The 56,247-nt window shown below is 69.5% G+C and carries 55 protein-coding genes (2 of these 55 running past the window's edge); 25 read left to right on the top strand and 30 right to left on the bottom strand.

The genetic code is table 11. The features are described from left to right. Window positions 1–317: the 5' portion of a TetR/AcrR family transcriptional regulator gene (locus tag AC3EO7_RS14125; protein WP_431969946.1), read on the bottom strand. 322 nt of this gene lie to the left of the window's left edge; only the first 317 of its 639 coding nucleotides appear in the window; it begins with the start codon at window positions 315–317; the stop codon falls past the left edge of the window. A gap of 204 nt (window positions 318–521) precedes the next feature. On the opposite strand from AC3EO7_RS14125, the gene AC3EO7_RS14130 reads away from it, so the two are divergent. Genes AC3EO7_RS14130 through AC3EO7_RS14160 form a run of 7 tightly spaced genes read left to right on the top strand, consistent with a single transcriptional unit; the run spans window position 522 to window position 8,042 of the window. Continuing rightward, the gene (locus AC3EO7_RS14130) at window positions 522–1,391 is read left to right on the top strand and encodes an alpha/beta fold hydrolase (protein WP_431969947.1); all 870 of its coding nucleotides are present in this window, start codon (window positions 522–524) and stop codon (window positions 1,389–1,391) included. Beyond that, on the top strand, window positions 1,388–2,416 hold the full coding sequence (locus tag AC3EO7_RS14135) for a VOC family protein (RefSeq protein WP_431969948.1): 1,029 nt from the start codon (window positions 1,388–1,390) through the stop codon (window positions 2,414–2,416). Before AC3EO7_RS14130 ends, AC3EO7_RS14135 begins: the two co-directional genes overlap by 4 nt. Beyond that, window positions 2,413–4,164 carry a bifunctional 3-(3-hydroxy-phenyl)propionate/3-hydroxycinnamic acid hydroxylase MhpA gene (gene mhpA, locus AC3EO7_RS14140; RefSeq protein WP_435591404.1) on the top strand — a complete coding sequence of 584 codons (1,752 nt, stop codon included), beginning with the start codon at window positions 2,413–2,415 and terminating at the stop codon, window positions 4,162–4,164. The genes AC3EO7_RS14135 and mhpA overlap by 4 nt, the downstream gene beginning before the upstream one ends. After that, the gene (locus tag AC3EO7_RS14145; protein ID WP_431969950.1) at window positions 4,161–4,976 is read left to right on the top strand and encodes a 2-keto-4-pentenoate hydratase; all 816 of its coding nucleotides are present in this window, start codon (window positions 4,161–4,163) and stop codon (window positions 4,974–4,976) included. The genes mhpA and AC3EO7_RS14145 overlap by 4 nt, the downstream gene beginning before the upstream one ends. Next, window positions 4,973–5,914, top strand: coding sequence for an acetaldehyde dehydrogenase (acetylating) (locus tag AC3EO7_RS14150; protein ID WP_435591405.1), 942 nt, complete (start codon window positions 4,973–4,975; stop codon window positions 5,912–5,914). The genes AC3EO7_RS14145 and AC3EO7_RS14150 overlap by 4 nt, the downstream gene beginning before the upstream one ends. Further along, a complete protein-coding gene (gene dmpG, locus AC3EO7_RS14155; protein WP_431969952.1) occupies window positions 5,911–6,915 on the top strand; it encodes a 4-hydroxy-2-oxovalerate aldolase in 1,005 nt (334 codons plus the stop codon). Before AC3EO7_RS14150 ends, dmpG begins: the two co-directional genes overlap by 4 nt. Before the next feature lie 5 nt (window positions 6,916–6,920). Then, window positions 6,921–8,042, top strand: a complete 1,122-nt coding sequence (locus AC3EO7_RS14160) for an amidohydrolase family protein (RefSeq protein WP_435591406.1) — start codon at window positions 6,921–6,923, stop codon at window positions 8,040–8,042. Window positions 8,043–8,120: 78 nt separating this feature from the next. Here AC3EO7_RS14160 and AC3EO7_RS14165 read toward each other — a convergent pair whose 3' ends face one another. After that, the gene (locus AC3EO7_RS14165) at window positions 8,121–9,668 is read right to left on the bottom strand and encodes a bifunctional phosphatase PAP2/diacylglycerol kinase family protein (protein ID WP_431969954.1); all 1,548 of its coding nucleotides are present in this window, start codon (window positions 9,666–9,668) and stop codon (window positions 8,121–8,123) included. A gap of 198 nt (window positions 9,669–9,866) precedes the next feature. Between AC3EO7_RS14165 and AC3EO7_RS14170 the strand changes: the two genes are divergently transcribed. Continuing rightward, window positions 9,867–10,289: a YciI family protein gene (locus AC3EO7_RS14170; RefSeq protein ID WP_431969955.1), complete on the top strand. Its 423-nt coding sequence runs from the start codon at window positions 9,867–9,869 to the stop codon at window positions 10,287–10,289. A gap of 3 nt (window positions 10,290–10,292) precedes the next feature. Next, window positions 10,293–11,585, top strand: a complete 1,293-nt coding sequence (locus AC3EO7_RS14175) for an RNA polymerase sigma factor (RefSeq protein ID WP_431969956.1) — start codon at window positions 10,293–10,295, stop codon at window positions 11,583–11,585. An 82-nt stretch (window positions 11,586–11,667) separates the two neighbouring features. On the opposite strand, the gene AC3EO7_RS14180 is transcribed toward AC3EO7_RS14175, so the two are convergent. After that, window positions 11,668–12,090 carry a cupredoxin domain-containing protein gene (locus tag AC3EO7_RS14180; RefSeq protein ID WP_435591407.1) on the bottom strand — a complete coding sequence of 141 codons (423 nt, stop codon included), beginning with the start codon at window positions 12,088–12,090 and terminating at the stop codon, window positions 11,668–11,670. Further along, entirely contained in the window at window positions 12,087–12,764 is a 678-nt protein-coding gene (locus AC3EO7_RS14185) for a phosphodiesterase (RefSeq protein WP_431969958.1), read from the bottom strand. Before AC3EO7_RS14185 ends, AC3EO7_RS14180 begins: the two co-directional genes overlap by 4 nt. Before the next feature lie 269 nt (window positions 12,765–13,033). On the opposite strand from AC3EO7_RS14185, the gene AC3EO7_RS14190 reads away from it, so the two are divergent. After that, complete coding sequence (locus AC3EO7_RS14190; protein ID WP_431969959.1) at window positions 13,034–13,381, top strand: hypothetical protein; 348 nt, start codon at window positions 13,034–13,036, stop codon at window positions 13,379–13,381. A gap of 28 nt (window positions 13,382–13,409) precedes the next feature. Here AC3EO7_RS14190 and AC3EO7_RS14195 read toward each other — a convergent pair whose 3' ends face one another. Both AC3EO7_RS14195 and AC3EO7_RS14200 read right to left on the bottom strand, forming a co-directional pair. Further along, on the bottom strand, window positions 13,410–14,057 hold the full coding sequence (locus AC3EO7_RS14195) for a response regulator transcription factor (RefSeq protein ID WP_435591408.1): 648 nt from the start codon (window positions 14,055–14,057) through the stop codon (window positions 13,410–13,412). Window positions 14,058–14,062: 5 nt separating this feature from the next. Further along, window positions 14,063–15,226, bottom strand: coding sequence for a sensor histidine kinase (locus AC3EO7_RS14200; RefSeq protein ID WP_435591409.1), 1,164 nt, complete (start codon window positions 15,224–15,226; stop codon window positions 14,063–14,065). 108 nt (window positions 15,227–15,334) lie between these two features. On the opposite strand from AC3EO7_RS14200, the gene AC3EO7_RS14205 reads away from it, so the two are divergent. Both AC3EO7_RS14205 and AC3EO7_RS14210 read left to right on the top strand, forming a co-directional pair. Further along, window positions 15,335–16,261, top strand: coding sequence for an ABC transporter ATP-binding protein (locus tag AC3EO7_RS14205; RefSeq protein WP_435591410.1), 927 nt, complete (start codon window positions 15,335–15,337; stop codon window positions 16,259–16,261). Then, complete coding sequence (locus AC3EO7_RS14210; RefSeq protein WP_431969963.1) at window positions 16,258–17,007, top strand: hypothetical protein; 750 nt, start codon at window positions 16,258–16,260, stop codon at window positions 17,005–17,007. Before AC3EO7_RS14205 ends, AC3EO7_RS14210 begins: the two co-directional genes overlap by 4 nt. Window positions 17,008–17,080: 73 nt before the next feature. Here AC3EO7_RS14210 and AC3EO7_RS14215 read toward each other — a convergent pair whose 3' ends face one another. Then, the gene (locus tag AC3EO7_RS14215) at window positions 17,081–18,988 is read right to left on the bottom strand and encodes a cutinase family protein (protein ID WP_435591411.1); all 1,908 of its coding nucleotides are present in this window, start codon (window positions 18,986–18,988) and stop codon (window positions 17,081–17,083) included. A 209-nt stretch (window positions 18,989–19,197) separates the two neighbouring features. On the opposite strand from AC3EO7_RS14215, the gene AC3EO7_RS14220 reads away from it, so the two are divergent. Continuing rightward, window positions 19,198–19,755: an RskA family anti-sigma factor gene (locus AC3EO7_RS14220; RefSeq protein ID WP_435591412.1), complete on the top strand. Its 558-nt coding sequence runs from the start codon at window positions 19,198–19,200 to the stop codon at window positions 19,753–19,755. 12 nt (window positions 19,756–19,767) lie between these two features. Here AC3EO7_RS14220 and AC3EO7_RS14225 read toward each other — a convergent pair whose 3' ends face one another. Both AC3EO7_RS14225 and AC3EO7_RS14230 read right to left on the bottom strand, forming a co-directional pair. After that, entirely contained in the window at window positions 19,768–20,208 is a 441-nt protein-coding gene (locus AC3EO7_RS14225) for a hypothetical protein (protein ID WP_435591413.1), read from the bottom strand. A 128-nt stretch (window positions 20,209–20,336) separates the two neighbouring features. Beyond that, window positions 20,337–21,563, bottom strand: coding sequence for a lipase family protein (locus AC3EO7_RS14230; protein WP_431969967.1), 1,227 nt, complete (start codon window positions 21,561–21,563; stop codon window positions 20,337–20,339). A gap of 311 nt (window positions 21,564–21,874) precedes the next feature. Here AC3EO7_RS14230 and AC3EO7_RS14235 point away from each other — a divergent pair, with 311 nt between their 5' ends. Beyond that, window positions 21,875–22,036, top strand: coding sequence for a hypothetical protein (locus AC3EO7_RS14235; protein WP_431969968.1), 162 nt, complete (start codon window positions 21,875–21,877; stop codon window positions 22,034–22,036). A 42-nt stretch (window positions 22,037–22,078) separates the two neighbouring features. Here the strand turns inward: AC3EO7_RS14235 and AC3EO7_RS14240 are convergent, their stop codons facing one another. Next, the gene (locus AC3EO7_RS14240; protein ID WP_431969969.1) at window positions 22,079–22,798 is read right to left on the bottom strand and encodes a hypothetical protein; all 720 of its coding nucleotides are present in this window, start codon (window positions 22,796–22,798) and stop codon (window positions 22,079–22,081) included. A 459-nt stretch (window positions 22,799–23,257) separates the two neighbouring features. Between AC3EO7_RS14240 and AC3EO7_RS14245 the strand changes: the two genes are divergently transcribed. Further along, a complete protein-coding gene (locus AC3EO7_RS14245; RefSeq protein WP_435591414.1) occupies window positions 23,258–24,124 on the top strand; it encodes an aminoglycoside 6-adenylyltransferase in 867 nt (288 codons plus the stop codon). Between the two features lie 22 nt (window positions 24,125–24,146). On the opposite strand, the gene AC3EO7_RS14250 is transcribed toward AC3EO7_RS14245, so the two are convergent. Then, the gene (locus AC3EO7_RS14250; protein ID WP_435591415.1) at window positions 24,147–25,157 is read right to left on the bottom strand and encodes a polysaccharide deacetylase family protein; all 1,011 of its coding nucleotides are present in this window, start codon (window positions 25,155–25,157) and stop codon (window positions 24,147–24,149) included. 115 nt (window positions 25,158–25,272) lie between these two features. Here AC3EO7_RS14250 and AC3EO7_RS14255 point away from each other — a divergent pair, with 115 nt between their 5' ends. The 6 genes from AC3EO7_RS14255 (at window position 25,273) to AC3EO7_RS14280 (ending at window position 32,415) form a co-directional block, all read left to right on the top strand. Further along, the gene (locus AC3EO7_RS14255) at window positions 25,273–26,853 is read left to right on the top strand and encodes a putative glycoside hydrolase (RefSeq protein WP_435591416.1); all 1,581 of its coding nucleotides are present in this window, start codon (window positions 25,273–25,275) and stop codon (window positions 26,851–26,853) included. Between the two features lie 326 nt (window positions 26,854–27,179). Further along, complete coding sequence (locus AC3EO7_RS14260; RefSeq protein ID WP_431969973.1) at window positions 27,180–28,262, top strand: ABC transporter substrate-binding protein; 1,083 nt, start codon at window positions 27,180–27,182, stop codon at window positions 28,260–28,262. Beyond that, a complete protein-coding gene (locus AC3EO7_RS14265; protein WP_431969974.1) occupies window positions 28,259–29,104 on the top strand; it encodes an ABC transporter ATP-binding protein in 846 nt (281 codons plus the stop codon). The genes AC3EO7_RS14260 and AC3EO7_RS14265 overlap by 4 nt, the downstream gene beginning before the upstream one ends. Further along, window positions 29,097–29,978 carry an ABC transporter permease gene (locus AC3EO7_RS14270; protein WP_435591417.1) on the top strand — a complete coding sequence of 294 codons (882 nt, stop codon included), beginning with the start codon at window positions 29,097–29,099 and terminating at the stop codon, window positions 29,976–29,978. The genes AC3EO7_RS14265 and AC3EO7_RS14270 overlap by 8 nt, the downstream gene beginning before the upstream one ends. Before the next feature lie 33 nt (window positions 29,979–30,011). Further along, a complete protein-coding gene (locus tag AC3EO7_RS14275; RefSeq protein ID WP_435591418.1) occupies window positions 30,012–31,358 on the top strand; it encodes an LLM class flavin-dependent oxidoreductase in 1,347 nt (448 codons plus the stop codon). 127 nt (window positions 31,359–31,485) lie between these two features. Beyond that, window positions 31,486–32,415 (top strand): TauD/TfdA dioxygenase family protein, encoded by a 930-nt coding sequence (locus AC3EO7_RS14280; RefSeq protein WP_435591419.1) that lies wholly within the window; start codon window positions 31,486–31,488, stop codon window positions 32,413–32,415. Between the two features lie 63 nt (window positions 32,416–32,478). Here the strand turns inward: AC3EO7_RS14280 and car are convergent, their stop codons facing one another. The 5 genes from car to AC3EO7_RS14305 form a co-directional block, all read right to left on the bottom strand. Continuing rightward, complete coding sequence (gene car, locus AC3EO7_RS14285; protein WP_435591420.1) at window positions 32,479–35,964, bottom strand: carboxylic acid reductase; 3,486 nt, start codon at window positions 35,962–35,964, stop codon at window positions 32,479–32,481. Window positions 35,965–36,074: 110 nt separating this feature from the next. Next, window positions 36,075–36,833 (bottom strand): acyl-[acyl-carrier-protein] thioesterase, encoded by a 759-nt coding sequence (locus AC3EO7_RS14290; protein WP_435591421.1) that lies wholly within the window; start codon window positions 36,831–36,833, stop codon window positions 36,075–36,077. A 147-nt stretch (window positions 36,834–36,980) separates the two neighbouring features. Beyond that, entirely contained in the window at window positions 36,981–37,526 is a 546-nt protein-coding gene (locus AC3EO7_RS14295; protein ID WP_431969980.1) for a carboxymuconolactone decarboxylase family protein, read from the bottom strand. Between the two features lie 87 nt (window positions 37,527–37,613). Then, window positions 37,614–37,979 (bottom strand): DUF3703 domain-containing protein, encoded by a 366-nt coding sequence (locus AC3EO7_RS14300; RefSeq protein WP_435591422.1) that lies wholly within the window; start codon window positions 37,977–37,979, stop codon window positions 37,614–37,616. A gap of 2 nt (window positions 37,980–37,981) precedes the next feature. After that, entirely contained in the window at window positions 37,982–39,016 is a 1,035-nt protein-coding gene (locus AC3EO7_RS14305; RefSeq protein ID WP_435591423.1) for a MerR family transcriptional regulator, read from the bottom strand. A 135-nt stretch (window positions 39,017–39,151) separates the two neighbouring features. Between AC3EO7_RS14305 and acpM the strand changes: the two genes are divergently transcribed. Together acpM and AC3EO7_RS14315 are read left to right on the top strand one after the other, a co-directional pair. Continuing rightward, the gene (gene acpM / locus AC3EO7_RS14310; protein WP_435591424.1) at window positions 39,152–39,457 is read left to right on the top strand and encodes a meromycolate extension acyl carrier protein AcpM; all 306 of its coding nucleotides are present in this window, start codon (window positions 39,152–39,154) and stop codon (window positions 39,455–39,457) included. Window positions 39,458–39,500: 43 nt separating this feature from the next. Continuing rightward, on the top strand, window positions 39,501–39,944 hold the full coding sequence (locus tag AC3EO7_RS14315) for an SRPBCC family protein (protein ID WP_431969984.1): 444 nt from the start codon (window positions 39,501–39,503) through the stop codon (window positions 39,942–39,944). Between the two features lie 103 nt (window positions 39,945–40,047). Here AC3EO7_RS14315 and AC3EO7_RS14320 read toward each other — a convergent pair whose 3' ends face one another. The 3 genes from AC3EO7_RS14320 to AC3EO7_RS14330 all read right to left on the bottom strand — a co-directional run bounded on the left by AC3EO7_RS14320 (window position 40,048) and on the right by AC3EO7_RS14330 (window position 42,951). Further along, window positions 40,048–40,905: a nucleotidyltransferase domain-containing protein gene (locus AC3EO7_RS14320; protein WP_435591425.1), complete on the bottom strand. Its 858-nt coding sequence runs from the start codon at window positions 40,903–40,905 to the stop codon at window positions 40,048–40,050. A gap of 242 nt (window positions 40,906–41,147) precedes the next feature. Then, window positions 41,148–41,954: a phosphotransferase family protein gene (locus AC3EO7_RS14325; protein WP_435591426.1), complete on the bottom strand. Its 807-nt coding sequence runs from the start codon at window positions 41,952–41,954 to the stop codon at window positions 41,148–41,150. Between the two features lie 100 nt (window positions 41,955–42,054). Further along, window positions 42,055–42,951 (bottom strand): helix-turn-helix transcriptional regulator, encoded by an 897-nt coding sequence (locus tag AC3EO7_RS14330; protein WP_435591427.1) that lies wholly within the window; start codon window positions 42,949–42,951, stop codon window positions 42,055–42,057. Window positions 42,952–43,100: 149 nt separating this feature from the next. Here AC3EO7_RS14330 and AC3EO7_RS14335 point away from each other — a divergent pair, with 149 nt between their 5' ends. Then, on the top strand, window positions 43,101–43,523 hold the full coding sequence (locus AC3EO7_RS14335; RefSeq protein WP_431969988.1) for an SRPBCC family protein: 423 nt from the start codon (window positions 43,101–43,103) through the stop codon (window positions 43,521–43,523). A gap of 97 nt (window positions 43,524–43,620) precedes the next feature. On the opposite strand, the gene der is transcribed toward AC3EO7_RS14335, so the two are convergent. From der to steA, 11 genes are all read right to left on the bottom strand, one after another. Then, entirely contained in the window at window positions 43,621–45,036 is a 1,416-nt protein-coding gene (der, locus tag AC3EO7_RS14340) for a ribosome biogenesis GTPase Der (protein ID WP_431969989.1), read from the bottom strand. Further along, window positions 45,033–45,704 (bottom strand): (d)CMP kinase, encoded by a 672-nt coding sequence (cmk, locus tag AC3EO7_RS14345; RefSeq protein WP_431970019.1) that lies wholly within the window; start codon window positions 45,702–45,704, stop codon window positions 45,033–45,035. Before cmk ends, der begins: the two co-directional genes overlap by 4 nt. Before the next feature lie 65 nt (window positions 45,705–45,769). After that, window positions 45,770–47,008: a pseudouridine synthase gene (locus tag AC3EO7_RS14350; RefSeq protein ID WP_431969990.1), complete on the bottom strand. Its 1,239-nt coding sequence runs from the start codon at window positions 47,006–47,008 to the stop codon at window positions 45,770–45,772. Between the two features lie 8 nt (window positions 47,009–47,016). Next, the gene (gene scpB, locus AC3EO7_RS14355) at window positions 47,017–47,700 is read right to left on the bottom strand and encodes an SMC-Scp complex subunit ScpB (RefSeq protein WP_431970020.1); all 684 of its coding nucleotides are present in this window, start codon (window positions 47,698–47,700) and stop codon (window positions 47,017–47,019) included. Window positions 47,701–47,756: 56 nt separating this feature from the next. Further along, window positions 47,757–48,671: a segregation and condensation protein A gene (locus AC3EO7_RS14360; protein WP_435591444.1), complete on the bottom strand. Its 915-nt coding sequence runs from the start codon at window positions 48,669–48,671 to the stop codon at window positions 47,757–47,759. Between the two features lie 80 nt (window positions 48,672–48,751). After that, on the bottom strand, window positions 48,752–49,726 hold the full coding sequence (locus AC3EO7_RS14365) for a ParA family protein (protein WP_435591428.1): 975 nt from the start codon (window positions 49,724–49,726) through the stop codon (window positions 48,752–48,754). Window positions 49,727–50,007: 281 nt separating this feature from the next. Next, window positions 50,008–50,952: a site-specific tyrosine recombinase XerD gene (gene xerD / locus AC3EO7_RS14370; protein WP_431969992.1), complete on the bottom strand. Its 945-nt coding sequence runs from the start codon at window positions 50,950–50,952 to the stop codon at window positions 50,008–50,010. Window positions 50,953–50,964: 12 nt separating this feature from the next. Continuing rightward, complete coding sequence (locus tag AC3EO7_RS14375; RefSeq protein ID WP_431969993.1) at window positions 50,965–51,624, bottom strand: NUDIX domain-containing protein; 660 nt, start codon at window positions 51,622–51,624, stop codon at window positions 50,965–50,967. Beyond that, on the bottom strand, window positions 51,624–53,345 hold the full coding sequence (gene pyrG / locus AC3EO7_RS14380) for a CTP synthase (RefSeq protein WP_435591429.1): 1,722 nt from the start codon (window positions 53,343–53,345) through the stop codon (window positions 51,624–51,626). The genes AC3EO7_RS14375 and pyrG overlap by 1 nt, the downstream gene beginning before the upstream one ends. Before the next feature lie 168 nt (window positions 53,346–53,513). Further along, on the bottom strand, window positions 53,514–54,458 hold the full coding sequence (locus AC3EO7_RS14385) for a copper transporter (protein WP_435591430.1): 945 nt from the start codon (window positions 54,456–54,458) through the stop codon (window positions 53,514–53,516). A 12-nt stretch (window positions 54,459–54,470) separates the two neighbouring features. Then, on the bottom strand, window positions 54,471–55,685 hold the full coding sequence (gene steA / locus AC3EO7_RS14390) for a putative cytokinetic ring protein SteA (protein ID WP_435591431.1): 1,215 nt from the start codon (window positions 55,683–55,685) through the stop codon (window positions 54,471–54,473). 178 nt (window positions 55,686–55,863) lie between these two features. Here steA and AC3EO7_RS14395 point away from each other — a divergent pair, with 178 nt between their 5' ends. Then, a protein-coding gene (locus tag AC3EO7_RS14395) for a TetR/AcrR family transcriptional regulator (protein ID WP_435591432.1) crosses the window boundary here: on the top strand, window positions 55,864–56,247 show its 5' portion. It continues 291 nt past the right edge of the window; only the first 384 of its 675 coding nucleotides appear in the window; it begins with the start codon at window positions 55,864–55,866; the stop codon falls past the right edge of the window.

Raw genomic sequence — 56,247 nt, forward strand, 5'->3', positions numbered from 1 at the left:
TGCCGCTGCAACCGCCCGGTCATCCGGAAGCTGACGGCGAACACCTCGGCCGGATCGTCGTACAGCGCCACGATCGCGTCGCGCATCTCGCTGTAGACCTGGAGCGCCGAGCGCACCGCCTCGTCGAACAGCTGCTCCTTGGACTCGAAATGGTTGTAGAAGGAACCGAATCCGACGTCGGCGGCGTCGGTGATCTCCTGGATGCTGACCGCGGAACGACCCTCCGCGAGGAACTTCTGCGCCGCGCCGAGCAGAGCGTTGCGGGTGCGCTCACGGCGCCGGTCGATGCGGTTGCGCGCTACGGGTTCGGCGGTCATCGGTCCTTCTCCCACTCGGAATCGACCTGAGAATCGTATCTGACGAAACAATCAGAGACGATCCGGTATCGCACCGCCGCCGTGCCGCAGCGTGTCCAACCTCCCATTGAGGTCATCATCTTTTCTGATGTTCTCATCATTTTCTCTTGACAAAACATTTCCTCGTAACTGATGATTTCATCATATGAACTGCTGGAGGTAGCTGTGACAAGCATCGACAAGGGGGTCGGCGCCGAGCGGACGGTTCGGGTCGGCGGCCGCGACATCTTCTTCACCGAGTTCGGGGCGGGCCCCGCCGTCGTGCTGCTGCACGGCGGCGGCCCCGGCGCGTCCGGACTCTCGAACTACTCGCGCAACATCGAGACGCTGGCGCGTCGTTTCCGGGTCGTCGTCCCCGACATGCCCGGGTACGGACGGTCGAGCAAGCGGCTCGACCAGTCCGATCCGTTCGGCGATCTCGCGTCCGCGCTCGGCGGATTGCTCGACACGCTCGACCTGCCGAGCGCGCACCTGGTCGGCAACTCCTACGGCGGCGCCGCCGCGCTGCGGCTGGCGATGGACCGGCCGGAGAAGGTCGGCAAGCTGATCCTGATGGGCCCCGGCGGCGTCGGCACCACGCGGGCGCTGCCGACGAAGGGCTTGCAGTCGCTGCTCGCCTACTACGGCGGCGACGGCCCGAGCCGGGAGAAGCTGGCCACCTTCGTGCGCGAGCACCTGGTCTACGACGCCAGCGCGATCACCGAGGAGCTGATCGACCAGCGGTACCGGGACAGCCTGGATCCCGAGGTCGTCGCGAATCCGCCGCTGCGCAGGCCGTCCGGCCCCACCGCGCTGCGGACGCTGTGGCGGATGGATTTCACCCGGGACGCCCGGCTCGGCGGCGTGACCAACCCGACGCTGGTGATCTGGGGCGCCGAAGACCAGGTCAACCGGCCCGAGGGCGGGCGCATGCTGGCCGATCGCATGCCCAACTGCGATCTGTTCCTGGCCGCGCGGACCGGCCACTGGGTGCAGTGGGAGCGCGCCGACCTGTTCAACGGGCTGGCGACCGCGTTTCTGGAGGCGACGCCGTGACCGGCTTCCCGCGGCCGAACACCGACGGTTCGGTCTTCGGCGCGGTGCACCTGGGCTACATCGTGGTCCAGTCGCAGCGCCTCACCGACTGGGATCGCTTCGGCGCCTTGGCGATCGGGATGCACGTCGACCGACTGGACACCGATTCGCTGCGCTTCCGGCTCGACGACCGGTCTTGTCGCTTTCTCATCGAGCGCGGCCCTGCCGAGGACGTGACGGCGCTGGGCTGGCAGGTCGACGATCACGAGACGTTCGACCGGATCGTCGCCCGGATCGCCGACCGCGGCGTCCCGATCGAGGAGGGCACGCCCGAGCAGGCGGCTCTGCGCGGCGTCGAGCGGCTCTGGCGCTTCCCCGGGCCGAAAGGCATTGTCACCGAGATCTTCACCACCGCGGTGACCACGCCGGAGCCGCTGCGCATGCTGAGTTCCGGGTGGATCACCGGCGAGGCGGGCATGGGGCACGTCGCGATCGTCTCCAGGGAGCCGGAGGCGATGCGCGGCTACTACCACACCGTCTTCGATTCGCGCCTGTCCGATTACATCGACGAGAACATCTCCGGACTGACGATGAAGATCCGCTTCCTGCGGGTCAACGAGCGCCACCATTCGATCGCGATCGCCAACATTCGCGGCGTGAAGATCGATCCGATCCGAACGCGAGTGCAGCACATCAACATTCAGTCCGCGACCTTGGACGACATGCTCGCCTCCTTCCAGCGCGTCACCGATCTCGGGTTCCGCATGGCGTGGTCGGTCGGCCAGCATACCAACGACCGTGAGCTGTCCTACTACTCGGTGACACCGTCCGGTTTCGAACTCGAGGTCGGCTGGAATCCGATCGTCATCACGCCCGAACTCGAGTCGACCTGGGAACCGAGCACCTATCAGGGCATCAGCCTCTGGGGCCACAGCACGGTCGGGCAGACAGTGGTGGACAAGCTCGCCCAGTTCCGCTGCGCCGTCGAGACGGTGCGCACGCCGGAGATCACCGTGCCGCAACTCTCGGAAGGACTGCCGCGATGAACGAATTCGACTACGACGTCGTGGTCGTCGGACTCGGGCCGACCGGACTGACCCTGGCCAACCTGCTCGGCCGCCGCGGCGTGCGCGTGCTGGTGCTGGAGCGGGAACCGGAGTACTACGGCCTCGCCCGCGCGGTCTACACCGACGACGAGGGCATGCGCATCTTCCAGACCGCCGGTGCGGCAGACGAATTGGCCGCCGACATGAACCTCGATTCCACGGTCCAATGGGTGCGCTCCGATGGGAAGCTGCTCGCGCAGTTCAACCAGGTCGAGCGGCCCCTCGGCTGGCCGGTGGTGAACTTCCTCTACCAGCCTTACCTGGAGAACAGCCTCGAACGCGCGCTCGAGCGCTACCCGCACGTCACCGTGCGACGCGGCCGCGAGGTCGTCGACTTCGACCAGGACGCCTCGGGTGTCGGCGTCGAGCACGCCGCCAGCGTGGGCACCGGCTACGGCAAAAAGCAGACCGAGCCCGACCCCACGACTTCCGAGCGGGTGCGTGCGCGGTACCTCGTCGGCTGCGACGGCGGCCGCAGCGTGGTGCGCACACGCTTGGGCATCGAGATGACCGGCACCAGCTTCCCGGAGCGCTGGCTGGTGGTGGATCTGAAAGCCAAGGACGGTGTGGACGCGTTCCGGCACCTGCCGTACTTCAACTTCGTCTGCGAGCCCGAACTGCCGATCGTGTCCTGTCCGCAGCCCGGCGGGCACCACCGTTTCGAGTTCATGCTCCGCGAGACCCAGACCAAGGAGGAGATGGAGGACCCCGGCAACGTCCGGGCGCACATCTCGCGTTTCGTGAACCCCGATGAGGTCGAGGTCCTGCGCAAACTCGTGTACACCTTCAACGCGGTCGTCGCGGACCGCTGGCGCGACGGACGCATCCTGCTGGCCGGCGACGCCGCGCACATGACGCCCCAATTCATCGGTCAGGGCATGAATTCCGGTGTGCGCGACGCGGACAACCTGTCCTGGAAGCTGACCGCGATCCTGCGCCACGGCGCCGACCCGGCGATCCTGGACAGCTACGAATCCGAGCGCCGCCCGCATGCCACAGCGATGATCACCATGTCGGTGTGGATGAAGAACCTCGTCTCCGTGAACAATCCGGTGGCGGCCCGCGTCCGTGACATCGCGCTCACCGCCGCGTTGCGGGTGCCGGGGCTCGGCGGCTGGATCCGCGGGGCGAAGATGAAGCCGGAACCCCGGTTCCGCCGCGACGCCTATCTGGGTCTGCCTCGGCGCGGTCTTCGCGGGGTCGAAGGCACCCTCGCTCCGCAACCGGAGGTGCGCACCTACGACGGCAGGCACCGCCGCCTCGACGACGTCCTCGGACTCGGATTCGCGGTGCTCGGCCACGGCGTCGACCCCCGTGCGGCGTGCACCGCCGACGACCTGGTCGTGCTCGACGGTCTCGACAGCCATTTCGTCACCGTCTATCCCCTCGGCGGCCGTCCCCAGGGCAGCCCCGGTGACGGGCGGGGCGACAACGACCAGGTGGCCGATATCGAAGACCACACCGGCGAACTGTCGCGCTGGTTCGGGAAGGCCGGTGTCCGCCACGGCGACGTGCTGGTACTGCGGCCCGACCGCTTCGTCTTCGGAACCGCCCGGCGCGGCCACACCACCGCGCTGGTCGCGGAACTGGTGCGCAGGCTGGACCTGCGCACCGGCCCAGGCCGGACGCCCGAACCCGAGCTCACCGTGGAGCACGTGACCACCCCCGACTACGAGGAGTCCCGATGACCTCGACCGTGACCGAGAGCCCCGCGGTCCTGGCCGCCGCCGAACGGCTCGCCGAGGCCGCGCGCACCGGAGCGCCCGCCGCGCCCGTGCGCGACCTCATCGGCAGCGACGACATCGACGCGGCGTACGCGGTCCAGCGGCTCGGCGTCCGCCGGCGCGTCGAATCCGGCGCGCGCGTGGTGGGCCGCAAGATCGGTCTCACCGCGCCCGCCGTGCAGCGGCAGCTGGGCGTCGATCAGCCGGACTTCGGAGTGTTGTTCGCCGACATGGACGTTCGCACTCCGGCGGCCGACCGCCCGCGCCTGCTGCAACCCAAGATCGAGGCGGAACTGGCCTTCGTGCTGGCCGCCGATCTCGACGCCGACGACCTCGACGCCGTCAGCGTGCGCGACGCGGTGGACTACGCCGTCGCCGCGCTGGAGATCGTCGACAGCCGAATCGCGCGGTGGGACATCACCTTCGGCGATACCGTCGCCGACAACGCGTCCAGCGGATGGTTCGTGCTCGGCGAGCGACAGCTCTCCGTTGCCGATTTCGAGCCGTGGGAAGTCGACATGAGCATGCGTGTAGACGGTGAGATCGTCTCCACCGGAACCGGTTCCGCGTGTCTGGGCGACCCGCTGAACGCGTTGGCGTGGCTGGCCCAGACCGCGCGCGCCCTGGGGGATCCGCTGCGCGCGGGCGAGATCGTGCTCTCCGGCGCGCTCGGACCGATGGCGCCCTTACGTCCCGGCGCGCACGTCCACTCCGAAATCAGCTGCGGCACCAGAACCCTCGGCACCGTCGACTTCATCAGAGAGGAAACCGCATGACCCGCACCAAGGTAGCCGTCATCGGCTCGGGCAATATCGGCACCGATCTGATGATCAAGGTGCTGCGCCTCTCGGACACCCTGGAGATGGCCGCGATGGTCGGCATCGATCCCGCCTCCGACGGTCTGGCTCGGGCGGCGCGTCTCGGGGTGCCCACCACCGCCGACGGTGTGCATGGCCTCATCGCCATGCCCGATTTCGCCGAGATCGACATCGTCTTCGACGCCACCTCGGCGCGCGCGCATCTCGCCAACGCCGAAGCCCTCGCCCCGCACGGCAAACGGCTGATCGACCTCACCCCCGCCGCGATCGGGCCGTTCGTCGTCCCCGCCGTCAATCTCGACGCCCACCTCGACGCGGGCAACGTCAACATGGTCACCTGCGGTGGGCAGGCCACCATTCCGATCGTCGCCGCCATCTCCCGCGTCACGCCGGTCCCCTACGCCGAGATCGTCGCGTCCATCGCCTCGAAGTCGGCGGGGCCGGGAACCCGCGCGAACATCGACGAATTCACCGAGACCACCAGCGCGGCGATCGCCGCGGTCGGCGGCGCCGAACAGGGCAGGGCCATCATCGTGCTCAACCCGGCCGAACCGCCGCTGATCATGCGCGACACGGTGCTCGCGCTCATCGACGATCCGGACCGGAACGCCGAAGACGCGGTGCGGCAATCGATCCGGGACATGGTCGCGTCCGTCGCGGCGTACGTCCCCGGCTACCGGCTGAAGCAGGACATCCAGATCACGCCGCTGCCGCCGGACGCGCCCGTGCGCACGCTGGTCGGCGACCGTCCGGTGACGCACCAGGTGTCGGTGTTCCTCGAAGTCGAGGGCGCCGCCCACTATCTGCCCGCCTATGCCGGGAATCTCGACATCATGACCTCCGCGGCGCTGCGCGTCGCCGAACAGATCGCCCGAGTCAGGGAGGCAGTGCGATGACCCAGGTTTTCCTCCAGGACGTCACGCTGCGGGACGGCATGCACGCGCTGCGCCACCGCATCACCCCGCGAACGGTCGCCACCGTCGCCGCCGCCCTCGACGCGGCGGGCGTCGACGCGATCGAGGTCGCGCACGGCGACGGCCTGTCCGGCGGCAGCCTCACTTACGGACCGGGCAGCAACACCGACTGGGAATGGCTCGCCGCCGCGGCCGAAGCGCTCACCACCGCCCGGCTGACCACCCTGTTGCTGCCCGGCATCGGCACCATCGAGGATCTGCGCCGCGCCTACGAGCTCGGCGTGCGGTCGGTGCGGGTGGCGACCCATTGCACCGAGGCCGACATCGCCGCGCAGCACATCGCCTACGCCCGCGAGCTCGGCATGGACGTCTCCGGCTTCCTGATGATGAGCCACCTGAACAGCCCGGCCGGGCTGGCCCAGCAGGCGCGGCTGATGGAGTCCTACGGCGCGCACTGCGTCTACGTCACCGATTCCGGTGGGCGGCTCACCATGAGCGGTGTGCGCCAGCGGGTGCGCGCCTACCGCGCCGTGCTCGATCCGGACACCGAGATCGGCATTCACGCGCACCAGAATCTTTCGCTGGCCGTCGCCAACAGCGTCATCGCCGTCGAGGAGGGCGTCACCCGGGTCGACGCCTCGCTGGCCGGGCTCGGCGCGGGTGCGGGCAATACGCCGCTGGAGGCCTTCGTCGCGGTCGCCGACCTCACCGGTTGGAAGCACGGCGCGGATCTCGACGCGCTCACCGACGCCGCCGACGACCTCGTCCGCCCGCTCATGGACCGGCCCGTGCAGGTCGACAGGGAGACGCTCGCCCTCGGTTATGCCGGGGTGTACTCCAGCTTCCTGCGGCACGCCGAAAACGCCTCGGCCACTTACGGTGTCGATGTCCGCACGCTGCTCACCGAGGCGGGACGGCGGGGCCTGGTCGGCGGCCAGGAAGACATGATCGTCGACATCGCGCTCGAACTCACGAGGAAGTGAGGCCCGTGGTAGTGCCATCCTTCTCCCGTCGGCGCGCTCTCGGTAGCGCAGCGGCCGGCGTCGCCGCGCTCGCCGCCGCGCCGGGCTTCTCGCCCGCGCGCGCCGAAGCCGTACCCGCGCGCAGGCAGCCCGCGCCGAGCGGTACCTATCGCATCGATCTGCACGCGCATGTCCTGCCGCCGGACTATCGGGCGGCGCTGCTCGCCCACGGCCACTTCACCATCGGCGGCTACCCGACGCCCACGTGGTCGCCCGACGAGGCCATCGCTTTCATGGACTACTACGGGATCCAGGCGCAGGCGCTGTCGGTCTCCGATCCCGGCGTCTCGTTCCTGCGCGGCGCGGAGGCCAACGACCTGGCCCGCTACTGCAACGACTACGCAGCCCAGCTGATCAGGACCCACCCCTCCCGCTTCGGCGCCTTCGCCGTGCTGCCGATGCCGGACATCGCGGCCTCGATCGACGAGGCGATCCACGCCCTCGACACCCTGCGCCTCGACGGCGTGGTGCTGCTCTCGGCCTACGACGGTGTCTATCTCGGCGATCCCCGGTTCGAACCGTTGATGATCGCGCTGAACCAGCGCCGCGCCTTCGTCTTCGTGCACCCGGCCGCCATCCCCGCCGACGCGAAACCCGAACTCCCCCTTCCGGATTTCATGGAGGAGTTCACCTTCGACACCACCCGCGCGGCGACCATGATGATGGTCACCGGCATGACCCAGCGCTACCCGGACATCCGGTTCCAGCTCTCCCACGCGGGCGGCACCGTGCCGTTCCTGTCGCACCGCATCAGCGTCGCCTCGCAGACGGTGCTCGGCGAGCTGTGGCCGCAGGACCTGCCCAAGCCCTCCATTCTCGATATCCAGCACCAGATCTCGCGTTTCTACTTCGACACCGCGCTGAGCGGCTTCCCCGCCGCGATGGCCAGCGTGCTCGCCGTGACGAGCCGCGACCACATCGTCTTCGGCTCGGACTGGCCGTTCAGCGCGGCCACCCTCCCGCAGACCGGCGACCACGACCCCGCCCCCGGGCTCAGCGAGATCTTCGATGCCGATCAGCGCATGGAAGTGGAACGGCACAACCCGCTGCGGCAGCTACCGCGTCTGGCCGAAGCCGTGAACGCCTGACGGGCAACGGAAACGGCGACCGGCTCGGCAGTCTGGAGCGCACAGTGCCGACCCCGCGGCGATTGTCGCCGGTGCGAATCACGCTCCCCAGCGGAACGGTCTGCGGTGATGTGGCCGCGGGCGCTCCGCCCACCGGGGGTTGTCCTCGTCGCGGCGGTAGGCGGCGACCTGGCCCGCCACCGAGAAGCGCAGCCTGCGCGCCTCGCCGAGCACTTCGCCGTCGGCCGCCACCGCTTCCGGATCGCGCACCTGCACGATCAGCTCGGGCACCTGTAGTTCGTTGTAGACCTTGCTGCGCCCGATCGCGGCCAGCAGCAGGGCGAGCACCGCCCTGGTACGAGAGAACCGCAGATCGGCGCGCAGCCAGCGCACGTCGAGCAGGCCGTCGTCGAGTCGAGCGCGGAACGCGGGCACCGCACCGCGCGGATGGTAGGCGCCGTTGCCGATGAACAGGAACCACACGTCGTGCCAGGTCTCGTTCAGCCGGATCCGGACCGGCTGCGCGCGGCGCAGCACGACCACGAGGGCGGCGGCGAACGCGGGCCATTTACCCCACCGCGGTTGCCATTTCTCGCGCAGCCGCACCAGGTCCGGGTAGGCGCCGAGGCTGGCGGTGTTGATCAGATAGTGGGTGCGCGCGCCGTCTTCCGTCTCCAGTTCCACGCTCGCGATGTCGACCGAGACCGCTTCGCCCGCGCCGGTCGCGTCGACCACCTCGCGCAGGTCGTAGACCCCGAGGTCACGGGCGAAATGGTTCAGGGTGCCGGTGGGGACGACGACCAGCGGCAGGTCGTACCGCAGCGCGACGGCCGCCGCCGCGGCGATCGTTCCGTCACCGCCCGCGGCGCCCACCGCCGACGCCCGCTCGGTGCGCGCGGCCAGGATCTCCTCGAACTGCTCGACGCAGTCGCGGCCCGGCTCGGTGCGCAGCACCGTCGCCGCGGGCAGCGCCGCGGCGATGTCGTCGGTCGGATCGTAGTAGGGATCGCCCGAGACCGGATTCACCAGCACGACAAGCCCTTTGCCCTCGACTAGCATCGGCACCTCGCGCACCGCGGTGGCCGCCGCCTCGTCGGACTCGCGCACCGGCCACCAGCGGCGCGAAGCCATCGCCACCCCGGCGCCGACGGCCGCGCCGACGACCACATCCGAGCCCCAGTGCACACCGGTGTGGATACGGGAGTAGGCGACCGTGGCGGCCAGCGGCGCCACCACCACCGCGGTGCGCGGGCTCTCCAGCGCGACGGCCGTGGCGAACGCGACGGCGCTCGCGCTGTGCCCGGACGGGAACGACGAGGAGGTCGGCACCCGGACAAGTCGCCGGTGCGGCGGCAGCAACTGGGCGGCGGGCCTGCGGCGGGCGATCAGCGACTTGAGCACCACGTTGACGGTCACGCTGGTCGCGGCCACGGACACCAAGCCGCGCAGCGCGGCCCGGCGCGTCGCGCCCTGGCGGGTGGCGAGCGCCGCCGCGACGACCGTCCACAGCAGACCGCGATCCGCCGCCCGGGTCAACCGCACCATGCCCCGGTCCACCGCCGACATCGGAATCCGTGCCACCGCACCGGTCACCGCGTGATCCACCTGCTGCACCCGGCGAAAAGTCCGGCCCAACAACGCACTCATTCCGTCGAAAGTACAGCGCCCGCAACATGGCTGCCCGGCACGTTCGACCGAGGCGGGCGCCGCACGCGGGAAAGACGATGCGCCGGGCCCGCCGAGAATCCGCGGAAAAGAATTCGCGGAGGGTGTCGATCCGGCATCTTCTCGTTCGACGTCATCGATGGGAGGGTCGAAGTACGGCCCCGACGGAAGGAGTGATTCGTGAAGTACATGCTGATCATGCGCTCGACGGACGAGGCGCTGGAGGCGGCCGAGAAAGTGCCGTTCGAGGAGATCATCGAGTCCATGGGCAAGTACAACGAGGCCCTGATGAAGGCGGGCGTCGTGGTGGGCGGCGAGGGACTCGCCGAACCCGAACAGGGCTTCGTCGTCGACTACGACGAGGATCCGCCGATGGTCACCGATGGACCGTACGGCGAGACGAAGGAACTGTTCGGCGGATTCTGGATCCTCGACGTGTCCTCCAAGGAGGAAGCGATCGAATGGGCCAAGCGAGCGCCGCTCGGCCCCGGCTCGAAGATGGAAGTCCGCCGCGTCCACGAAATGGAGGACTTCCCCGCGGACAACGAGTGGATTCGCAAAGAGGCCGTGTGGCGCGAAGAGCTCGAGCAGCGCAAGGGCTGACGAATGACCGAGACCGGGCCGGAGCGCCGCGCGAATTCCGATGTGGAGTCGGTGCGGCGCTCGGTCGCGGCGGTCTGGCGGATCGAGGCCGGGCGGATCATCGCGACGCTGACGCGCGCGGTCGGGGATTTCGGCGCCGCCGAGGACCTCGCCCAGGAAGCGCTCGCCGACGCGCTCGCCCGGTGGCCGCACAGCGGGGTGCCGAAGAATCCGGCGGCGTGGCTCACCACGGTCGCGAAACGTCGCGCCGTCGACGGCTGGCGCAGGCAACAGCGGTACGACGAGCGGCTGGCGGCGATCGCGCGCGAACTCGCGACAGAGGGCGCCGAGGGACACGAGCCCGAATTGCCTTGGGACCCCGACGCCATCGACGACGACCTGCTGCGGCTGGTGTTCATCGCGTGTCACCCGGTGCTGTCCAAGCCCGCGCAGGTCGCGCTGACGTTGCGGGTGATCGGCGGGCTGTCGAGCGCGGAGGTCGCCCGGGCCTGTCTGCTTCCGGTGGCCACGGTGCAGCAGCGGATCGTGCGCGCCAAGAAGACCCTCGCCGCGGCCAAGGCGCCCTTCGAGTTGCCGCCGCGGACACAGTTCGAACAGCGGCTCGGCGCCGTGCTCGCGGTGCTGTATCTGATGTTCAACGAAGGGCACACCGCCGCAACGGGATCAGAGTGGATGCGCCCGGAGCTGAGCCGGGAAGCGTTGCGGCTCGGCCGTATTCTCGCGGGGCTCGTGCCACGCGAGCCAGAGGTGCACGGCCTGCTCGCGCTGATGGAGCTGACCGCCGCCCGCTTCCCCGCGCGGCTGGACGCGCACGGCGATCCGGTGCTGTTGGCCGATCAGGACCGGCGGCGCTGGGATCGCGGCGGTATCGTCCGCGGGCGAGCCGCTTTGGCGCGCTGCGACGACCTGGGGCGCGGTCGCGGCCCCTACGCGCTGCAAGCCGGGATCGCCGAATGCCACGCGGTGGCCGCTTCGGTCGCCGACACCGACTGGGAGCACATCGTGCTGCTCTACGACGCGCTCGGCAGGCTGCACCCCTCCCCCGTGGTGACACTCAACCGCGCCGTCGCGCTGTCCATGACCCGCGGACCAGCCGCCGCACTGTCCATCGTGGACGGCTTGATCGCCGACGGCCGCCTCGCCGACTACCACTTGCTGCACGCTACCCACGGCGAACTGCTCGCCCGGCTCGGTCGTCGTGAGCAGGCGCGCACGGCATTTCAGACGGCCGCCCGGCTGACGGAGAACGAACGGGAGCGAATGCTCTTGCTGCGCAAGGCTTCCGCGCGGAACTGAGGGTCGGGTGACGGCTGGCTCGGGCACGACGCCTTCGCCCGCGCGGGCGCGCTGGCCGATATCGATCGACGCTCGACTCTCGTCAATCGACGGGTTCGGAGCCCAGTGGCTCCCGCACGCTGAGCCATCCGTCCATCAGCCCGTGGTATCTGCAGAAGAACGGGTGCGAGCCGACGTCGACCGGCGCGCGGAAGGTGACTGTCTGACCGGGAGCGATGTCGTAATCGAACAGCCCGGGCCGTTTGCTGGTGATGCTGTGCATCACCAGATCGTTGTTCACCACCGTGATCTGCGCGCCGGGCGTGATCGGCGGCGTGCCCGGATAGGTGAGGTTCTCGATCGTCATGGTGACGGCGGGGATCGGCGGCGGGCCGGGCGGCACGACCGGCTCCTCCACGACATCGTTGCCGCACGCGGCCGCCATCGCGACCAGCGACAGCAGCGCGGTCAGCCGGAGCGGCGCGGCCACCCGCAACGACCCGCAGGCCGGTCGCGCCGCGTTCACGGCTGTTCGCCACGGCCGCTGCGGCTGCCCACATAGGCGAGTTCACGCACCCTCCCAATCACCTCGGGCAGAATGCGCACCTCGTCGGGATGGTCGGTCATCGGGTCGAAGAAGTCCGTCCGGTAGTCGCCGGGGTCGGCCGGGTGCAGCACCACCTCGGCGAGCTTGCGCTCCGGGCTGCCGATCGCGCTCGCCCAGAGCACGAACGTGGCGGGCTCGTCACGCAGGTGGTCGGCCAGCTGGTCGAGGGACGGCGTCTCGGGCTGGCGGTCGTCGGGCTCGGCGAAGATCCAGGTCGGCGCGGAGTCGCCGAGGCGATAGGGCATCAGGCAGCCGTATCTGGCCGTGCGCCAGCTGCGCGCGGGGGTGATCACGAAGCGGCCGAGCGCGCTGCGGCCGGTGGTCGCCAGCACGAAGTCCCACGGATGCTCGTCGCGGTCGAGCACCCGCAGCGCGAGTCCGAGCACGTCCGGCAGCCCGGCCGGGGTGCCGATGCCCTTGGACAATCGCGCCAGCACGGCGCGCTCCCCCGTCCCGAACAACCACTCGTACTCGGGTTCGGCGTGCAACCGCCCGGACAGCCGCAACCCGTTCGGATACAAGACCCGAGCGTGGCGCAATCTCGCCACCCGGGAGAAAACACCACGTACGGCATCCGCTGCGAGATCGGTCATCGCGACTCCTTCGATCGGGACGGTCGACACTCACCGTCTGCCCCGCCGCGCGGGCACTAAACGGGCCGACCGGGCGGGTCGCACAGACGATGCAGGGGCAGCCTGGGCAAGCGGAGTGTGGCAGGAGCCTTCGCGTGGGTACTCCGTCATCGATGACAAGTACATCCCAGTTTCCCGAGGCGGTGAGCACGATGACATCGACGCAGGCGCTTCGACCGACCACAGAGACGGTCAGTGTGCGAGTACCAGCGGGGCGCATCGGAGTGACGATGCTGCGCACGACCGTGGAATCGACCGCACTGGTCGCCGACGCCGACGCCGAGGACGCGGCCGAGCTCGGACTGATCGTCGAGGAGGTCGCGCGCGGACTCGTCGACGCCGCCACCGACGGCTCGATGCTCGACTGCACCTTGTCGTGCACCGGCCACGCGGCGCAAGTGCGGCTGTCCGCGACCATCCGCTCCGAACTGCACAAGGATCGCCACGCGGTCGGCTGGCAGATCGTGGACGCGCTGACCAGAGACACCAGGGTGCTCAGATCGAGCTTCGATCAGGCCAAACACGGCTATCCGACCGAAGTCGATTTCGATTGGCAGCCGGGGGCTTCCGCCGCCTGAAAGGACAGCGGCCGACGACAGCGCCGGATCAGGGTGTGACGAAACCTGATTCGTAAGCGACGATCACCGCTTGGGTGCGGTCACGCACCCCGAGCTTCCCCAATACCGCGCTCACATGCGACTTCACGGTCTCGGCGCCGATGAACATCTCCGCGGCGATCTCCGCGTTCGACAGACCCTTGGTCATCGAACGCAACACCGCCGCCTCCCGCTCGGTGAGTCCGGCGCGGTCGAGAAGTTCGCGCGCGCGGGCATTGTCGCGTCCGACCGCGAGCGCGCGCAGGGCGGCGGGGTACAGCAGCGAGTCACCTCCGGCGACCGTGCGCACGGCATTGGCGATCTCGGCGGGACGAGATCGCTTGAGCAGGAAGCCGTCCGCGCCCGCTCGAAGGGCACGATAGACGTAGTCGTCGTTCTCGAAAGTCGTGACGATCAGGATTTTCGGCGGTGCGGGCACAGCGCGCAGCACCGCGCGGGTGGCCTCGATGCCGTCCAGCAACGGCATGCGGACGTCCATGGCGATCACGTCCGGCCGCAGCTTCCCGAGGAGCGGGACGACGGCCGCCCCGTCGCCCGCCTCCCCCACGACCTCGATATCGGGCTGGGCGTCGAGAATGACCCCCAGACCCGCACGGGCCAGTGGCTCGTCGTCGACGAGTAGCACTGTGATCGGCACGCGGCTCACCTCGGCTCGCCCAGCGGCAGCTCGACGCGAACCTGCCAGACACCGTCGGCGGGGCCGGTGAACGCGTAGCCGCCGAGAAGTTCCGCGCGTTCGCGAATGCCACGTAATCCGCCTCCGCCGCCGCTCGGCGACGGGAGTTCGGGCAGCGCGTTGGTGACGTCGAGCTCGAGCCGCTCGGCGCCGACGGCGACCCGGACCAGGGTGGGCGACGGCCCGGCGTGGCGCAGGACGTTGGTCAACGCCTCCTGGAGAATCCGGTAGCCCTCGCGCGAGATCGGTCCGGGGACACGGTCCACCGGGCCGGTGGTGCGGTCCTCGATTCGCGCTCCCGCCGATCTCGCGGACTCGAACAGGCGCGGCGCGTCGGCCAGGGTTGGTCGCGGACCGCCGGGCGCCTCGGAGTCGCGCAGCACCCGCAGGACGCGATCGAGATCGTCGAGCGCTGCTCGGCCGGTTTCCTCGATGGCGGTCAGCGCTCGCGCGGTGAATTGCGGATCGCCCGCGGTGCGCGCCGCCGCGGCCTGGAGCACGGCGGCGGTGAGCGCGTGACCGATCGAGTCGTGCAGTTCGCGGGCGAGACGATTGTGTTCGAGCAGCTGTTCGGTGCGCTGCTCCAACGCCTTCGTCCGCTCCGCCGCCGAAGGACCGAGCAGCAACCCTGCCAGCGCCGTGACCAGTTCGCCGAGACCGACGAGGGTAGCGAGAACGACGATCACAGGCAGCGGCACGAGAACCACATACCACCAGTGTGGTTGCTCGATCCGTACGAGCGCGTCGAGGGTACCGCCGCCCGCTGCGGCAACGAGGTCCGCGCACAGCAGTATCATCGGCACGCTCACAGCGAGCATCACCGCGCTCAGCGCCAGCCGCGCCTCCAGCCACAGCACCGTGCGCCAGCGGTCCGACCACGACGCCGACGGGGCCGCGGCGATGGTCGCCCGGTCCCGATCGTGGGGCAGCAGGAACAGTCGGGCCTGCATGCCTTCGGCCAGCCGCATCGCCGGTATCAATCCGACCGGAACGGCGAACAGGGCGATCACATAGGGCCGTTCGGCGTCGATGAACAACCACACCGCGACAAATGCCAGGGGCAGGCACAGGTGCAGCCCGCGGGAGTAGGTCACCGGGCGGGCCGGCATCGCGGCGAAGGCACGGAGCATGACCTCATCGTGCCAGCCGCCCGCACCCGATCCGCTCCCCCGAGCGGGGGATATCGAACCCACGCGCAGGGGGAGATTCGCGTCCGCTCCGCGACCAGGCTGGAGGCCGTGACCAGCATCGACGTGCATGAGCTGAGCAAGAACTACGGGCGGATCAGGGCGGTCGACGATGTCACGTTCACCGTGCGGCCCGGCGTCGTCACCGGCTTCCTCGGCCCCAACGGGGCGGGCAAGTCGACGACGATGCGCCTGATCCTCGGGCTCGATCGGCCGACCTCCGGCACCGCCTCGCTCGGCGGGCAGTCGTTCGTCGACTCCGGGCAACCGCTCGCGCTGGTGGGCGCGCTCCTCGATCCTTTCGCCGCCCACCCCGCCCGGACCGCGCGCGACCATCTGCTCGCGCTGGCGGTGAGCAACCGCCTCGCGCCGCGCCGCGCCGAGCGCGTGCTCGAGGAAGTCGGCCTCGCCGAGGCCGCGCGCAGGCGGATCAGGACCTTCTCGCTCGGGATGCGCCAGCGGCTCGGCATCGCGGCCGCCCTGCTCGGCGATCCACCGGTGTTGATGCTGGACGAGCCATCGAACGGCCTCGATCCCGAAGGGATCATCTGGATCAGGGAAACGCTGCGCAGACTCGCGGGCGAGGGCCGCACGGTGCTGGTCTCCAGCCATCTGATGGGCGAGACGGCGTCGTTCGCCGATCACCTGCTCGTCCTCGGCCGCGGCAGGGTGCTGGCCGACACGACGCTGGACGATTTCATCGCCACCCACGCGCAGCGCCGCGTCCGGGTGCGCACCGCCACCGGGACACGCGTGCGCGAGGTGCTCACGCGCTCCGGCCTCGATCCTGTCGAGGACGACGACGATCGCTGGCTGGTGCCCGGCGTCCGCGCCGAGGAACTCGGGGCTTTGCTTGCCCGCGAAGGCATTCCGGTGCTCGAACTCGCCGACGAACACGCCTCGCTCGAAAACGCCTACCTCGCCCTCACCTCGGGCGAAGCCGAGTACGCCACCCGACCCACCACCGCGGAGGTATGACCGTGTCGTTCGCGCCCGTACTCCATTCCGAATGGATCAAGACCCGTTCGCTGCCGTCGCTCGGCGGCGTGCTCGCGCTGCTGTATCTGGTCACCGCCGGCTTCTCGCTGGTCGGCAGCGCCACCCTCGGTCGCGAGAAGGCCGCCGATCCAGACTTCGACCCGCTGCTGACGTCCTTCTACGGCGTCAACTTCGGGCAGGTCGTGGCGATCTGCTTCGGCGCGCTCTGTGCCGCGGCGCAGCTCGAGAACAACGGGACGCGGGTTTGGTTGCTCGCCGTGCCTCGGCGCGGCCTGCTGTATACGGCCAACCTGGCCGTCATCGCTGGGGCGACCTTCCTCGTCGGCCTGGCGACCGGGCTCACCTGCGTCTTCGCCGGGCAACCACTGCTCGACGAGAGTCGCCTCACCTTCGACGATCCGGCGGGCCTGCGCGCGGTCGTCGGGTGCTCCCTGTATCTCACGCTGATGGCTCTGCTCGGGGCCGGAATCGCCACTCTCCTGCGGAGCCGCGCCGCAGCCATCGGCGTTCTCATCCCAACCGTGCTGTTGCTGTCGTTCGTCCTCGGCGATGTCGGTGCCGACAGCGGCGTCGTCGCCTTCCTCCCGGACCGCGCCGGTCGCCAGGTCCTCGTGCTCGACCCCGTCGGCCCGCTCGATCCGTGGACCGGGCTGCTCGTCACCGCCGCTTGGTCGGCCACGGCGATCTGGGCGGGGTGGCAGCGGCTGCGGCGACACGACGCCTGAGGTGATGGGCGCGTGCCCGAACCCGCCGCGCCGCATCTCACCGCGCCTTCCGTACCGGACCGCGGCCGGTCCCTCACCCAGCGCCGGCGCGATCGAGGAACCACCGCGCCAGCCAGTCGACTGCGGTGCGGCCGTCGGCATCGATCACATAGCGTCCGTAGCTCTGGTGTGCGCCCGAGGCGACGAAGGCGGTGGCGCTCAACGCTTCCGAGATCAATCGGAGCAGGGCATCGGGTCTCTGCCCGCCGACCGCGCCGAGCACGTTGCGCGTGAGCCGGTGCAGTTCCGCGCCCGCGGCGCCGGTGAGGTCGTCCACGGCCAGTGTCACGAAGCCGAACAATGTCGGGATCACGGCATTCATTCGTGCCGCGATGTCCAGCGGCGCCGCGCCCGCGCCGACGGCCTGGACCACGCCCCACAGATCGTCTTGCAGCAGACTCACCTGACCGACCAGCGCGGGGGTATCGATCTCGGCGAGCGCCCGCACCAGTTGCGCCGCGAGGTGGACCGCGCCGCTGTCGTCCGGGATCAGGCCGAGCAGCCGCGACACCTCACGCAGGTCGTCGCGCACCGTCCACACCAGCGGGGCGAACGCCGAATTGAGTCGCGCGACAAGGTCGTACAGTTCGCGCACGACGGCCGAGAAGTCCACGCCCGCGCCGATCATGGTGGCGAGGCGCACCAGCGCTTCGCCCATCGCGGGCAGCCGCGCGGCGAACTGGACGCTGTCGGCGGCCACCGCCGCGATCCGCCCGATCAGCACCGAGGGCCACCGCTCGGCGAGCACCCGCCACGCCGCGCGCAACGCCTCCTCGGATTCGGTGCGCACCAGCTCGAGCAGCGGCCCGGTCGCGTCGACGACCACAGCGACGACATCGCCTGGCGCAGGGAAAGATTCGGGACCTGGCTCCGCGATCACGTCGAGCGCGTCCAACGCGGCGCCGATATCGGATCGTGCGACGCCGTCCAGCACCGCCGCGGCGAGGCGCTCCGGCGAGCCCGCCGCGCCCGCCGCGAGATCGACTCGCGCCGCGGGATGTTCGTTCATCCAGCGATCCAGCTCACGCAGCGGGCGCAGCGTCGCGCTCAGCCCGCCCGCCGCGGCCGCGAGCCGGGCGGCGGCGTTCGTCCCCACCGCGCCGTATCCACCGAGGCGGTCGATCGCGGCGGGCAGCTCCGCCAGTCGCACGTCGCCGAAATCGGAGGCGAGCAGGGTGTTCAGCGCGGCGGTCGACGAGTCGTTCGCGGTCGCCGGGTCGGCGTCGCTCGGTTGGGCGAGCAACCGTCCGAGGGACGCGAGCAGCGGGTGGGCAGCCACGTCGGTCGAGCAGTACCGGTCTTTGGTCGCGCAGATCTGGGCCGTCACGGCCGACACCGCGCAGAAGCCGCTCGGACGCGGGCCCGCGATGCCCTGCCCGGGGACGGGCGGGCCGATCAGGGTCGCGCCTCCGGTGCCCTGGCGCGGGTCGGCGATCAGGCCCACCGCGAGCACACGGTCCGCGGCGATCGGCGCACCGGTGCAGCCGATCTCCGCGGCCAGGTCACCCATCGCGTCGGCGCCCTGGCTGTATCCGGCGAGGACGAATCTCGTTGCGGGGCAGTCACGCCCGAAGTCGGTGATGGCACGCGAGGCCGCCGCGACGCCGGTCGCCTTGCTGTCGCCGTAGGGCATTCGATCGAACGCCGCGGCCTCGTAGGCCGGGAACCGGAAGGCGAACGAGTCGCCGAGACCGGCCGACAACCCGGTGGCCAGCGGCGCCAGCATGCCCACCGGCGCGGTCTCGTCCGCCCACGGATTCGTCTCCCAGGTTCCGGGCAGGAAGACCCCGGCGACCGCAGGGCAGCCCGGGGCCGCCTCGGCGCGCCCGCCGACCGCACCGGGTACGACGGCGGTGACCACCGCGACCACCGCCGCGATCAGCAGCAGCGGCGCCGCACGCATCCCGTTCGAGACCGCGCCGGTAGGTCCGGATCGATTCACCTGAGCACCTCCTGCCGCTCGGGCCCAGGCCGAGTCCCGAAAATCGCCAACCCATTTCATCAATGAAGGCCTCCCACCCGAGGTGAAACGAGAGAATTTCACACAATTCGGTGCCGAAACCCCATCCGCGCGCCGGAGGGCACCGAAGTCCATACCGTCCAATCAGCGAGGGCCACGCTCGGCTCGTACGACGGAAGCACCAAGCAGCGATGACAATGAAGAACCCGCTGGAACACTCCGAGGCGGACCTGCTCGAGCTGGCCTACCCGTACGCGTTGCATGCCGTGACCGAGGTCGAGCGCCGGCTCATCGAAGAACGACGTGCGGCCGCCGACCGGGTGAGCGCCGCGGAGTTCGACGAGACGGTCGACCAGGTGCGAGAAACGTTGGCGGCGTTGAGCGTTCTCGACGCGCGGACCCCGCCCGCCGGTCTGGAGCACCGATTGATGCGGGCGCTCGACTGCGCCGTCGGTCCGGCGTCCGCTCGCCGGAACCGCGGCCGATCGCGCCGGAACCGGTTCGCCGCCGTGCTGGCGCTGTTGATCGCCCTCGGCGCGGGCGTCGCCGCGGTCACCCATCGCCGATCGCGCCTACCAGGTGTGACCGGCGCAGTGCAGTGGGAGCCCGGACCATCGGCGGCCCGCCGCGCCGGACGAGTCGCCCGGCGCGCCGCTCGCGATCCGGGCCCTGAGCGACCGGCACCGCCGCGATCGCTGCCTAGCCCGTCGGCTCCGAGCAGCCGACGGCGACGCCCGCCTCGGGGCTGACTCGAGAAACGATCAGCCGGCCGAACCGGTCGACTGCCGCCGCGGAGTGTTGTCGATCTCGGCGCTGCGGTGCTCGATCAGCACCGGGTAGGTGATCACGACCTCGGGCGGCCCGATGGTGGGCGGCGGGTAGTCGTAGCCACGGCCGTCCGGGTTCATGACCGGCGGGTGATGCTCCAGTTTGCCGGGAACGGTGACGTGCGGGCACCCGGCGAGGACCGGGGTCGTCGCCTGCGGCCGCGCGTACGTCACGACCGAAACCTGGCCCGCCCCATCCGAACACGTCACGACGGACCGCACCCGGTAGGTGTCGTCGGTGTCGTTGCGACAGCTGAATTGCTTGCACGAGACGCCGGGCGCCAGCTCCTGCGCGACCGCCTGCGGCGCCAGCACCCCGGCCGCCGCCATGACGAAGGACGCGACGCCGAGGCCGAACGTCAACCTTTGACGCATCAGTGAATCACTCCTATCGAAGGGCCCCGACCCGACGGCCAATATACCGACGATCGCCGTGTGCGCACCGTGCCCGCCTTTCACCAGCGGCGTTGCCCGGCAGGAGATTTGGAATTCCGCGCGGGGCGTCACACGGCCGGAGCCAGCTCGCCGAACCACGCGAGGATCTGGGGCAGCGCGAGGCGAACGGTCGCCGAGTGGTCGACGGGCCCGAGATCGACCACGCTCGCCCGGTCGCCGCCGAGTGTCGCGAGGCACAGTTCGGCGTTCGCCGCGGGCACGGCGCGGTCGGCCGAGGAAACGTAGAGCCGCACCGGCGCGCGGGGCGTCCAGTCGCAGGCACGGTCGCTGTCGGTCATCGCGCGCAGCGCCGCGCCGGTCGGGTCGAGCGCGAGGGCCTGGAAGCGCGGGGTCAGCAGTTCGCGCGGGGTGGCGGGCAGTGCGGTGGAGACCGTGAGAACGTCGTGACGACCGTCGAAGAGCTGTTCCACACGCTCGGCGTAGGGCTGCTGGAACGCCTCGCCCGGTTCGTCGTAGAGGTGGTAGATCCGATTCATCGCGGTGAGCCAGTAGGCGATGTACAGCACCGCGGCGCGCGAGGTCATGCGGCCGTCCAGCGCGGCGGGCGCCTGCACCTCGCGGACGGCGTACGGACCGCTCACGGCGGCGACTCCCGCCAGCGTGAAACCGAGGTCCGGCGCGGCGGCCACCCGCTCGGCCAGGGCCATCGCGGCCTGGCCGCCCTGGGAGAACCCGGTGACCAGCAGCGTGTCGTCGAGCTCGCGCCCCTCCCGCTCGGCCACCGTCCGCGCGGCGCGCAGCAGATCCACCGACGCGCTGGCCTCGGTCGGCGCGTGCGCGTACGGGTGCACGCCAGGCCCCTCGCCGAGGCCGAGATAGTCCGGGGCGACCGCTGCGTACCCGGCGGCCGCGAACAGGGCTGTGCGTGCCCGGTCCGTCTCGGCGTCGGCGGAGGGCGCTTCGTCCTTGCGCACGATCGTGCCGTGCGCGTAGCTGACGACCGGCAGCCTGCGCGCCTCGGTGCGCGGCAGGACCACGAGGCCGCTCGCGGTGGTGTCGGCGCCGTCGGGCGCCGAGGTGCGATAGACGACCCGGTAGGCGTCGACGCCGTTGCGGACCGGGGTCTCGATCGCCCATTCGTCCAGGTACGCGGCCGTCTGCTCGGTCGTCGTGCCGAGCACCGGCGTCACCGAGACGACCTCGCCGGGCGACCCCGCGACGCCGCCGCGCTGCGCACCGCACGCCACCAGCCCGGCCAGCAGCAGGACCAGCGCCGACACGAGCGCCACCGAGGACCGAAGCGCCCGCCTCGGCGCAGCCGCCTTCGTAGCCATCAGCCCACACTCCCACCACGAGCGGGTAATGCGCCACCGACCGGCGGAATCAGGAGTGCCACCTCTCTCGGCGTTCGCAAACCAGGCGCCGTACGGGACGTGCCTCCGAAAAGTTTCCCTCCCGAAATGCTGACGTCCGCTAAAATTGTGGCTACCTGGAATCAGAAGTGGGTCGACGTCCTGACCGCGTGATCTCGTTCGGGGGCAGGAAGTCCAAGGGGTTCTCCCGTCGGTCCTGTGCAATGGAGCACGCCGCGATGGCTCGCGGCCCGACCACGTATGCGCCCGGCCCACCTGCCGAGGAGGCACGCATGGTCGACAACGCCGCAACCGAGCAGTCCGAACCCGATCCCGCCGTCGTCATCTGGCCCGAACCCAGTCGGCTCGACGCCTGGTGGCAGCGCGTCATGTTCGGATCGAGCGCTCGGCCGGCCACCCCGCGCGAGTCACGGTACGGCACCACGCGGCAGTAGCCTTTTCCACGCATTTCGACCGCTCCGCGCCCGGAGCGTCGCTCAGCTCGGCTCAGAGACGTCGACGAGCGGTTCTTCGGGGTACGTCGCGTCCGTCATCGAGTCGTCGAGCACCATCCAGCTCGCCCGAGCGGGACCGAATGCGTTGCGCGCGTTGGAGATCACCGTCTCGGCCAGCACCCGGTTGCCGGTCGCGCCGACGATCGCGCCGATGCCCGCCGGGATCACCCGCCCGAACGCGAGCACACTGCGTTTGGCGATGGCCGGCACGACGATTCGCTCGAGCACGTCCTCGTTCAGGCTCGACACACCGGGAATCCGGTTCGCGAGCTCGGTGGCCCAGTTCTTGGCCGCGTTCGCGGTGTTCTTGCCGACGAACTGGACGCCGCCGGGTCCGAACACGATGCCGGACACCAGCGCGGTCTCGCGCGCGATCTCATCGGGTTCGACACCGTGGATCGCGGCGGCGGTGAGCGCGTAGAGCAGCGACGCCTCGACGAAGAAGACCGTCTCCACACCCATCGCCGCCAGGCCGGTGACCACGCCGATCCCCGGCACGGCAGCGCAGACGCCCACCGCGGCGCCGCTCGCGGTCACCGCGAGGAGATAGTGCCGCCGCACGCGTTCGAGAACCTGCTCCGGCGTCTCGTCTGGATACGCGCCGCGCAGCCAGTCTTCGTACCGTTCGACCAGCGGCGTCTGCGCTCTCGCGCTCTTGTCGATCGCCGACAGCACGATCTTGTCCACCCGTTCCCGGATCATCGACCACGACCTTCCTGCGTCCGCCCGCGGGCGGAGCGACGAAATACGACTGGTGAGGGATACCTCGAATCCGCGATTACTCACGGCGAAGTGTGCCTTGTCATAGCCGATCGATCCATCTCTTGCCCGTCGTGGCGTCGAACGCGTCGGCTCGTGGCACGACCGTGACCGCTTCGCGCGCACCGCGCAACACAGCGTGACCTCGGCGGAATTACGACCTGCAACACCTTCTGTCTGCGTAAATTCGGTAACGACACGATGTCTTTCACCCGAAACGGGCTGGTGCAGCAAATTATTGGCTTACGCTGGAACAGCCTTGGTAGCCCCGAGGTTGCAGGGTGGGTCGCAATGCCCCCAAAGCGCCCACCATCGCCGTGCAGGTCAGCTGGGACCAGGGTCCCGGCTTCAGCCCGAATCCCATCTGGCCCGCCGGAATTCCGCTCTTGATACGGTCGTCCGATGGAGGATGCCGAGGAACTCCTCGCCGCCGTCGTCACCTGGGCACGGCAGGACGACCGGATCACCGCACTCGTGCAGACCGGATCGCGCGGCCGCGGCGACCGAATCGACCGATACTCCGATCTCGATCTGGAGATCATCACTCCGCACTGGCCGGAATTCTTCGCCGACCGGAGCTGGCTGCACCGCTTCGGCGACGTCCTGCTGGCCGTGTCCTTCGAGGACGAGAACGAGGACGAGGCGACGGACCACCCGTGGCCCGCTCCCCTGGTTGTCGTCTACGCGGGTGGTCGCAAGATGGATGTCACGATCGCGGGCGAGGAACGCCTCACCGGCATGATCGAGCACGGACTCGACGAGTTGTACCAGCGCGGCTTCCGCGTCCATCTGGACCGCGCGGGCCTCGGCGCGCGGCTGCCTGCGCCCACCGGGGAAACCCCGAAGCCCGCGCTGCCCGATCTCGCCGAATTCACCGCGGTCACCGACGAATTCCTCTTCGAGGCCACGCAGGTGCCGATCTACCTGAACCGTGGCGAGCTGTGGGTGGCGAAGTTCCGGGACAACACCATGAAGGAGTGCCTGCTCCTCATGCTCGAGTGGTACGGGGCGAGCGACCCGGACCGTCCGCGCTACACCTGGTACATCGGCCACCACATGGACGAGTGGCTGCCCGCCGACCTGTGGCGGCGGGTGCACGAGACCTTCGGCCGCTTCGACGCCGACGACGCGCGGCGGGCGCTGGATGCCACGGTCGACCTGTTCGCGGAGGTCGCCGCCGAAGTCGCCGCCCGGCTCGGTTTCCCCTGGCACGGCGAACCCGTCGACGGCGTGCGACGACTGCTCGCCGAGTACCGGACGCACCGCTGAGCGGCCTTGGCCGGTGGGGCATTCAGTAGGCGCGCGCCCGATCCGCCCACGCCGCAGCGATTTCCGGCGCGAGACCGCGCGGGAACGAGACACGGCCGGGATCACCGTCGGACGTATAGCGCAGGCTCGGGTCCCGGGCGAGCCGGTCCAGCCAGTGCGCCGAATCGAACGGAACCTCTCCGCGCCCTGACCTGATCCGCGGAACACCGGCGGGATCGATCGCACCGTAGGGCGAGGGCGCGGGTTCGGCGCCGACCAGCATGACGGCCGCGAAGGAGTAGGGCGTGCCGTCCCATTCGCCCGCGGCGGCGAGCCGCCGGTCGGCGGGAAAGACGCCCAGCGGCAAGGCCATGGTGCGTACCGGGGCACCCGGTGCGGCCGCGGCGACGGCGCGCAGGTTCTGCACCAATTCGCGTTGCACTCCGGCCGCGTCCAAGCGGGACAGGTTGGCGTGCGATGCGGTGTGCGCGCCGAGGTCGTAGCCGTGTCCGGCGAGCCAGGCCAGCGCGCGGCGGCCGTCGCCGAATGCCTCGTTGTTCACGTAGAACGTCGCGGTCGGGCGGAAATCCGGGTGCGCGGCACCGAATTCCTCGAGTATGCCGACGGCGCTGTCCGGCGCGGGGCGTCCATCGCCGGTCAGGGTGAGCTGGCTGACCGGCGAATCGTCGAAGGTGAGCACCACCGGGTGCGTGCCCGCCGGGATGTCGATGGCGCCGGAGACGTAGTCCGCGGCGGTGACCGGGCGGTAGCCCTCGCGGTACAGCCGCTCGAGTTCCGCGCGGAATTCCTCGGGCGTCTGGTCGTATTCGCCGGCGGGGTGCGCAGTCACCTGGTGGTACATCAGCACCGGGACGAGCCCGAGCTCGTTCGCGCCGACGGCGACTGGGTCCACCGGCGGGGGCGTGGGTGCGGCGGGGGCCGGGCTGGAAACCACGGCGGGCGTGGTGGATTCGGCCGCGCCGCACCCGAGCAGCAGCGCGAACGTCAGCACCGACAGTGCGCATCGATACGCCAACGCGCCAAAGCTCGCCATCGGCTCACCGTACGCGGGCAATGTGCCGAATCAGCGACTTATGGGCGAAATGCCCGACATCGGGCCGCGCCGCCGTGGATAGTAGGGAAACTCGAGTCGAAAGTTGGTGCGCGCGTTGCTCAGACGTGTTCCGGATCCCCGCGCTCGGCGGCTCGCTGCGATCGCGGTGGCCGTCGTCGGGTCGATGCTCGCCGCCGCGGTCCTTGTCGCGGCGTTCCGGCCTGCCGCCGAACGGTTCACCGTGACGGGGCTGCCCGCCGGCGTCGTCGGCGCCGCGGCCGCGCCGGAGCTGGCGCTGCGCGTCGACGTGGCGGGCCACGACCCGAACTCGGTCCGTCTCGAGCTCGACGGCACGCCGGTCGAGGGCGTGGTCGAGGGCGACGACGTGGTCTACCGCCCGGGTGTATTGCCGGACGGCGCGCACGAATTCACCGCGAAGATCCCCGCGGGCGGCCCGCTCGGCTTCCTGCGCTCCGATCCCGGCGCCACCGAGTCGTTCACGGTGGATTCGACGCCGCCCACGGTACAGCTGGACCGGACCGAGCCCGTGCGCTCCTACCGCGAGCCGGTCACGCTGCGCGGCAAGGCGATCGGCGCGCAGCGCGTCTCGGTCGGCGACGTCTCGGCGCCGACCGGCGAGAACGGCGCCTTCGAGATCACCCTGCCGCGCGCGCCGAGCGGTGCCGAGCTCGTCGCGGTCGACGCCGCGGGCAACACGACGCGAACGCCCCTCACGGCGATCGTCGAGCTGCCGAGGATCAGGGCGGTGCACGTCACCGCGCACGCGTGGTCGCACGAAGGGCTGCGCGAGGGCGTGCTCGACCTGGCCCGCGCCGGACGCATCGATACTGTCCAGCTCGACATCAAGGACGAGGACGGCGTCGTCGGCTACGACTCCCAGGTGCCGCTGGCCAGGGAATCCGGCGCCGCCACGGCGATATACGACGCGCGCGCCGCGCTGACCCGGTTGCACGAGATGAGCCTGCGGGTGATCGGCCGGATCGTGGCGTTCCGCGACCCGACACTGGCCGAATGGGCCTGGCACGCGGGACGGACGGATTGGGTCGTGCAGAATCCCGGGGGCCAGCCGTATTCCAGCAAGTACGGGGCGATCGCCTTCACCAATTTCGCGCACCCGGAGGTGCGCAAGTACAACATCGATCTCGCGGCCGAAGCGGCGGCGCTCGGGTTCGACGAGATCATGTACGACTACATCCGGCGTCCGGACGGCAGCCTGTCGAGCATGGCGTTTCCCGGCGCGACGGTCGACCCGATCGTCTCGATCGCGGAGTTCCTGCGCGAGAGCCGGGATCCGGTGCACGACGCGGGCGCTTTCCAGAGCGCCGCGGTGTTCGGCATCGCCGCCACCCGGCCGGATCAGATCGCCCAGGACATTCCGATGATGGCCGCGCACCTCGACTACGTGGCGCCGATGGTCTATCCCTCGCACTGGAACTCGGGCGAGTACGGGGTCGCGAACCCGAATGGGCAGCCGTACGACATCGTGCTGCGCTCGCTGGAGGATTTCCGCCGGATCACCGAGGGCACCGGCGCGAAGGTCGTGCCGTGGCTACAGGACTTCAGCCTGGGCGTCACCTACGGTCCCGCCGAGGTCCAGGCCCAGATCGACGCGACCGCGGCCGCCGGGATCGACAGCTTCGTGCTGTGGAGTCCCGTCGTGCGGTACCACCTCTGAGCGCACCCCAAGGATTAGGCGCGACCTGCGCGGAATCATTGTCGCGCCGCGTCGGCCACGCGATAGTGCTTGCACGTCCGATTTGCCGCCGACACACGGGAGGTTCCCCATGGGTGAGCCCTATTCGTCGCGGGCAATGATCGTCTCCCTGCCGCTGACGCGTCGCCGCACGGTGGATCTCATGCGCGTCCCGCACGGAGTCTGTCGCCGCTGAACGGTGGCGCTTCGCCGCGCCACGCCCCTCGATCAGGTAGCCCTTCCCACGCTCACCTGCCGTACCGGCATGCCCTCGTCCGGTGGTGAGCGCATTCAGAAAGAACCGAAAGATGTTGTCCCTGAATCGACGACCGCGGGTGATCCGCGCGCTCGCCGCCGTCTTCGCGATCCCCACCGCCGTGGCGGTCCTGGCCGGGTGCGGCTCGTCCGAACCCGCCACCACCGCCGACGGCAAAACCGTGCTCCGCTACCAGGGGTCCACCGGCCAGGTCTCGGCCTTCGAATTGGCGGCCGATCTCGGCTACTTCTCGGAAATCGAGCTGCACTGGGAAGGCGACACCACCAGCGGGCCCGCCAATATCCAGGCCGCGGCCACCAAGCAGATCGAATTCGGCAGCGCCTTCAACGGCGCCGTCGTGAAGCTGGTGTCAGGCGGCGCGCCGGTCACCTCCGTGCTGAGTTCCTATGGCGCCGACGAACTCTCCTACACCGGCTACTTCGTGCGCGACGATTCCGGCATCACCTCTGCCCGGGATCTGATCGGCAAGAAGGTCGGAATCAACACCCTCGGCGCGCACCACGAGTTCGTCACGCGCGAATGGCTGCATCGCGAGGGGCTGAGCGATCAGGAGATCAAGCAGGTCGAGCTCGTGGTGGTGCCACCGGTGAACACCGAGGAAGCGCTGCGCAACAAGCAGATCGACGTGGCCGCACTCGGCGGCGTGTTCCGGGAGACCGCCGTCGAGCGCGGCGGCATCCACCCGCTCTTCGCCGACAAGGCGATCTTCGGCGAGTTCGACTACGGCACCTACGTTTTCCGCAACGACTACATCCAGCAGCACCCGGCGGCGGTGCGCGACTTCGTGCAGGGCACGGCCCGCGCCACCCGCTGGCTCCAGGTGACGCCGCGCGACCAGGTGCTCGCCCGCTTCGAATCCATCATCACCAAGCGCGGGCGCAACGAGAACACCGCACTGCTGAAGTACTGGCGCAGCCCCGGCATTCCGGTGCCCGGCGCGGTGATCGCGGAGAAGGAACTGCAGATCTGGATCGACTGGCTGGTCCGCAACGGCGACCTGGCCCAGGGCAAGCTCTCGGCGAAGGACCTGTTCACCAACAAGGACAACCCGTACGCGAACGGCACCTACGGACCGACCACGGGCCCGACCGGAGAGGTGGTGGCAGCGAAATGACCGGCACCGCAGTCAAACTCCGCCTCAGCGGGGTGAGCAAGCAGTTCGCGATCCGCGGCTCGCAGGAACAGTTCACCGCGCTGGAGGACATCTCGCTCGACCTGCGCGAGGGCGAGTTCCTCGTGCTCGTCGGCCCCAGCGGGTCGGGCAAGTCGACGCTGCTGGATCTGCTCGGCGGGTTGAGCAAGCCCACTTCGGGACAGCTGCTGCTGGACGGCAAGCCGATCACCAAACCCGGCCTCGACCGCGGCATCGTGTTCCAGCAGTACGCGCTGCTGCCGTGGCGCACCGCGCGGACGAACATCGAGTTCGGGCTCGAGGCCAAGGGACTGCGCCGGGCGCAGCGCCGGGAACTGGCCGAGCACTACCTGGAACTGGTCGGACTGGCCGGGTTCGGCGACCGCTACCCGCACGAGCTGTCCGGCGGCATGAAACAGCGCGTGGCCATCGCGCGCAGCCTCGCCTTCGACCCCGAGGTGCTGCTGATGGACGAGCCGTTCGCCGCGTTGGACGCGCAGACCCGGGAATCGTTGCAGGACGAGCTGTTACGCATCTGGAAGGCGACCGGGAAGACGATCTTGTTCATCACCCACGGCATCGACGAGGCGGTCTACCTCGGACAGCGGGTCGCGGTGCTGACCTCGCGGCCGGGGCGGGTCAAGTCGATCCTCGAGATCGACATCGACCGCGAATCCGGAGCCGACATCCGTTCCGGCGAGCGTTTCCGCGAATACCGGCACGCGATCTGGGAGCTGTTGCAGACCGAAGTGAGTCGCGCGCAGGGAATCGAACGCGCGGAGATCGGCTCCGCGGGCAACGAGAGGAGGCACGCCCATGTCTAGCGCAGTGCCGGTCTTGGAGAAGACCGCAGGCCACAGGGCCGAACCGAAGATATCCACGCCTGCCCGACCGGCGCGCGTGCGTCCCGCACAAGCGTCCCGGTTGCTCGCCGCCGCCGTGCGGCTCGGCTGGCGCCTGCTGAAACCGACGATCGTCATCGCGCTGTTCCTCGCGCTGTGGGAGAGCGCGCCGCGGGTCGGGCTCGTCGACGAGGTGTTCCTGCCGCCCTTCTCGGTCGTGGTGCAGGCGTTCGCCGATCTGGTGGCCAGCGGCGAGATGTGGGAGCACGTCTCCACCAGCCTGACCCGCTCGCTCAGCGGTTTCACCTTGGCGCTGCTGGTCGCCATCCCGGTCGGCATCGGCATCGCCTGGTACCGGCCGGTAGCCGAGTTCCTGAATCCGATCCTCGAACTGTTCCGCAATACCGCTGCGCTGGCCCTGCTTCCGGTCTTCGTGCTGATCCTCGGCATCGGCGAGACGTCGAAGGTCGCGCTGGTGTTCTACGCGAGCTTCTTCCCGATCCTGCTGAACACCATCACCGGCGTGCGCACCGTCGACCCGCTGCTGATCAAGTCGGCGGTCTCGCTCGGCTTCGGACCGCTGCGGCTGTTCCAGAAGGTGGTGCTGCCCGCCGCGGTGCCGTCGATCTTCACCGGTGTCCGGATGGCCGCGGCGTCCTCGATCCTGGTGCTCATCGCCGCCGAAATGGTCGGCGCGCGCGCGGGACTCGGCTATCTCATCACCGCCGCGCAGCAGAACTTCCAGATCCCGAACATGTACGCGGGCATCCTCGCCATCTCGCTGCTCGGCCTGACCTTCAACTGGATCCTCGTCGCACTCGAGCGCCGCTTCTCCCGCTGGCGCAACCACTCCTGATCGTGCTCTTCCGAAAGAACGCAGAACCCCACCATGTCCGAACCTCGTAAGACCTTTCACCTCAATGCCTTCCTGATGGGCGTCGGCCATCACGAAGCCGCGTGGCGGCACCCGCGCACCGACGCGCGCCGGGTGCTCGACGTCGCGCACTTCCAGGAGCTCGGGCGCATCGCCGAGCGCGGCAAGCTCGATTCCGTCTTCTTCGCCGACGGACTCGCGGTCGGTCCGCAGATCAAGCGCAACACGCTGGCCGTCTTCGAGCCGGTGACCCTGCTGTCGGCGATCGCCACGGCGACCGAGCGGATCGGGCTCATCGCGACCGCGTCGACGACCTACAACGAGCCGTTCAACCTGGCCCGCGTCTTCGCCTCGCTGGATCACCTGAGCGGCGGCCGGGCCGGCTGGAACATCGTCACCTCGGGTAACGAGCAGGAGGCCCTCAACTTCGGGTACGACGGCATCCCCGAGCACGCGCGCCGCTACGAACGCGCCCAGGAGTTCGTCGACGTCGCCGTTCAGCTGTGGGACAGCTGGGAATCGGGCGCGATCGTGCTCGACGAGGAAACCGGGTTGTTCGCCGACCCGGACCGGGTGCACACCATCGATTACGCGGGCGAGCGGTTCCGCGTCCGCGGCCCGCTCAACTCGCCGCGCAGCCCGCAAGGGCGTCCGCTGCTGGTGCAGGCCGGTTCGTCGGAGAGCGGCAAGGAGTTCGCCGCCCGGTACGCCGAGGCGGTGTTCACCGCGCAGCGCACGCTCGAGGAGGGACAGCGGTTCTATCGCGACCTGAAGTCGCGGCTGCCCAAGTACGGGCGCTCCGCCGACGAGTTGAAGGTGCTGCCCGGTCTGGTGCCGTTCATCGCCGACACCCCCGAGCGGGCGCGCGCACTCGAGCAGGAATTCACCGATCTCATCTCCCCCGACTACGCGCTGCGCCAGCTGTCCAGCCTGCTCGGCGTCGACCTGACCACGCACGCGCTGGACGCGCCGCTGCCCCCGCTGCCCGAGGAGAGCGAGATCGAGGGCGGCCAGAGCCGATTCACGCTCGTCAAGGAACTCGCCGAGCAGGAGGACCTCACGGTGCGCCAGCTCATCGGCAAGCTCGGCGGTGGGCGCGGGCACCGCACGTTCGCCGGGACCCCGGAGCAGATCGCCGACGAGCTGCAGACCTGGTTCGAGAACGGCGCCGACGACGGGTTCAACATCATGCCCCCGTACCTGCCCGGCGGACTCACCGACTTCGTCGACCGGGTGGTGCCGATCCTCCAGGAACGCGGGCTGTTCCGCACGGAGTACACGGCGACCACGCTGCGCGGGCACTACGGGCTGGAGCCGGTGGAAAGCCAATTCGCGCGGGAAACCGCGCGGGCGACCGCCTGAGCTCGCAGCGAATCACCGATGCCATGCCGCTGATCCGACGACTCGAGGTCGACTACATGCGCATGGGCAGCAGCAACTGTCGCCCTGACCGCCGCCCATCGCCGATCACCTCCCGAAAGACACGATCATGACCACCGTCAGCGAAGCCCCGACCACCGTCCACATCGCCCCTGTCGCCGGGCACATCGGCGCCGAGGTCACCGGCGTCGATCTGCGCGCCGATCTCACCGACCAGCAGGTCGCCGACCTCACCGCCGCGCTGCACGCGCACAAGGTGCTGTTCTTCCGAGACCAGCACATCGGCCACGCCGAACAGATCGCGTTCTCCCGGCGCTTCGGCTCCGTGACGCCCTCGCACCCCTACGACGACGACGCGCCCACCGAGTTCCCGGAGATCCTCGCCGTGGACAGCCGCCTGTACGAAAAGCGGTTCGGCGTGCGCAAATTCAGTTACACCAACCACTGGCACACCGATGTCTCGCCGCTGATCAACCCGCCCGCCGCCTCGCTGCTGCGTGCGGAGATCGCACCCGAGCGCGGCGGTGACACCAGCTGGACCAATCTGGCCGCCGCCTACGCGGGCCTACCCGAGTCGCTCCGTACCTTCGTCGACGGCCTGCGCGCCGAGCACCGGTTCGGCGGCAAGCAGCCCGCCTGGCAGGAGGACAGCGACTACGCGAAGAAGGTGGCCAAGGCGCCGCTGGTGACCGAACATCCGGTGGTGCGGGTGCATCCGGTGACCGGCGAACGCATCCTGTTCGTCAATCCCGGCTTCACCACCCGGATCGTCGGACTCAGCCCGCGCCAGAGCGACGCGCTGCTGAAGCTGCTGTTCGACGAGCTGTCCGATCCCGCCTACACCGTCCGATTCCGTTGGGAGAAGGGCAGTCTGGCGTTCTGGGACAACCGGGCCACCGCCCACCTCGCCCCGGGCGACCTCGCGCACCTCGACGTCACGCGGGTGCTGTACCGCACCACGCTCGAAGGCGACATCCCGGTCGGTGTCGACGGCGCGCCTTCGACCTCGATCGCGGGCGACAAGTTCGTCGGGGCCTGATCCCGAGCCGCGAGGCCCCGCGCACGGACCTCCGGTGCGCGGGGCCTCGGGCTTTCGCCGCCATCAGAGCAGCCCGCGCCGCCGCAGATCGCCGACGTACTTCTCGATCAGCGCCGGCGACAGGTGCGGGATGTCCTCGGCGCCGGGAAGTTCGAGCGATCGAACCGCGGCGCGGAAGTTCTCGGCGGGCAGGGCCGCGCCGCGCAGGGGCGGCGCAGGCCGCCGGTACGCGTGCAGCAGCGGCAGCAGGGTGTGGGTGCGCTGACGCTCGGGAAGGGTGCGCAAGGCGGACTCGAAACGGGTGAGCCAGTCGTCGTAGTCGGCGATGCGGTGGATCGGGTGCCCCGCCTCGATCAGCCAGTCGACGAAGGTGTCCAGGGAGATCCCGTCGTCGTGCGGGTTGAGCACGTCGTAGCTGTGGAAGCCGTCGGTGGCCGCGGCGCCGAGCCCGGCGATGGTGGCGGCGGTGAAATCCGCGGGCAAGCCGTCGTAGTGGGCGCGCGGGCGCTTCCCGTCGGTGTCGGTCCGGTAGAAGGATCGGGGGGCGATGCCGGTGGCGAGCAGGCTGAGCAGCAGCCGGGTGAACATGTCGGGCACGTTGAGCTGACCTGCGTACCGGCTGTGCGCCAGGATCATGTCCGAGCGGAAGACTGCGACCGGCAGCCCGAACCGGGAATTGGCTTCGCGCAGTAGCACTTCGCCCGCCCATTTGCTGGTGCCGTACCCGTTGGCGTAGCTCTCGTCGATCACCCGGACCGAGCTCATCTCGCGAATGTCGCCGTCCTCGGCGAACTTCGACGGATCGATCTGCGCGGCGACCGCCACCGTGGAGAGGTAGTTGACCGGCTTGCGGCGCGTGGTCAGCGCCAGCCGGATCAGTTCGGCCGTGCCGACCACGTTGGGGCCGAACAGCTGCCGGTAGGGCAGGACGTGATTGACCAGCGCTGCGGGATGCACGACGAGGTCGACTTCCGCGGCGAGCCGCCGCCAAGTCGCCTCGTCCACACCGAGATTCGGTTCGCCGATATCGCCCGCGAGCACCTCGAGGCCGCGTTCGGCCAGCTCGTGGAAGCGATCGAGCAGTTCGGCGTCGCCGGTGTCGAAGACCTCGTCGAGCCGTTTGCGCGCGGCGTACCCGTCGGCGCCGCGCACCAGGCAGATCAGTTTGCCGCCAACGGTACTCAGCCGTTCCAGCCATTCCAGACAGAGGAAGCGGCCGAGGTAGCCGTTGGCTCCGGTGAGCAGCACCGTCCTGGCCGGACCGGTGGCGAGGGGCAGGTCCCCCGCGGCGGACAGCGTCGCCGGATCGAGGAACGCTTCCAGCGTGAGTTGCGCGGCGGTGACCCGGCCGGTGTCACCGTGCACGTCGACGAAGCTCGGCCGCTGCGCGGCGCCGGATCGGGCGGTGTCGATGTATTCGGCAAGTCCGCGCAGATCGTTCGCCGGGCTGGTGACCACGCCGACCGGCACCTCGACGCCGAAAACCTCGCCGAGCAGGTTCGACAGCGACAGGGCCGACAGCGAATCGCCGCCGAGATCGGTGAAGTGCGCGTCCGGGCGGATGTCCGCGCCCGCGCAGCCGAGCAGGGCGCGGGTCGCCCGGCCGACGATCTCCAGCACCGGTCGCGTCGCGGCCTCGTGGCGCAGCATGAGCAGTTCCTCGTTCTGGGCGGCGGCGAGATCGGCGTAGAGCTGTTCCAGGCGTTCGCCGTATCGCTGCTTCAGCTTGGGGCGCAACAGCTTTCCGATACCGGAGAGCAGCCCGTTCGCGGTGCTGAACGGTTCGGTCTCGATGAGGAAATCGCGCGGGATCTCATAGGAGTTCAGTTCCGCGTCCTTAGCGACCTGCTGCAACGATTCACTCAGCGCCGCCGCGAGTTCCGCGCCCTCCCAGCGGGCCAGCGCGTCAGCGGTCGGCACGATCACCGCGAGCAGATAGGCGCGCTCGCTGCTGCCGTGCACGAAGATCTGCCGCACCAGCGGGCTGCCCGCGAACACCGCCTCCAGCTTGGCGACCGTCACGAATTCGCCCTGGGACAGCTTCAGCACATTGTTGCGGCGATCGACGTAGATTAGGCGATCCGGACCGAGCTCGGCGACGATGTCGCCGGTGCGGTAGAAGCCATCGTCGTCGAAGATCTCGGCATCGAGCTCGGGGCGCCGGTAGTACCCGGCGATCATCGCGGTCGTCTTCAGCAGCAGCTCGCCGCGCGGATGCGGCGAATCGGTATGGAAATAGCCGAGTTCCGGCACGTCGACGAGCTTGTAGTCGAGCACGGGGGGCCTGCGCACGATCGTGTCGATGACCAGTCCGCCGCCCGCCTCGGTCGAGCCGTAGCCGTCGTGCAGTTCCATGTCGAGCACGGACTCCACGAAAGTCTTCATCTCGGCGGCCAGCGGCGCACTGCCGCACATCGCGGTCATGTAGCGACCGCCGAAGAAGTCTTCCCGGAGTTCGGTTCTCACCGCTTCCTCGAGGTCGGCGGACGGGATGTCCCCATCCGCCCTGCGGTCGAGCTCGCTCTGATAGCGCTGAAAGACCATGTCGCACACGCGCGGCACGAAGAACAGCTCGGTGGGCCGCACCAGGGCGATGTCCTCGAACAACGTCGACATATCGCTCGCCGCGGTGAAATACGCCGTGCCGCCGCGGGCGAGCACCCCGTACAGGCTCATCCGGCCCGCCACGTGACTCATCGGCATGTAGTTGAGGTTGATCGACGCGACCAGCGGCTGGGCCAGCCACATCGCGGTCACCAAGGCTCCCGTGTACATCGCGCCCTTGGGCGTTCCGGTGCTGCCCGAGGTGTAGATGAGCAGGGCGAGCTCGTCGTCGGGATCGTGCAGCGGCGCGGGCGGGAGTCCGCGGCCACGCGCGACGATGTCGTCCAGGGTGTCGATCACGATCGAGGAGGCGGACAGGCGGCGGCGGGCCGATTCCAGCGCCTCCCGGTGATCGTCGTCGCCAGGGTGGTAGTCGAACACGATCAGGCGCTCGGGCGGGTGACCTTCGAGCACACCGGTCACGGCGTGGTCGAGCAGGTCGAGGCTGGTGGCGAGCACCCGAGGTGCTGTCTCGGCGAGGATGGGCCGCAACTGCGCGACGGAGGCACCGGATTGCAGCGGCACCGCGACGGCGCCGAGATGCACGCAGGCGAGATCCAGGACGGTGTACTCGGCGCTGGTGAAGCCGAGGATGGCGACGAAATCGCCCGCGCGCACCGAGATCTCGTGATGCCAGTGGGCGGCGACCGCGCCCACCCGCGCCCACACCTCGCCGTAGGTCACGGTGTCGAAGGTCGGCAGCAGCCGCGTCGTCCGGCGGCCGGTCCGCGGGTCGGTGCTCAGCTCCACCGCTCGCTGCCCGAGCGCGGGGCGCTCGGCGTAGCCGGTCATGACGGTCTCCACGATCCGCGGCAGCCGCGTTCCCGGCTGCCGGATCAGTGCACTGATCTCCCGGGTCGGCGCCGCGTCCCGGATCTGCCGATGCTCGGCATACAACCGCGCGATCCGCTCGGTTTGTCGCGCGACCTGTGCTTCGTCCGCCATTGGTCCGCCTCCACGATGAGCCATCGGTCCCCACCCGACACGTTAGCTCAACTAAGGATCTCGGTCACGGGTTCCTCGAAGCCCGAGACCGCATCGTCACTCCCGCTCGGTCAGAGCGGGGTGATGCGGGCGACCGCGCGCGCTTCGTCGCCGACGGCGAGCCAGGCGTCCAGGGTGTCGCCGGCGCGACGGCCGACCACCCGGACCTGCTCGCCGGATTCGAGCGGCTTGGCGTACTCGATGATCACCCGGTACGGGGCCGCGAGCAGGTCGGCGTGCCCGGCCAGCAGTTCCTCGAGCGCACCGAGGTATACCGCGTTGTTGACGTGGTCGAGCACGTCGATGTCGGCCACCCGCAGCGGGAACGGCAGCACCTCGACGTCGGCCGACGCCGCGTCGGGCATGGATTCGGTGAGGGCGGCCCGCCAACGCAGGCGATGCTCGCTGGTACCGGCCAGCATCGGCGCCATGAAGCGGTCGCTCATCCTGGTCGGCACGCCGCTCTCGATACCGAAGTGGATCACGAAGGCCTCGGTCTCGATGTGGCCGCCTTCGCTGCCGAAGATCTGCACCCGCATGGTGCACCAGCGGTTCGACAGGGCCGAGCACCAGCGGTGCAGGGTGACCCGCTCGCCCCACACCACGGGCTCGAGCACGTCGATCACCGTGCGGCGCACCACCCAGCCCCGATGCGTGTCGCCATCCTCCACCGCCTCGAGATGTTCGAAGGCGATGTCCTGCAGGTAGCGGGCGATCGCGTCGAGGCGGAGCCGGTGTTCCCTGTCGATGTCGGCGAGGCGGACCGGCCACCCCGTCTGAAAAAGGGTTCCTGCGGGCGGACGCTCCGGCAATACGCTGGGAATGACCATGGTCGGATGATGCCAGGACGTCCGCCGGTCAGCTTGTCCGGGACGGCGCTGCGTTCAGTCGAGCGTCCCGCCGAGCCGATTCGAGCGTCGCTGATTCGAACGTCTCGTTGCCGATTCGAACGTCCCTTTCAGCCGATTCGAGACCGCTCAGCCGATCCGAGACTCCGGAAGCGCGCACGCCATGCCCTCGGCCATGCCGGTGGGTCGCACGCCGAGCGCCTGGTTGAGCCGGGCGCGCTGGTTCTCCCAGGAGATCGCGGCGGCCAGCTCGGCGAGCTGCGCCTTGGTGAGATGGACCAGCAGTCGATCGCGCAGGTCGTCCAGTTCGACCGCGGGCGTCGCCGTGACGGCCTCGGCGTAGGCGATGACCAGTTTCTCCAGCTCGGTATAGGCATCGCTGGTCCGATAGCGCGGCAGCTCGGTGATCTGCCGCTCGGTGACCCCGGCGGACTGCGCGATGGCCGAGCCGATATCGAGGCAGAATTCGCAGTTCACCAGGCCTGCGGTCTTCAGCTCGGCCAGGTCTTTGAGATGCGGGTCGAGGCGATTGGCGAAGATCGACATCGTCTCGTAGACCGCCGTGCTCACCAGCAGCTGCGGCCTGCGCCCCAGCCACCCGACGAGATCGGTGCGGTTCCGGCGGGCCCGCCGGAACGCCCCAACATGGCTCCGAATACGTTGAACAGTTCGCATTCTCCGGACTCCCCTTCGCTCGTCGCGAGTATTTCCGGTCGACGCCATCCTACGCTCGAAACGACGGCCTGTAGTAGAGATTCGGGGCTAGGTGCGGGCGGTCTCGCCGCGCCCTGCTTCGAGGATCGCGGCCAGGTCGGCGGGAATCGGCATGGGCGTCATGATGCCCACGGCGGTGCGGCCGGTGTTGCCGATCGGCACCCGGCCCAGCGACGAACCGAGACCCGCGCCCGACAGCCGAACCACTTGGCCCAACGCCTCCTTCCGGTCGCGGCACCGCAGCGCCAGCCGCAGCATGTGCCAGTGCGAGCGAGTGTGCGGCCACGGCCACGGCTGCGACAGGATGTGTGCGCGCTCCAACGCGCGCCACATGTCGCCGAGATCGGTGGAGGTACTCGCGGCACGCAGTTCTTCTTCGAAGGCGGTGCGAACGGTGGGCGGCATGGGGGCCATGGTTACTCCTGGGCTCGTCGAATGTCTTCGCCCTCGACCCTCGCCGATCGGCCCGCTCGAAGTCTTGAACAAACCTGCTGCGCCTCGCCCCCGAACGCCAGTCGGGGCGTCTGTGCATCGGCGAGGTCGGTGGAGTGAGCCAGCGCGTTGTACACCCAGTCGTGGGCTCGTCCGACAGTGACACGAGGTCCGAAGAACCGTTCTGTCAGCGCCCAGTAACGGTGAATCCGGTGGTCGGAATCGGTGGCGTCGATCAGCAACTGTTCGCGGAAACGCGGGGAATCACGCTTCCCGCGCGCGTGAGCATGGGCGTCGACGAACCGATCGAGTTCGCTTCCGGCGTGCGGTCGCACGCCTTCCGCTACGAGTGGCACAACGTCCACCATCACGTCACCCACGTCGGCGTACAGCGCTCGCGGGTCGCGGATCAGCTCCGGCTGATTCCGCCAGTATTGCTGCCGCACAGCACCATTCATCTGGGGGTCGGCGACAAGAGCGGCCAATTCGGCATACGCGACAACCTCGTCGACGGACGGATCAGCAGGCGGCTCCGGGACATTCCAGCACACCCACGGATCGCTGTCGCACCGCGGTAGCGGTGCGAGAATGTGCCGCCAGAACCGTACGAGGTACTCGTGCACCGCACCACCATCCTGCGCGGCAGCCAGCAACGCGAGTCGCTCGCCCCGCTCCGCCGGAGCAACCGTCTCGATAGCCCGCAGTGACGCCCGCCGCCACGCCAGCGACCTCAATTCGATATCGAGCCGCTCACTTTCGGCAGCGATGGCCTCTGTCATCGACCGCTCTTCCTGCAGCACGTCGGTGATCGAGTCCAGCCCGAGACCGAGAGCGCGCAACCGCCGCACCAACAGCAGTCGTTCGGTGGCGCTGCCAGCGTCGAACTTCCGATGCCCGCCTGCGCTGCGCTGGGACTCCAGAATGCCTTCGTCGCAGTAGAACCGGATCGTTCGCACTGCGAGCCCGGTCCTGCGCGCCAACTCCCCGATGCTCACCAGCGATCGTGTGTTGTCCGTCACAACCTGTTGAACCTCCACCCCACTGGAGCTCATAGCGTACTGGCACCGCCGTCCGCCACCGACAGCGGAAACCGAAGCGGTGGCGGAGGACGGTGGAGACCTACGTATATGTCGTCACACCGAGGAGGGTGTTTCGTGGCTACCACGCAACAAGAAATCGTCGCAGGCATCGCGGAGATCGTCGAGGAGGTAACGGGTATCGACGCCGCAGAGGTGGTGATCGAGAAGTCCTTCGTCGATGATCTGGACATCGACTCGTTGTCACTGGTGGAGATCGCCGTGCAGCTCGAGGACAAGTACAGCGTGAAGGTCCCCGACGAGGACCTTGCGAGCCTGCGAACCGTCGGCGACGCGGTGGCGTACGTCCAGAAGATGGAGGCCGAGAAGCCTCAGCTCGCCGAGGAGATGGAAGCGAAATACAAGGAAGGCCAGGAGAATTGAGCGGCCCCGGGCAGTCCGGCCCCGCGGTGGAGGTGGTGAGCCGGTGATCGCTGATCCGCAGTTGAATCCCGCCGCAGTCGAGCTCGGCAGCTTCTTCCGGCAGCCACCGTACGCGGTATGGTGCGCGTTGACGGAGCCGGATCTGCTGCAGCGGTGGTTGCTTCGACCGACCGGGTTCGCCGCCTCGGCCGGAACCCACTTCCGATTCACCATCCCGGACGCATCGATCAACGAGATCATCTGCGAGGTGCTGACGGCCCGGCCGTACGAGCAGCTGACCTACCGCTGGATATATCCGCAGGCCGAGTATCCCGCTCGGTGGATTGTCGACTGGACGCTGCATCCGCAGGGTCGTGGCACACGACTTCTGCTGACGCAGACGGGTTTCGACATCGAAGATCGTCGACAGAAGATGGTGCGCAACGCCGTGGAGCGCAGTTGGAAACGACGGGTCCTACCGCGGCTCGGTGAGGTGATCCACCACTGATCCGCGTGTAGGACGGAGATCGTGCCGACGCACCTGCGGTGGAGTTGTTCTAGAAGAGCATCGCGTGCGAGCCCCGTTCCGGCGTCTCCAGGGTGTGGCGGTGTCAGGGCTTGGCGGGCAAGGCCAGCGCCGCGTCGATGGTGGCATCGAGGAAGGCGAGAGTGTCGCGGCGGCGGGCCAGTGGGTTGCGGTAGCTGCGGTGGCCCTCGGCGCCGTTGGTCCGCAGGTGCAGGCTTTCGGCGATGATGCGCTGCCAGCACGGATCGAACATCCTCTGGGCGTAGCGGCCGGCGCCGGATTTGGAAGTCATCGATCCGGTGGCGAGAAGGTGGTGCAGTCGGCTCACGCCGAGAACGGCCCAGACCGGGAACCACGGACTGACCCCCACGATGAGAGGCATCGGGCGCCGCTGTCGATGCTGTTGCCACCACGGCCGCCAGTAGGCGCGGAGGTTGTCGACGGTGAACTCGCGCAAGGCTTTCTGGTCCGCCCACAGGTCGAGGTCGGTCGGCTGTGGCCCGCGCACGGCAATCCCGTGCCAGGCCAGCTCGCAAAACGTCACCGGGTTGATGCCGGACCGTCCAGCCGGTGTGAACCGGCTCTCCTGGGCGCAGGGGACTTCGGGGCAACCGCTGGGCCCGGCTGCGAGGTCGGCCCATGTGAGAACCACCCCGTCGAAGTTCGGCCGAGGCAAGGCGGCCACGGTTCGGGCGTGTGCCTCGGCCAACGCCACCATCTCCGGAGACTCTCTCTCGAGGCGATGGTCGGTCACGACGACGAAGTCGATATCGCTGGCCGTGTGGAGTCGACCGCCCCCGGCGCCGCGTGGTCGAAAGTCGCCCAAGGCTACCGATCCCACCAGGTAAAAGCCGGTGACCAGGCCTGGTGCCAACCCGTCGACAGCGGTCAGGAACAACTCCACACTCCGACCGACCTCCGCCGGAAGCTTGTCGCTGGACATGCAAGCCAACATACCGGCCGCCCCGCCATCGGAATGCCGTCCGGGATTCATCGTGAGTACGCCCAGCTTCTCCGATCTCAATTCTTATGGGGCAGAGTATCTTCCGGCGATGGTTCCGAGGAGAGGTGCGCACCATCCTGCTCGATGAGGAACGCCGCAACATCATTCGTGACACCGTTCCGGCAGGGTGACCGAAACTCACTGGGTTCGGCATACGGAAATGAACTCGGCGCGTTGGTCTTTCACCATCGCGCGCTACCGCCGGGAACGCGGCACGACTGGATGTCTCGTTGTTGTCGGTCCCGCGCCTGGGCTCTCAGCACGTCGACCTCGCAGCCCGGCGAGGCCGGGTCGAAGCCGTGCTCGACCAGCCAGCGGACCCCCAGCAGGCTGCGCAACGACCACCACGCGCGGATCACGTCGGGGTCGACGTCGGTGCCGTAGCCGGCGAGGACGTCGTCGAGGCGCTCCGGGTGCCCGAGCGTCAAGGTGGCGAGGTCGTACAAGGCATCGCCCCGGGCCGCCTCGGACCAGTCGAGCACGCCGGTGATCTCGTCACCGTCGACGAACACGTGGGTGACCTGCAGGTCGCCGTGGGTGAACACCGGTGTCCACGGCCGCAGCGCAGCCTCGGCAATCCGGCGGTTGCGCGTGACCACGTCGGCGGGAAGGACACTGTTGTCGACGAGCCACTCGCATTCGCCGTCGAGCTGCGAGGCGATCTCGTCGAGGCTGCGACCGGGCCATGGCGGCAGCGGCGCGTCGTGCAGTATCCGTGCGGCGGCACCCGCCGCGGCCCACGCCGCCGCCGACGCTGTCGACGGTTCGCCGAGGCGGCCGAGTGCCGTGCCGGGCAGGGCGGCGAGCGCGAGCACGGGCGGCTTGCGCCACAAGACCTCCGGAGTCGGGATCGGCGCCATGGCCATCGCCTCGACCTCGACGTCGGTGCGCGTCTGATCAGCGTCGATCTTCAGGAACACCTCGCCAACGCGCACGGTCGCGCGCTCGTGATGGGCGACGACGACCTCGACTTGTTCCACCTCGGCCATTATCGCGGGGATGATCACCCACGTCGCCGGGTTTATCGCGGGCAAGTGACCGGTCGAGCTTCGCGGCGGGTGGAAGCTGTGTGGCGACGCCGCGCCGCTGTCACGGGTGCGCGGGCCGGGGGTGGAGGGTGCCGTGCCAGGCGAGGTTGTTGAATTCCGAAGGCGGAGCGCCGAACATGCTGCGGCAGACGCGGGTCAGGTGGGCGCTGTCGGCGAAGCCTGCCTCGTGCGCCACCTCGGTGAGCGAGAGGCCCGCCGCGAGCAGTTCCGCGGCGCGCTGCATCCGTAGCCAGCGCAGATACGGCCGGAACGGCAGCCCGAGTTCGGCCGAGAAGACGTGGGCCAGACGGCTTTCCGAGAGATGTACGGCACGGGCCAGTTCGGCGAGCCGGACGGGACCGGTGGACATTCGCTCCGGCAGCAACCGCAGCACCTCGGCGACCGCTGGATGGCGCACCGTCTCCCCCGCCGCGCCGACCCGCACCCACTCCGCCTCCGCCTCCGATTCCGAGGCGAACGCCGAGCGCACCCAGTCGACGAAGGCGGCCGCCTCGGCAGTGAGGGCGTACGACGGTGCACCGGTGGATAGTTCGCCGGGTGACGGATCGCTCACGCGCTGCCCGGCGCGTAGCCATTCGCCGAGCGCGTCGAGCCGCAATTCCGCTGCGGCGCAGGCCCATCCGTGGGCAGAGTCGCGCGGACGCGCCAGCGTTGCCCATCGCCTGCCCGGCGCCGACTCAGGATCCAAATGCACCAGTGCACCATGTGAAGCACCGCGCACGACCGCGTGCGCCACGTCCGGCGGAACGACGGCCGCGCGGCAGACCACCCGCTCCCCCGATTGGTCCGACAGCACCATGTGCTCGTCGGCGACGATGATCTGCACCGTGTGATGGGCGTGCAACGCGGCGGTCCCGATCTGCCCGAGGATCACCAGCCGCCCCGGCCGCAGCGCGGCCACACCCCGCCACCGTCTCGTGTCGCCACCGTCCACCATGTTCTCAGTGTCACCTGGACTCCGCGATCGACCGCATCGGGTCGACGCAGGCGCGACGTGTCGGTAAGCGCTGAGCGCCGGATTTCTCGAACACCTCGACCTCCTGGTCCTCGTGGCTCGACCGGTGCATCGGTGATACAACAACGGTCATGTGGAAGTACGAGCACAGCGCCGAGACGGCCGTGAGCCCGGAGGCGCTGTGGCGCAGCTGGTCCGATCCGAACCGCTGGCCGGAGTGGAATCCGGGCATCGAAACCTTCGAGCTGGATGGTCCTTTCGCGCCGGGCACCAGCTTCCGCATGACGTCCCCGGACGGGGATACGGTCGAACTCCGCTTCGTGGAGATCGTGCCGGGCGAACTGTGGAGCGACGTCTTCACCGGTGACGGTTTCGACATCCTCACCGTGCACCGTCTGGAGTCGTTGCCGTCGGGGCTGACTCGCGTGATCTACCGGACCGAGATCACCGGCCCCGCGGCGGATACCGCAGGCCCCGAGATCGGCCCGCAGATCACCGCCGACTTCCCCGAGGTCGTGGCGGGGCTCATCGAGCACGCCGAGCAGTCGGCCTGACCGATTCCGCTCTGATCCGGGGGCAGACCGAGTAGGCCAGGGAGGTTCGCGGGCCCCGGGTGGACGATGTCCTCCCGGGGCCCGCGTCAGCTCCGAACTACTTCTTCCGATCCCGCTTCTCGCGCACCCGCACCGAGATGCGCACCGGCGACCCGTCGAATCCGAATTCCTCGCGCAGGCGGCGTTCCAGGAAGCGGCGGTAGCCGGCCTCCAGGAATCCGGTGGTGAACAGCACGAAGGTGGGCGGACGGGTGGAGGCCTGCGTCGCGAAGAGGATGCGGGGCAGGCGGCCGCCGCGCATCGGCGGCGGCGTGGCCGCGACGACTTCCTTGAGCCAGGTGTTGAGGCGGCCCGTGGCAATGCGCTTGTCCCAGGATTCCAGCGCGGTCTCCATGGCGGGCACCAGCTTCTGCACGGCGCGGCCGGTGTGGGCGGAGATGTTGACCCGCTGGGCCCACGGCACCCGGACCAGTTCGCGGTCGACCTCCTTCTCCAGCTGGAGGCGGCGGTCCTCGTCGACCAGGTCCCACTTGTTGAAGGCCAGCACCAGCGCCCGGCCGGAGTCGGCGACCAGGCTGATCACCCGCAGGTCCTGCTCGGTGATCGGCTGCGAGGCGTCGATCAGCATGATCGCCACCTCGGAGGCCTCCAGCGCCGACTTGGTGCGCAGCGAGGCGTAGAACTCGGTGCCGCTGGCGGTGGAGACCTTGCGACGCAGGCCCGCGGTGTCGACGAATTTCCAGATCTTGCCGCCCAAGTCGACGAGCGAGTCGACCGGATCGACGGTGGTGCCCGCGACATCGTGCACCACCGAGCGCTCGTCGCCGGCCAGCTTGTTGAGCAGGCTTGACTTGCCGACGTTCGGCTTGCCGACCAGAGAGACACGGCGCGGCCCGACGCCGCCGGTGCCCTCGCGCGGGGTCTCGGGCAGCACCTCGAGCACGTCGTCGAGCAGGTCGCCGGTGCCGCGGCCGTGCGAGGCGGAGACCATGCGCGGCTCGCCGAGCCCGAGCGACCACAGCGACGCCGCCTCGGCCTCGAGGCGCTGGTCGTCGACCTTGTTGGCGACCAGGATGACCGGGATCTTCGACCGGCGCAGCTTCTTGACCGCGGCCTCGTCGGTGGCGGTCCCCCCGACGGTCGCGTCGACCACGAGCAGGATCGCGTCGGCGGTCGCCATGGCCACCTCGGCCTGACGGGCCACGTGCTGCTGCAAGCCCTTGGCGTCGGGCTCCCACCCGCCGGTGTCCTGCACCATGAATCGCCTGCCCGCCCAGCTCGCCTCGTAGGAGATGCGGTCGCGGGTGACGCCGGGGATGTCCTCGACGACGGCCTCGCGGCGGCCGAGGATCCGGTTCACCAGGGTGGACTTGCCGACGTTCGGGCGGCCGACCACCGCGAGGGTGGGCATGGCGAGATGTTCCTCGCCCTCCTGTTCACCTTCGAGATCGGCGATCTCCCAGTCGGTTTCGTCGCTCCATACGCCGTCGCCGGCTAGGACGTCTTCGGTCACCGGTCCCCTCCGATAGTCGAAATCTGCTGCGCGACGACGCGATACAGCTCGTCGATGACCTCGTCCATGTTCAGCTCGCTGGTGTCGACGAGCATCGCGTCCTCGGCGGGACGCAGCGGGGACACCTTGCGGGTGGAGTCGAGGTTGTCGCGACGCTGCACGTCGGCGAGCACGGCCGCGTAGTCGTCGCCGCGGCCTTCCCGGATGTTCTGCTGGTTGCGCCGTTCGGCGCGCGCCTCCGCGGAGGCGGTCAGGTAGATCTTGGCGTCCGCGGCGGGCAGCACCACGGTGCCGATGTCACGGCCCTCGACGACGATGCGCCGGGCCGACGCGGTGAGCTCGCGCTGCATCGCGACGAGCAGCTCACGCACCTCGGCCACCGCCGACACGGCCGAGACCGCTTTCGTGACCGCGTCGCCGCGGATCTCGGCGGACACGTCCTCGCCGTCGAGCTCGATCACCTCGTGGCTGGGATCGGTGCCGATCGTCAGCGGCAGCTCCTTGACAGCGGCGCCGATGGCCGCGCTGTCGGTGAGCTCGATGCCCGTCCGCAGCACCCGCAGCGTGGCGACGCGGTACATGGCGCCGGTGTCGAGATAGCGGGCGCCGAGCCGGGTGGCGAGGCGCCGGGAGACGCTGGACTTACCGGTGCCCGAAGGCCCGTCCATGGCGACCACCAGCGAAGCCTGGCCCGCCACCGGGCCGGGAACCTCGACCGGAATCTCCACACCGTTCACAACGACACCGCCTCGTAGAGTTTGCCGATTTCATCGCGACCGAGCACACGCAGGGTGCCGGGCCGTTGATCGCCCAGCGCCACCGGGCCGATATGGGTGCGCACCAGCCGGGTCACCGGATGGCCGACCGCGTCGAGCAGGCGGCGCACGATGTGCTTGCGCCCCTCGTGCAACACCACTTTCACCAGCGAGCGTCCCTCGCCGAGCTCGAGCACCTGGAAGCGGTCCACCTTGGCGGGGCCGTCCTCCAGCTCGACGCCGTCGCGCAGCCGCTTGCCGATGATCTTGTTGTTGACCTCTCCCTGCACGGTGGCCAGGTAGGTCTTGGACACCTCGAACGACGGGTGCATCAGCCGGTGCGCGAGATCGCCGTCGTTGGTGAGCAGCAGCAGCCCCTCGGTGTCGGCGTCCAGCCGACCGACGTGGAACAGCCGCTGCCCGGCCGCGATGCGCTCGGCGACGATGTCACCGACGCAGGGCCTGCCCAGGTCGTCGGACATGGTGGACTGCCAGCCCTTGGGCTTGTTGAGCGCGACGTGCACCAGCTCGTCGCGGACCACGACGCGCGTTCCGTCGACGCGGACCACGGCCGTCTGCGGGTCGATGCGCAGACCCTGCTCGCGCACGATCGCACCGTCGACCTCGACTCGGCCCTGATCGATCATCTCCTCGGCCGCGCGCCGCGAGGCGACACCGGCCTTCGCGAGCACCTTCTGCAACCGCTCGCCCTCGCCCCACGGCAGCTTGGCCGGACCCTCGGTCTGCGCGGGCTCGACGTTCTGGCGGCGTGCCGGTTTGGCATTGCTCAGCAGCGGCTGCGCGGGGATCTGGCGCTGCGGCTTGGGGTTCTTCGACTTGCGCGCGGCCGGAGCCTTGGCCGGGCCCTGGCCCCACGAGGACCGCTGCGCCGGAGCGCCCTGGCCGGAGCCGCCGCGGCCGGAGCCGCGCTGGGCAGAACCGCCCTGGCTCGATCCGTGCTGGTCCGATCCACGCTGGCCGGAACCGCGCTGGCCCGCGCCGCGCTGGGCGGAACCGCCCTGGCCCGCACCCCCCGCGCCGCGCCGTGCGCCGCCCCTGTCGTCCGACCCCCACGGTGCGGCGCCGCGCGCTGTTCCGCCGCGCTGGGCTGCTCTGGCGCCGCGGGCGCCGACGGCGCGACCCGTGCCGCCTCTGGCGGGCTGGGCGCTGTTCTTCTTACGATCCGGTGTGCCATCTCGGCGAGCGGGCGTATTCATCTGTCCTGTCAATCCTCGGTGCCGAGATCCAAATCGGCCTCGGCGGGTTTCCTCAACCTGGTGTAACGGGGATCCGTTTCCAGGCTCTCGTTGATCTCGTCGATCAGGTCGACGCCCGGGAGCAAGGGCGCCAGCGGTGGCAGATCGGACAGCGAGGCAAGTCCGATCCGTTCCAGGAACAGTTCGGTCGTGCAGTACTGCGTGCCGTTCGTCTCCGGGTCGACCCCGGCCTCGGCGATCAGCCCGCGGGCGAGCAGTGTGCGCATCACACCGTCGACGTTCACGCCGCGGACCGCGCTCACCCTGGTCCTGGTCACCGGTTGGCGGTAGGCCACCACCGCCAATGTCTCCAACGCCGCCCTCGTCAATTTGGTCCTAGCGCCGTCGAGCAGTACGCGCTCCACATACGGTGCGTACTCGCTGCGAGTATAGAAGCGCCACCCGTCGCCGACGAAACGCAGATCGATGCCGCTGCCGCGCGCGGTCAGCTCGGCCGACATCGCGCGCAGCGCCGCCTCCACCCGTTCGGTGGTGTCGTCCAGGGCCGCGGCCAGCTGTTCTACCGGGGCGGGAGCGTCCACGACGAGCAGCATCGCCTCCAGCGCGGAGCGAAATTCGGCGTCGTCCAGCGGCTCGGGAGTGAAGCCCGCCACTGTGTCGCGGCGGCTGGGCGCCGTGGTGTTCTCCGCCACGTTCGCCGCGGCGGTTGCCACCGCGTCCTCGGCCGCGGTGTCGGTGGTCGCGTCCGTCACCCGTAGTCCTCCTCGATCGTCACGGTCGGCGCAGGCGTTCCGTCCTCGGGGTCGCCGATCCAGCTGATCGCGAGCGGGCCCAGCGGATCGGGCTGGTCGAACTCGATGGTCTTGCCCCGGTACAGCTCGAGCAGCGCGAGGAAGCGCGCCACGATCTGTACCGGCACCTCGCAGTCGGCGACCAGCTCGGCGAACGTCGTCCACCCGCCCGCACCGCGCGCCTTCAGCCGTTCCAGCACCAGCGCGGCCTGCTCGGCGACCGAGATGGCGTGCGCGTGCAGGTGGTCGAGCCCGACCTTCGGCGTCGGGCGCGGACGGAACGCCGCGGCGGCGATCTCGGCGAATCCGGCCGCGTCGACTCCCAGCGTAACCTCGGGCAGCAGACCGGCGAATCGCTCCTCGAGGCCGACCGAGCGCGGATAGCGCCGCAGCGCGACCGCTTCGAGTTCCCCGAGCAGCTCGGCGACCTGCTTGAACGCGCGGTACTGGAGCAGGCGGGCGAACAACAGGTCGCGCGCCTCGAGCAGCTCGAGATCCTCGGCGTCGGTGACCTCGCCCGAGGGCAGCAGCCGCGCGGCCTTCAGATCCAGCAAGGTCGCGGCGACGACCAGGAATTCGGTGGTCTGATCCAGGATCTTGTCCGCGCGCAGCCCGCTCTGTTCGTTGATGCTCGCGGTCATGGCCTTGGTGTAGGCGATGAACTCGTCGGTGACCTGATGCAGCGCGACCTCGGTGACGTCCAGCTTGCGCGAGCTGATCAGGGTGAGCAGCAGGTCGAACGGACCCTCGAAATTGCTGAGCTTGAGCCGGAATACGGATCCGCCCTGCTCGTTCGGCTCGGTATCGCCGGGCGCCACACCATCGCCCGGCGTCGTGGAGTTGCCCGGCGTCGTGGAATCGCCCGGTGTCACGGAGTTGCCCGGCGGCGGTACAACGTGCGGGCCGGTCTGCTCCTCGGTTGTCGTCTCTCGCGCGGGGTTCGGCGCCCCGATCACCGGCCGGTCCGGTGGATGACTTCCCGCGCCATCGACCGATACGCTTCGGCGCCACCGGATTTCGGCGCCCAGGTGGTGATGGGTTCACCGGCGACACTGGCGTCGGGGAAACGAACGGTGCGCGCGATGGCGGTGTCGTAGACCAGTTCGCCGAACACCTCGACGACGCGCGCCATCACCTGGCGCGAATGTAGTAGGCGGGCATCGAACATGGTGACCACGATGCCGTACAGGCTCAGCCGCGGGTTCAGCCGGTCGCGCACCTTCTCCACGGTGTCGTTGAGCAGCGCGAGCCCGCGCAGCGAGAAGTATTCGCACTCCATCGGAATGATGACGCCGTCGGAGCAGGCCAGCGCGTTGACGGTGAGCAGGCCGAGCGACGGCTGGCAGTCGATGAGGATGTAGTCGTAGCGGTCGCGCACGGGTTCCAGTGCGCGGCCGAGGGTCTGCTCCCTGCCGACCTCGTTGACCAGCTGGATCTCCGCGGCCGAGAGGTCGATGTTGCTCGGCAGCAGGTCCATGTTCTCGACCTTGGTCCGCATCAGCACGTCATCGATGGAGGTGCGGCTACCGACCAGCAGGTTGTGCACCGTGAGATCGAGATCGTGGTGAGCGACGCCGAGTCCAGCCGACAGCGCACCCTGCGGATCCAGATCGACCAGCAGCACGCGGCGTCCGTATTCGGCCAGTGCCGCGCCGAGATTGATGGTCGAGGTCGTCTTGCCGACCCCGCCCTTCTGGTTGCACATGGCCACGATGAGCGCCTCGCCGTGCCTGGCCACCGGCGGCGGGTCGGGCACCAGGCGTAGCGGGCGTCCCGTGGGTCCCAGTTCCGCCCCCTCGGGAACGGGCTCGGCCCCGTCGCCCCACAGCGTCTCCGCTGTGTTATCCGAGTAACCATCCGACCGGGGCCCCGTAAGCGGCTGCGCCCCAGCACCCATCGGCGGCTCCGCCGCTCCGGCTGTCGTCACGATCCGCTGCTCCTTAGAAGTTCCTGCCCGTTGCCTCGCCGAGCCTAGCGAGGCCGATCGGGCCCGACCTCGCTTTCGTACGGTCCAGCTCTCGGTAGACGCTACCGCTTGACCGCGCGAGACCCGCGCTCGGACACGCGACACCCGCATTGCTGTCGCGGTGCTTTCCCACCCCCGACTCGCCGCGGGTGTCACGAGCGAGCTGCCGGAAGCACTTCGATGTCGGACGATACCCGCTGTCCGGGTCGGCGACGAGCAATCGTTGCCGACGCGCGCGAGACTCAGCGGGCGCGCGGGTGGGCGGTCGCCCACACTTCGCGCAGGGTGTTCACGGTGACCAGCGTGTAGATCTGGGTGGTCGTCACCGAGGCGTGGCCGAGAAGTTCTTGCACGACACGAACATCGGCGCCGCCGTCGAGCAGGTGTGTCGCGAAGGAGTGCCGCAGCGTGTGCGGCGAGACGGCGGCGCCGATACCAGCGCGCTCGGCCGCGTCCTGCAAGACCTGCCAGGCACTCTGCCGCGACAGCCGCCCGCCGCGCGCGTTCAGGAACAGCGCGCCCGCCGCGTTCTTGCCCGCGGCGGCCAGGGCCGGTCGCCCGCGCACCAGGTAGGCGTCCACCGCGGCCAGCGCGGGCCGGCCGATCGGCACCATGCGTTGTTTGCCACCCTTGCCACGCAGCACGACGGCGCGGTCGTCGGCGTCGAGATCGTCGACGTCGAGGCCGACCATTTCGGAGATACGTGCGCCCGTGGAGTAGAGCAGTTCCAGCAGTGCGCGATCGCGGAGTCCGCGCGGGCCGCCGTCGACCGCGTCCTGTTCCTCGCCGGTGCCGCCGCCCGCTGCCTCCAGCAGGCGCAGCACTTTGTCGTAGGGCAGCGCTTTGGGCAGCCGCCTGCCCGGCGCGGGCGGCTTCACGGCATGCGCGACATCGGTTCTGGTGAGTCCCTCGGCCGCCGCGAAGCGGTGCAGTCCGCGCACCGCGATCAACGCACGCGCCACCGAGCTCGCGGCCAGCGGCGGATGCTGCTCGCCACCCGCGCGCAGCGCGACGGTGAACTCGGCGACGTCGGATTCGGCGACCCGGTCCAATTCGGCGACGCCGCGGCCGATCAGGAAATCACGGTAGCGATCCAGATCGCGGCGATAGGCGCCGAGGGTGTTGCGCGCGGCCCCACGCTCGACCGCGAGATGGTCGAGGTAGGAGTCGATCTCGCGCGCAAGCACCCTCGCATCCTGTCAGGTTTCCTGTGGCGTCGCGGCTTTACGCCGCAGCAGTGCGGTGGGTTGCCCAGGCCACGGCGCATCGGCGGGTCGTAGCGGCGTGTCGCCTGCCCGTGCCGCGACGACGGCCAGCACGCCCGCCACCGCGGTGGCGTTGGTGATCTCGCCGGCCAGCGCGGCGCGCACCGCCTCGGTGACCGGCATGCGGACCAGCTCCAGGTCGGCCTCTTCGAATTCCGGATCCGGCCGCTCGGTCTCGTAGAGCCCACTGGCCAGGTAGACCCGCAGCGCCTCGTCGGTGAAACCCGGTGAGAGCGCCACGTCGACGAGCACCGCCCATTCCCGCGCCGCCAGCCCGGTCTCCTCGGCGAGCTCCCGTTTGGCCGCGGCGAGCGGGTCCTCGCCGGGAATGTCGAGCAGGCCCGCGGGCAGCTCGAGCAGACGGGTGCCGAGCGGATGCCGGTACTGCCGGATCAGCACGACATTGTCGTCGTCATCGATCGCGGCCACCGCGACGGCGGCGTGGTGCTCGACGACCTCGCGTTCGACCACCTTGCCGCCCGGCATCGCGACCTGATCCTGGCGCAGCGCCAGGATCGCGCCGGTGTACAGCGTCTTGCTCGCGACGGTCTCGAATTCGTGACGGCCCGGCGCGTCTCCCCCTGCGTGACTCATTACGCTCCCTGGTCCGCGCTCGCCAGTTCTTCGCCGGGGATGTCCACCGGTAGCCGTTCGGCCAGCTTGTATTTCAGCGCCGCCGCGATGAGCGCCGCGAACAGCGGATGCGGGCGGGTCGGGCGGCTCTTGAGCTCGGGGTGCGCCTGAGTCGCGACGAAGAACGGGTGCACGTCGGCGGGCAGCTCGACGAATTCGACCAAGTGCCCGTCGGGCGAGACGCCGCTGAACCGCAGACCGCTGGCGGCGATCTTGTCGCGGTAGGCGTTGTTCACCTCGTAGCGGTGCCGGTGCCGCTCGGACACCTGCTCGGCGCCGTAGGCGTGCGCGACGACCGAGCCCTTCTGCAGCGTGGCCGGGTACGCGCCGAGGCGCATGGTGCCGCCGAGATCGGCCTCGCCCGCCACGGCCTGTTCCTGGTCGGCCATGGTGGAGATCACCGGGTGCGGGGTGTCGGGTTCGAACTCGGCCGAGTTGGCCTCGGCCAGGCCGACCGAGCGGGCCGCCTCGATCACCACGCACTGCAGCCCGAGGCACAGGCCGAGCAGCGGGATCTTCCTGTTCTTGGCGAAGCGGATGGCGCCGACCTTGCCCTCGATGCCGCGGATGCCGAAGCCGCCGGGGATCAGCACCGCGTCCACGTCGCGCAGCGCGGCCGCAGCGCCGGATTCGGTCTCGCACTCGTCGGAGGGCACCCAGCGAATCTTCACCTTGGCGCGCGAGGCGAACCCGCCGGCGCGCAGCGCCTCGGTGACCGACAGGTACGCGTCGGGCAGGTCGACGTACTTGCCGACCAGCGCGACCTCGACCTCCTCGCGCGGCTGGTGCACGCGGTCGAGCAGATCGCCCCACACGGTCCAGTCCACGTCACGGAACGGCAGGCCGAGCCTGCGCACCACGTAGGCGTCCAGGCCCTCGCGGTGCAGCACCTTCGGGATGTCGTAGATGGAGGGCGCGTCGGGAGTGGAGATGCAGGCGTCCACATCGACGTCGCACATGAGCGCGATCTTGCTCTTGAGCGCCTGCGGCACCTCGCGGTCGCAGCGCAGGATCAGCGCGTCGGGCTGGATACCGATATTGCGCAGCGCGGCCACCGAGTGCTGGGTCGGCTTGGTCTTCAGCTCACCCGAGGGCGCCAGGTACGGCACCAGCGAGACGTGCAGGAAGAAGACGTTGTCGCGGCCGACGTCGTGGCGGATCTGCCGGGCGGCCTCCAGGAACGGCTGCGACTCGATGTCGCCGACGGTGCCGCCGATCTCGGTGATCACCACGTCGGGGGTCTGACCCTGCAGATCGGGGCCGCTCATCGCGAGGATGCGGCTCTTGATCTCGTCGGTGATGTGCGGGATCACCTGCACCGTGTCGCCGAGGTACTCGCCGCGGCGCTCCTTGGCGATCACCGACGAATAGATTTGCCCCGTGGTCACATTCGCGTCCCTGGACAGGTCCCGGTCGAGGAACCGCTCGTAGTGACCGACGTCGAGATCGGTCTCGGCGCCGTCCTCCGTCACGAACACCTCTCCGTGCTGGAACGGATTCATGGTGCCCGGATCGACGTTGAGATAAGGGTCGAGTTTCTGCATGGTGACGCGCAGACCGCGCGCCGTCAGCAGCTGACCGAGGCTGGAAGCGGTAAGGCCTTTACCCAATGAGGAGGCGACACCACCGCTGACGAAGATGTGTTTGGTAGCGGTTCGCGCCTGAATCCGTGTTTGACCCACGGGTCTTCACGGTAACACGTCGGCACCCGGTAAAACGAACGCCACGCACGTTTGCTGATCGATCGCCGGGAGCCGGTCAGAGCGCCGGGCCGCGGACTGTGAGCCGTATCGCTCGGCAGCGGCCGCAGGTGCGAGCGGATCGCCGCGCCGAGCGGGCAGCCTCCACGCTCAGCCCGGCAGCGCGGCCATGGTGAGCGAGGTCGCCTTGTCGCCGGTGCCGTATCGGCCCGCGCCGCCGTTGAGCTGTTCGGTGAGGCCGAGCACGGCGGTGACCCTGCCGATCTCCCGATCGACGTTGTCGACGGTGGTAACCGTGGTGGCCAGGGCCGCGTCGGAGCGGACGGACGCGATCGGTCCCGCGCCTTCGGCCGCGCCGGAACGGCCCGCGAGCACGATGCCCGCGCCGCGGCCGCGCAGTCCGCCCGCGAATCGGGCCAGGTTCGAACCCTGGCCGTGCTCAGCGGCTTTCGCGCCCTCGCCGGTCACCACCACCGCGAGCTGAGCGGGTTGCACCGGGGTGTCGCCGTAGGCCAGGAAGCCACCGCCGCGCAGGGTCTCCAGCACCAGGCCGAGCTCCTGCGGGGTGCTGCGGGGTTGCGCGTTGGCCGGATCGAGCAGCAGCACCGTGCCGAGCAGGTCGCCCGCCATGCTGCCCTGGTCGACCCCGCCGGTGCGCAACTGCGCGCCCGCGGGGATGACGTTGGTGATCGCGGTGCGCAACCGGTCGCCTTCGGTCGCGTCGGTGAAGGCGTCGGTGAGCGCGATCCGGCCCACCACCGGCGCACCCGCCGTCGCCAGACCCCTCGACACCGCTTCCACGTCGGCCGCGTCCGCGTCCGGCGTGGTGAAGACCACCACCGAACGACCGTCGAGGGCGCCGCCGAGGATGCGGTTCGCCGAGCCCGCGATGAACCGGTCGGCGGCGTCGAACTCGCCGATGGAGCGGCGGTGCTGTTCGCCGAGTGCGTCGACCTGCTCACGCAGGTCGGACTTGTCCGCCCGCAGCGCGGAGAGCAGGTCGGCTGCCAGGGTCTGCGAGCCGAGCACCACGCCGAGCGCGAGCGCCAGGAAGACGGCCACCAGGGAGACGGCGTGCTGGCGTAGCGGAATCATGATCTCCCCCGGCTACTTCGCACGGGCTTCGAGTAGGTCTTTGAACCAGACCGCGAACCGGTTCCAGGTGTCCGCGGCCCAGTCGAGCATCTCGGTGCCGGAGTGCGAGGCCAACAGCACCACGATGACCGCGATCAGCGCGGCGAGCACCACCAGCGCGATCGCCACTCCCGACACCCGGTTGCGGTACAGGGTGGCGACGGCCTTGGCGTCCATCAGCTTGGTGCCGAGCTTGAGCCGGGTGAGGAAGGTGGCCGGGTTGCTGTCGCGGCGGCCGCGGTCGAAGAAGTCGTCGAGCGAGGCGGCTGCGCCCGCGGTCACGATCAGCGCGGCGCCGTGGTGGTGGGCGAGCAGCAGCGCGAGATCGGAAGGCGAGCCGGAGGACGGGAAGGTGGTCGCGCCGATGCCCAGGTCCTGGATCCGTTCCAGGCCCTTGGCGTGGCCGTCGGTGTCGGCGGGCAGGATGACCTCGGCGCCGCACTTCATGGTCGCGGAGGTGATCTCCTCCGGATCGCCGACGATGAGGTCGGGCCGGTAGCCCTGCTTGCGCAGAGTGTCCGCACCGCGGCCGACGCCGACCATGATCGGCGCGTACTCCTTGATGAACGGCTTGAGCCGCTTGAGATCGTCGACGTGGTCGGGACCGTCGGCCACCACGACCACGTGTCTGCGCTTCATGTCGAGTTCCAGCTCGGGAACGCCGATGCCGTCGATGAGCAGCGCGCTCTCGGTGCGGACGAACTCGATGGTGTTCCCCGCGAAGGCCTCGAGGTGGTCGGCCAGGCCGTTACGCGCCTCGATCATCCGCTCCGCGACCGCGGTCTCGGTGAGCTCGATGCCCTCGACCAGGACCTCCGGCTCCTTCTTGGTCAGCTTGTCCGCGTAGACGACGCCCTCGACGATGCGGACCTTGCTGCCGTCCTTGATCTTGGTGAAGGCGTCGGAACTGACGGTGTCCAGCAGCACGATGCCGTTGGCCACCAACACCTCCGGACCCAGATTCGGATAGCGCCCCGAGATCGAGGGCGAGGTGTTGATCACGGCAACCACACCCGCCTCGACCAGCCGATCGGCGGTGATCCGGTCCAGGTCCATCTCGTCGAGCACGACGACATCACCGGGACCGACCCGCCGCAGCAGGCGCCGGGTGTTGCGATCCACCCGGGCCATCCCGGTGAGACCGGGCAGCGTTTCGGTGTTCTTCGACAACAACGCCAGCATCCTCATGGCCCGATGATGGGCGCAAACCCTCGACCAATGGTGGAGGCGCGCCGAACCACCAGTCACATTCGTCACAGTGATACAAGCCAGTCCCAGTACCGAACCGACCGGACGGTCGCCTTGCTGTGGACGCTCCCCGCGCCGCCGTCTCGGACAGTGCCGCCGCTCGAGGCATGATTTTCCGGTGAGTGTCGAGAAGAAGTCCTCGGGCGTCTGGCAGATCTCGCCGGATCCCCCGGCGCGCAGGCGCAGGCGCAACGCGCCGCGGCTGCCGCCCGCCGAGCGCCGCGAACAGCTTCTCGACGCCACGCTGCGGGTCGTGGCCCGCGGTGGACTGGCGCAGCTGACCATGCAGGAGGTGGCCAAGCAAGCCGGTGTGGCCAAACCCGTGCTGTACGCGATGTATCCGACGGCACCGGAACTGATCGGCGCGCTGCTGCACCGCGAACACGCGCGCGGCATGGCACAGGTCCGCGCGGCGATGCCGGACACCGTGCGCGGCACCGATCCGGACGGGCAGTACATCGCGGCGGTCATGGCGTTCCTCGCGGCGGTGGCGGCCGACCGC

The sequence above is a fragment of the Nocardia sp. bgisy118 genome, assembly GCF_057708605.1.

Coding starts and splice junctions, on each gene's coding strand:
- mhpA (WP_435591404.1), top strand. CDS start 2,413: ATGAACGAATTCGACTACGACGTCGTGGTCGTCGGACTCGGGCCGACC.
- AC3EO7_RS14145 (WP_431969950.1), top strand. CDS start 4,161: ATGACCTCGACCGTGACCGAGAGCCCCGCGGTCCTGGCCGCCGCCGAA.
- AC3EO7_RS14150 (WP_435591405.1), top strand. CDS start 4,973: ATGACCCGCACCAAGGTAGCCGTCATCGGCTCGGGCAATATCGGCACC.
- dmpG (WP_431969952.1), top strand. CDS start 5,911: ATGACCCAGGTTTTCCTCCAGGACGTCACGCTGCGGGACGGCATGCAC.
- AC3EO7_RS14165 (WP_431969954.1), bottom strand. CDS start 9,668: ATGAGTGCGTTGTTGGGCCGGACTTTTCGCCGGGTGCAGCAGGTGGAT.
- AC3EO7_RS14175 (WP_431969956.1), top strand. CDS start 10,293: ATGACCGAGACCGGGCCGGAGCGCCGCGCGAATTCCGATGTGGAGTCG.
- AC3EO7_RS14185 (WP_431969958.1), bottom strand. CDS start 12,764: ATGACCGATCTCGCAGCGGATGCCGTACGTGGTGTTTTCTCCCGGGTG.
- AC3EO7_RS14190 (WP_431969959.1), top strand. CDS start 13,034: ATGCTGCGCACGACCGTGGAATCGACCGCACTGGTCGCCGACGCCGAC.
- AC3EO7_RS14200 (WP_435591409.1), bottom strand. CDS start 15,226: ATGCTCCGTGCCTTCGCCGCGATGCCGGCCCGCCCGGTGACCTACTCC.
- AC3EO7_RS14210 (WP_431969963.1), top strand. CDS start 16,258: ATGACCGTGTCGTTCGCGCCCGTACTCCATTCCGAATGGATCAAGACC.
- AC3EO7_RS14220 (WP_435591412.1), top strand. CDS start 19,198: ATGACAATGAAGAACCCGCTGGAACACTCCGAGGCGGACCTGCTCGAG.
- AC3EO7_RS14225 (WP_435591413.1), bottom strand. CDS start 20,208: ATGCGTCAAAGGTTGACGTTCGGCCTCGGCGTCGCGTCCTTCGTCATG.
- AC3EO7_RS14230 (WP_431969967.1), bottom strand. CDS start 21,563: ATGGCTACGAAGGCGGCTGCGCCGAGGCGGGCGCTTCGGTCCTCGGTG.
- AC3EO7_RS14235 (WP_431969968.1), top strand. CDS start 21,875: ATGGTCGACAACGCCGCAACCGAGCAGTCCGAACCCGATCCCGCCGTC.
- AC3EO7_RS14240 (WP_431969969.1), bottom strand. CDS start 22,798: ATGATCCGGGAACGGGTGGACAAGATCGTGCTGTCGGCGATCGACAAG.
- AC3EO7_RS14245 (WP_435591414.1), top strand. CDS start 23,258: ATGGAGGATGCCGAGGAACTCCTCGCCGCCGTCGTCACCTGGGCACGG.
- AC3EO7_RS14250 (WP_435591415.1), bottom strand. CDS start 25,157: ATGGCGAGCTTTGGCGCGTTGGCGTATCGATGCGCACTGTCGGTGCTG.
- AC3EO7_RS14260 (WP_431969973.1), top strand. CDS start 27,180: ATGTTGTCCCTGAATCGACGACCGCGGGTGATCCGCGCGCTCGCCGCC.
- AC3EO7_RS14265 (WP_431969974.1), top strand. CDS start 28,259: ATGACCGGCACCGCAGTCAAACTCCGCCTCAGCGGGGTGAGCAAGCAG.
- AC3EO7_RS14270 (WP_435591417.1), top strand. CDS start 29,097: ATGTCTAGCGCAGTGCCGGTCTTGGAGAAGACCGCAGGCCACAGGGCC.
- AC3EO7_RS14275 (WP_435591418.1), top strand. CDS start 30,012: ATGTCCGAACCTCGTAAGACCTTTCACCTCAATGCCTTCCTGATGGGC.
- AC3EO7_RS14280 (WP_435591419.1), top strand. CDS start 31,486: ATGACCACCGTCAGCGAAGCCCCGACCACCGTCCACATCGCCCCTGTC.
- car (WP_435591420.1), bottom strand. CDS start 35,964: ATGGCGGACGAAGCACAGGTCGCGCGACAAACCGAGCGGATCGCGCGG.
- AC3EO7_RS14290 (WP_435591421.1), bottom strand. CDS start 36,833: ATGGTCATTCCCAGCGTATTGCCGGAGCGTCCGCCCGCAGGAACCCTT.
- AC3EO7_RS14295 (WP_431969980.1), bottom strand. CDS start 37,526: ATGCGAACTGTTCAACGTATTCGGAGCCATGTTGGGGCGTTCCGGCGG.
- AC3EO7_RS14300 (WP_435591422.1), bottom strand. CDS start 37,979: ATGGCCCCCATGCCGCCCACCGTTCGCACCGCCTTCGAAGAAGAACTG.
- AC3EO7_RS14320 (WP_435591425.1), bottom strand. CDS start 40,905: ATGTCCAGCGACAAGCTTCCGGCGGAGGTCGGTCGGAGTGTGGAGTTG.
- AC3EO7_RS14325 (WP_435591426.1), bottom strand. CDS start 41,954: ATGGCCGAGGTGGAACAAGTCGAGGTCGTCGTCGCCCATCACGAGCGC.
- AC3EO7_RS14330 (WP_435591427.1), bottom strand. CDS start 42,951: ATGGTGGACGGTGGCGACACGAGACGGTGGCGGGGTGTGGCCGCGCTG.
- AC3EO7_RS14335 (WP_431969988.1), top strand. CDS start 43,101: ATGTGGAAGTACGAGCACAGCGCCGAGACGGCCGTGAGCCCGGAGGCG.
- cmk (WP_431970019.1), bottom strand. CDS start 45,704: ATGGACGGGCCTTCGGGCACCGGTAAGTCCAGCGTCTCCCGGCGCCTC.
- AC3EO7_RS14350 (WP_431969990.1), bottom strand. CDS start 47,008: ATGAATACGCCCGCTCGCCGAGATGGCACACCGGATCGTAAGAAGAAC.
- AC3EO7_RS14375 (WP_431969993.1), bottom strand. CDS start 51,624: ATGAGTCACGCAGGGGGAGACGCGCCGGGCCGTCACGAATTCGAGACC.
- AC3EO7_RS14385 (WP_435591430.1), bottom strand. CDS start 54,458: ATGATTCCGCTACGCCAGCACGCCGTCTCCCTGGTGGCCGTCTTCCTG.
- steA (WP_435591431.1), bottom strand. CDS start 55,685: ATGAGGATGCTGGCGTTGTTGTCGAAGAACACCGAAACGCTGCCCGGT.